Below are 56,427 nucleotides of genomic sequence, written 5' to 3'. Positions count from 1 at the left end.
GCGCTGGGGCTTCCCCCCTCGCGCATCGGCTGGGTGGCGCTGGCGGCGGGGCTGGGCGGGGCGCTCTTCGCCTACGTGGCGCAGGCCTTCACCAACGCGGTGGACTGGCCGCTCATCGTGGGCAGCCGGCCGATGCACGCGGCCCCCGCCTTCATCCCCATCACCTTCGAGCTGGCGGTGCTCAGCGCCTCCGGGGGCATCTTCTTCGGGCTGATGGCGCTGTTCGGCTTCCCGCGCGTGGCGCACCCGGTGTTCGAGCTGGAGGCCTTCAAGAGCGCCACCAGCGACGGCTTCTGGGTGAGCATCACCTTCGACACCGCCGACACGGCGCAGGCTCCCGAGGTGGAGCGCGCGCTCGAGGCGCTGCGCACGCAGGGCGCACGGCAGGTGAGCGTGCTGGAGGAGCCGGCATGAGCGCGCGCGCTCTTCTCCCCCTGCTGCTCCTGCTCGCCGCGTGCGAGGACCGCGAGCCGATGACGCGGCAGGCGCGCGACGACGCGTACCGCCCGAGCGACTTCTTCGAGGACGGGCGCGTGATGCGGCCGCTGGTGGCGGGCACGGTGTCGCAGGAGGGCTACCGCCACGAGCGGGGCCTGCCGCCCACCGGCACGCCGGACGCGGGCTACCCGGCCGCGCTGCCCCTGCCCCTCACCCGCGCGCTGATGGAGGAGGGCCGCTCGCGCTACGAGGTGTACTGCGCCGCGTGCCACGGGCTGCTCGCGGATGGGCAGAGCGTGGTCGCGCAGAACATGGCGCTGCGCCTCCCGCCGGCGCTGGTGGGGCCGCGGGCGCAGCGCGGCGCGCCGGACGGAGGCGCGGGGGGCCCGGGCGCGCTGCCGCACCCGCCCGGCTACTACTTCGCGGTGATGACGGAGGGCTACGGGCTGATGCCCTCGTACGCCGAGACGCTCGCGCCGCGCGAGCGCTGGGCGGTGGTGGCCTACCTGCAGGCGCTCGCGCTGAGCCAGGCGGCGCCGCTCGCGCTCGCCCCACCGGACGTGCAGGCGCGGCTGCGGGAGGAGGGACGATGACGCCGCTGCTGAGGTTCGAGGGAGGCCGGCGCCTGGCGCGGGTCTCGGGCGCGGTGGGCGCGGTGGGGTTGCTCGCGACGCTCGTGGGCGGGCTGCTCGGAGGCCCGGGGTCAGCGCGCGAGGTGCTCTTCAACTACCTCTTCGCCTACGCGTACTGGCTGGGGCTCGCGGCCGGAGCGCTGCTCCTGCTCGCGACCTTTCATGCCACCGGGGCGCGCTGGGCGGTGGTGCTGCGGCGCGCGCTGGAGCTGATGGCCGGGAGCCTGCCGCTCTTCGTGCTGCTCTTCGTGCCAGTCGCCCTCGGCATGCGCGAGCTGTACCTGTGGATGCGGCCCACGCCGGAGCTGGGCGAGCACGCGCTGCACCTGCTCGCGCACAAGCGGCCCTACCTCAATGCCCCCTTCTTCCTCGTGCGCGCAGGCCTCTGCCTCGCCGCGTGGTGGGCGGTGGGGGCGCTGCTGCTGCGCTGGAGCCGGCGCCAGGACCGCGAGGGGGACCTGCGGCTGCTCGTATGGCAGCGGCGGCTCGCCACCGGGGCGCTGCCGCTGCTGGGCATCAGCCTCAGCTTCGCGGTGCAGGACTGGCTCATGTCGCTCGAGCCCCTGTGGGAGAGCTCGGTGTACGCGCTCTACGTGCTCTCGGGGGCCTACGCCGGCGCGCTCGCGCTGCTCGCGCTCGCGGCGGTGGCGGCGGGCGGAGAGTCGGGCGCGCTCGGGGCGCTCGTGGGCGAGACGCACCTGCTGCGCCTCGGCACGCTGCTCTTCGCGATGCTGTGCTTCTGGGCCTACCTCGGCTTCTCGCAGTACCTGCTCATCTGGATCGCCTCCCTGCCGCGCGAGGTGCCCTGGTACGTGGCGCGGCAGGCGGGAGGCTGGGGCACGCTGGCGGTCGCCATCGGCCTGCTGCACTTCGTGCTGCCCTTCTTCCTGCTGCTCTCGCGGGGCCTGAAGCGGCGGCGCGGCGGGCTCGCGGCGGTGGCCTTGCTGGTGCTCTTCGCTCACGCGTTGGACACCTACTGGCTCGTGCTCCCGGCGCTGCACCCCGCGGGCGCGCACTTCCACTGGAGCAGCCTCAGCGCCTTCGTCGGCGTCGGGGGCCTCGCGCTCGCGTGGACGCTGTGGCGCGCGCGCGGCGACTACGCGGTGCCGGTGAAGGACCCCTACCTCTTCCACTCGCTGCACGCCTCCAAGCCATGAGCGCCCCGCCCCCTGTTCCCCAGCCCGAGAACGTGGCCGCCCCCAAGGTGGTGGGGGTGGCGCTCGCCGCCGTGGCGCTCTTCGCGCTCGCCTCCTGGGGCGCGTGGCTCATCTCGAAGGGCGCGCGGCCGGAAGCCGCGGCGGGGGCCCCCGCCGAGCTGGGACGCGCGGAGATCGGCATCGTGAACCAGCGCCCCTTCCCGCTCGAGGACGGAGCCGAGAGGCTTCACGCGGCGCAGCGCGCGCGGCTCTCCGGCTACGGCTGGGCGGACCGCGACGCGGGGCTCATCCACGTGCCGGTGGAGCGCGCGATGGAGCAGCTCGCGCCCGGGCCTGCTCCGGGGCCTGCTCCGGAAGGGGGCACGCCGTGAACGAGCTCATCCGCCGGCTGCTCTTCCTGCCCGAGCAGGGCTCCACGCTCGCGCTGCGCTCGGACCACCTGCACTTCTTCATCCTGGTGGTGAGCTTCACCGGGGCCTTCCTGGTGGGAGCGGTGGGCCTGGTGTTCCTGGTGCGCTACCGAAAGCGCGAGGAGCTGGCCATCACGCCGCACCTCGAGGCGCCGCCCTGGCTGGAGGGGATCTTCATCGGCGTGCCGCTGGCCTTCTTCCTCCTCTGGTTCGTGCTCGGCCTGCGCGACTACACGTGGGCGAACGAGCCGCCGGCGGACGCGATGGACGTGTACGTGACGGGCAAGCAGTGGATGTGGAAGTTCAGCTACCCGGACGGCCCCTCGGAGGCCGGGGTGCTCAAGGTGCCCGCGGGGCGGCCCGTGCGGCTGCTCATCACCTCGCGCGACGTGGTGCACTCCTTCTTCGTGCCAGACTTCCGGATGAAGAAGGACGCGGTGCCCGGGCGCTACACGCAGCTGTGGTTCGAGGCGCCCAGGCCCGGCCGCCACGAGGTGCTGTGCGCGGAGTACTGCGGGCTGGACCACTCGCTGATGCGCGCGCAGGTGGAGGTGCTCTCGCCCGAGGACTTCGAGCGCTGGCGCAGCGAGGAGGGCGAGCGCCAGCGCCAGCAGCACCCGCCCGAGGCCCAGGAAGCCGCGAGCCCGCCGATGGCGTCGCGCGGCGAGCGCGTGGCGGCGGAGGCCGGCTGCCTCAAGTGCCACAGCGTGGACGGCTCGGCGCACATCGGCCCCACCTTCCTCGCGCTCTACGGGCGCGAGGAGGTGCTGGAGGACGGCCGGGTGCGCGTGGACGAGGCCTATCTCACGGAGTCGATGATGCAGCCCGCGGCCCGCGTGGTGCGCGGCTACCTGCCCGTGATGCCCAGCTACTTCGGGCGGCTCTCGGTGGGCGAGGTGGCCTCGCTCGTGGAGTACATCAAGTCGCTGCGTCCCTCCGGGCCCCCGCCCGCGACGCCGCAGGAGCCTGCGTATGTTCCCGCCCGCAAATGACCCGCCGCGCGCGCACAGCCACCCCGCCGTGAGCTACCTCGACTCCGAGCGCACGGTGTGGAGCTGGCTCACCACGCACGACCACAAGCGCATCGGGGTGATGTTCCTCGGGCTGCTCGTGTTCATGCTCTTCCTGGGCGGCGTGTTCGCGCTCGCGCTGCGCGTGGAGCTGCTCACGCCCGGGCGCACCATCATGAGCCACGAGGCCTACAACCGCGCCTTCACCCTGCACGGGGTGATCATGGTGTGGCTGTTCCTCATCCCCTCCATCCCCTCCTCCTTCGGCAACTTCCTGCTGCCCTTGATGGTGGGGGCGAAGGACGTGGCCTTCCCGCGCCTCAACCTGCTCTCGCTCTACCTCTTCGTGCTCGGCGCGGTGATGGTGGTGTGGGCGCTGGTGCAGGGCGGCGCGGACACCGGCTGGACCTTCTACACCCCCTTCAGCACCAGCACGCCGAGCGAGGTGCTGCCGGTGCTGCTGGGCGTGTTCGTGGTGGGCTTCAGCACCATCCTCACGGGGCTCAACTTCATCGCCACCGTGCACACCATGCGCGCGCCGGACGTGACGTGGATGAAGATGCCGCTCTTCGTGTGGGGCATCTACGGCACCTCCATCATCCAGGTGCTGGCGACGCCGGTGCTGGGGATGGTGCTCTTGCTCGTCGCCTTCGAGCGGGTGGCGGGCGTGGGGCTCTTCGACCCGGCGCGCGGCGGCGACCCCCTGCTCTACCAGCACCTGTTCTGGTTCTACAGCCACCCGGCCGTCTACATCATGGTGCTGCCGGGCATGGGCGTGGTGAGCGAGCTGGTGTGCGCGTGCAGCCGCAAGAACGCGCTGAGCTACCGGATGATCGTCTGGAGCACGCTGGGCATCGCCTTCGTGGGCTTCTTCACCTGGGGCCACCACATGTTCGTGTCCGGGCAGAGCACCTTCGGCGTGGGGGTGTTCTCGGTCTTGAGCATGCTGGTGGCCATCTTCACCGCCATCAAGGTGTTCGCCTGGGTGGGCACGCTGTACCGCGGCAGCATCGCGATCACCGCACCGCTCGCCTACGTGCTGGGCTTCATCTTCTTCATCGTCTTCGGCGGGCTCACCGGCGTGGCGGTGGCCGTGGCCTCGCTGGACCAGCACTGGCACGACACCTACTTCGTCGTGGCGCACTTCCACTTCATCATGGTGGGCGCGAGCCTCATGGCCTTCCTCGCCGCGCTGCACTACTGGTTCCCCAAGATGTTCGGCCGCCGCTACCCGGAGGGGCTGGGCGTGGGCGTGGCGATGCTCATCGTCTTCGGCTTCATCGCCACCTTCGTGCCCCAGTTCCTGCTCGGCAACATGGGCATGCCGCGCCGCTACGCCGAGTACCCGGAGCGCTTCCAGTCCCTGCACGTGGCGAGCACCGCGGGCGCGAGCCTGCTGGGCTTCGGCTTCCTCGCCATCCTCATCTACCTGGTGTGGAGCCTGCGCCACGGCGCGGTGGCCAGCGCGAACCCGTGGGCGAGCCGCGGCTACGAGTGGATGACGCAGTCGCCGCCCCCGCCGCACAACTTCCACGAGGTGCCGCGCCACCCGGACGGGCCGCACCAGTACGACGTGCCGGGGGTGCCCCATGTCTCTTGAGCCCGCGTCTCCACCGGTGGTCCCGCAGGCGAGCCACTTCGGCTCGGACGCGGCGCGCGAGCAGGCGGCGCACGTGGGGATGTGGGTGTTCCTCGCGACCGAGGTGCTGCTCTTCGCGGCGCTCTTCACCGCGTACGCCGTGTACCGGGTGGACTACCCCGAGACCTTCCGCGCCGCGCGCGAGCACATGAAGGTGGGCATCGGCACCGCCAACACCTACCTGCTCGTCACCAGCAGCATCTGCGTGGCCTTCGCGGTGTGGAGCGTGCGCCAGGAGCGCACGGGGCTCGCGACCTTCCTGCTCTTGTGCGCGGTGGTGCTGGGGCTGGGCTTCCTCACGCTCAAGGGCGTGGAGTACGCGGCGCACGTGCGCGAGGGCGCGCTGCCCGGCCGCTGGTACGCGCTGGAGGAGTTCCCCCGGCCCGGCGCGAGCCTCTACTTCACCCTCTACTTCGTGATGACGGGCGTGCACGCGCTGCACGTGCTCGTCGGGGTGGGCGTGCTCAGCGTGCTCACCGTGCAGACCGCGTGGGGCAAGTACAGCGGGCGCTACCACACGCCGCTGGAGCTGGGCGGCATGTACTGGCACCTCGTGGACGTCATCTGGCTCTTCGTCTGGCCGCTGCTCTACCTCGTGTGAACCGGGAGGCCCTCGTCCATGTCCGCTGAGGCGCCAGAGAAGAAGGAGGCCGGGCCCGGGCTGCTCCTGCTCGTGGGCGTCGCGCTGCTCGCGCTCACCACGCTCACCTATGCGCTCTCGCACGTGGAGCTGGGCAGGTGGGCGGTGCCGGTGGCGCTCGCCATCGCCGCGACGAAGGCGGGGCTCATCGCCGCCATCTACATGCACCTGCACGAGCGGCGCGGCAGCGCGCCCCTCATCGCCGCCACCGCGGTGCTCTTCGTCGCGCTGCTCGCGGGGCTCGCCTCGCTGGAGAGCGCCACCCGCTTCGAGCCCACCCGGCCGCCCGGCCCTTTCCGCGTGCCGCCCATCTCGGCCCACGGCAACGAGCCGCTGCCGCCCGCAGCGCCCGTCCCCGGCATGCCGCCGGACCCGAAGCTCTCGCCGTGAGCCGTCAGTCCTTCTGGACGCGGGCCTCGTACGCCGCGCGCACCTTCGCCCAGGCGGGACGCGCGAGGCAGCGCTCGCGGTAGGCCGCCACGCGCGGGCAGGGCGCAAGCAGCGCCGGCTCCTGCGCGAGGCTGAGCACGTGCGACACCAGGAGGTCGGCGACCGTGAACTCCTCCGTCGCCACGAACTCGCGGCCCTCGAGCCAGCGCTCGAGCCCGCCGAGGTGGCGGCCCGCCCAGCCCTGGACGAAGTCGCGCTGCTGCGCGGGGCCCTTCATCATGTCCCAGGAGAGCACGTCGAAGAAGGCGAGCGGCGGCTCCAGCGTGCTGAGCGCCACGAAGCACCAGCGCAGCACGCTGGCCTGCCCGGCCTCGTCCGGCGCGTAGAGCTTGCCGGACTTGCGCGCGAGGTGGAGCAGGATGGCTCCGGACTCGCTCAGCACGACGCCGTCGTCGTCGAGCACCGGGAGCTGCTGGAAGGGGTTGAGCGCTCGGAACGCCTCCGAGGAGAAGTCCCCGGCCGGGTGGTCCATGCCCTCGATGCGGTAGGGCAGGCCCATCTCTTCCAACGCCCAGAGGATGCGCAGGTCGCGGGTCCTGCCGTGGGCGATGCGGTTGACGCGGGAGAATCCGTAGAGGGTGAGCATGTCGAGGGTCATACACCCTGGGCCCGAGGGCGCGGCAGGCTCGATGGGAAGCCAGGACGGGACGGGCTCCTGTCGCTCTGGCCCAGCGCGCCCGGGCGTTGCCCTGCGCATCGCTCCGGGGTTGGCCGAGTGGAGAGGAGGGGGTGTCGGGCGAGGTGCTGTGCGGCGCTAAATACAAACCTCGGGAGTTTTCAGAAGTCCCGAGGTTTGTCTTCAGGAGCGCACCGACCTGCGCCCGCCGAACCCGCACGCGCGTGCTCTTTCGGCGACCGGAGCGCGGAGGACCTCGAAACACTGCGCGGCTCCTGTCGGGAGTGGGTCCGCACCCGAGCCTCCCCGGAGCGCTACGCAGGCCGGCGCCCGCCCGCGCTCGGCGAGGGCGAGACGGACCCGTCCCGCCCGTTCCCCTTCCGAGCGCTGTGACGCGGGCCACGACGCACTCACGCCGCGCCCGAGCGCCCCGCCTGCAGCGCTACTCGAGCGCCGCGTGCGCGAGCTGCAGCACCCGGCGGCGGCCACGGTCGAGGCCCCCGGTGAGCCGGCGCGCCGCGGGCAGGAGCCCCAGCGCCGCGCCGAACGCGAGGTGCCCGGGAGCGAGCGCGAGCGACGGCACGCTGCGCGCGAGCGGGGGCGCTGCCCAGTAGAGAACCAGCGTGGGCATCAGCGCCTGCAGCGAGAGCGCGAGGAGCATCCCCAGCGCGAGCGCCGCCACCGCCGTGCCGCCGCGCGGGCACAGCAGCGCGAAGAGCGTGCCCACGCCGCCTGCCACCGCCCCGTGCACGAGGAGCCCCAGCACCACCGCGAGCGCCCCCGAGGGCACCGCGTCGCGGAAGAAGAGCCCCGCGGCGAGCTCGGCGGGGCGCGCCGGGCCTGCGCCCGCGATGAGCGAGAGCCCGATGCACACGAGCGCCATCAGCACGGCCCCCACCATCCCCACCAGCGCGCCGGGCAGCAGGACGTCGCGCAGCAGGTGCCGGTGCCGCTCGGGCTCCGGCGTGTCCTCCTCCACCCTCCACGCCTCGCGCAGGCTGCTCATGCCGTCCCTCGCCTTCCCGGGCGCCCGGCGCCCTCCCTCAAGGGTAGGGGCGTCCCGCGCAGGCGGCCCGCAGCCGCCTGCCCGCACGCCCAGCACCCAGGCTCAGCTCAGCATGCCGAGCAGCCCGTCGGAGCGCGGCAGCTTCGCGTCCTCGCCGAGCAGGTCGCGCAGGGAGAGCTTCTCCACGATCTTGCGCACGTAGACCAGGTGGTCCTCCTCCTCGTGCAGCCGCTTCTTGAAGGCGCGCTCGGCCTCGTGGTCCCCCGCCTCGTCCGCCAGCTGCGCGAGCAGGTCCCACCCCGCGTTGTCCACCAACTCCGCCGCGAGCAGCGCGTGGAAGAGGTGCGGCAGCTGCGCATCGCTCATCACCACCTCCTCGATGCCCTTGGACTCGCGCGTCACCAACTCCGAGCGCTCGGTGGTGGCGTGCGCGTCTCCGCCCAGCGAGCGGACCTGCGCCTCGAGCCACTCCTCGTGCTCCTTCTCCTCGTCGCGGTGCTGCTGCATCGTGCTGCGGATGCGCTCGGTGTCCTCGGAGGCGCGGCTCGCCATCACCTCGAGCACGCGGTCGTACAGCTTCACTCCCGCCCGCTCGAACGCGAGCCGCTCGTTCAGGAAGTCGAGCGTCTTCTCCCGGCTGTTTCTCGCCATCCTCTCCAGCATGGTCAGGCCTCCTCACAGGTGCCGGCAGGCGTGAGTGCGCCGGCCCTCCACAGTGGGGACCCGCGCGCCGGAGCGCAGCCTGCGCGACCTTGGCCTCGGACGAGCGCCCGGCCACACGCGCGCGTCTCAGGGCAGCTGGTAGCCGTTCGGCACGAGCTCGAGCGCGGAGGGGCGCGGCTCCTCGGTGAAGTACAGCCCGCCCTCGCGCGCCGAGTGGCCCGGCAGGTAGTCCAGCTGCGCCTCGCGCACCTGCACCTCGCCCGAGGCAAGCCGCAGCCGGCCCTGCACCCCCACGTTCGCGAGCGCCGCGGTGCCCAGGTTGTGCGCCTCGAACTGCACGAGCCAGCCGCCCTCCACCCGCTGCACCTGCCGCAGGGACACGCGCACCCCGCCCACCGCGTCCTGCTCGGTGAGCACCTCGCGCACGAGGAAGCCCAGCGTCCCGAGCACCAGCAGCCCTCCGAGCACGGCCCCGAGCGCTTCGAGGCGCGAGATGCGGCTGCGGGGTGGAGAGGAGGGGGCGAGCAGCTCGGTCATCGCGGGGCCTCAGAGGATGAGGCGGGCCGCCGCGGCGCCCACCGACGCGGGAAAGCCCAGCACCACGCTGGACTGCAGCATGTCCGCGAAGGACATCCCGTCGAAGCTGCCGAAGGTCCACAGCACGTAGGCGCTGATGAGCAGCGAGATCGCATAGCCCGGCACGGTGTAGCGCCACAGGGCGCCGCCGCGCGGCGTCCCCTCGGGCATCTGCTCCTGCCCGCGGAACTCGAGCGCGTACACCCACGCGTGCATCACCGCCACGCTCAGCAGCGCGAGCGCGAGCACCCGCCCCGGCCCCATCCGGTAGGTGATGAGCACCATCTCCTCGGTGGGCGCCATGTTGAGGCTGAGGAAGAGCGCGCCGGCCGCGAGGTAGAAGTACTCGCCCGCGGGGCCCGCCTGTCGCCGCTTGCGCCCCTCCTCGCCCCGGCCCTGCCCCAGCTGCGCCTGCGCGAGCAGCGCCCCGATGCTGCCGGGCACCGCCTGCAGCGCGATGCGCCCCACCCACTCGCTCGCGCACATCTGCGGCGTGAGCAGCCCGAAGAGGAAGAGGAAGAGGGCGCTGGAGAGCACGCCCACCGCAAAGGCCACCAGCGCGTCCACCGCCGCCTGCCGGAAGGCGTCCGCCTCCTCGAAGCCCATGAAGTGCGCGAGCCCGTAGAGCAGCGGCAGCAGCGCGAGCACCAGCAGCAGCAGCCGCCCGCGCGCCATGGTGGAGCCCAGCTCCCACATCTCCATCGTCATCAGCATGGGCAGCGCGAAGAGCAGCGCGCCCCCGAAGGCGCGCGCGAGCCCCACCCCGAAGCTCCGCTCGAGGCCCTGCCCGCCGTCTGTCGCCTGCGCACGCGCCACGATGCCCGCCGAGCTATGTGCGAAGGCCCCCGCGCGGAAGCCCTCCGCGCCCGCGCGGGCCCAGCGGAGGACACTCGCGCGGGCCTGCCGTGCACGGCTCGCGCGAGATTCCGCTCCGCTGCGCGCACGGCGCCGCCGCCTGCAGGGCAGGCGGACCCGCGGGCGCGACCGGATGCACCCTTGCACGCATTGTTTTGTGGTCACACTTTCAGGGGTGGACGGAGCGCCGCACCCCTCGTGGACGGCGCAGGGCCTCGCGCTCGGAGTGTGCGCGCGCACGTGGCCCTGCCCCGGCGACCCCCGCCCTCCACACCCTCCCCACCCTGGCTGCGCGCGCCGGGGCCCCCCGAGCGGAAGGCCCGCATGGCCCCGTCATTTCCGAAGCACCGCGGCGCCCTGCCCGTCACGCGCGTGACGCCGAGCGCGTACACGCTGCCCACGGATGCGCCCGAGGCGGACGGCACCCTCGCGTGGAGCGCCACCACGCTGGTGCTGGTGGAGCTCGAGGCGGGGGACGCGGCGGGGCTGGGCTACACCTACGCGGACGCGAGCGCGGCGGAGCTCATCGCCCGCACGCTCGCTCCCCACCTGGTGGGCGAGGACGCCTTCGACGTGCCCGCCTGCATGGCGGGGCTGCTCACCCAGGTGCGCAACCTCGGCAGCGGAGGCCTGGTGGCCATGGCGCTCTCCGCGCTGGACGCGGCCCTGTGGGACGCGAAGGCGCGCGCTTTGGGCGTGCCCCTGGTGCGGCTGCTGGGCGCCGCGCGCTCGCGCGTGCCCGCGTACGGCAGCGGCGGCTTCACCTCGTATTCCGTGGTGCAGCTGCAGCGCCAGCTCGCCGGCTGGGTGGAGGAGGGCTTGAGCCGCGTGAAGATGAAGGTGGGCAGCGCGCCGGCGGAGGACCCGGCGCGCGTGGCGGCGGCGCGCGAGGCGGTGGGCCCCGGCACCGAGCTCTTCGTGGACGCGAACGGCGCGTACTCGCGCGCCCAGGCGCTCGCGCTCGCCGAGCGCTTCGCCGCGCAGGGCGTGCGCTGGTTCGAGGAGCCCGTGAGCAGCGATGACCTGCCGGGGCTCGCGCTCCTGTGCGCGCGCGTGCCGCCGGGGATGCAGGTGGCCGCGGGCGAGTACGGGGACCGCCCCCCCTACTTCCGGCGCATGCTGGAGCAGGGCAGCGTGCACGTGCTGCAGGCGGACGCCACGCGCTGCCTCGGCGTCACCGGCTTCCTGCAGGCGGACGCGCTGTGCGAGGCGTGGGGGCTGCCGCTCTCCGCGCACTGCGCCCCCAGCCTGCACCTGCACCCGGCGGCGTGTGCGCGCAGGCTCGTGCACCTCGAGTACTTCCACGACCACGCGCGGCTCGAGCAGCGCTTCTTCGACGGCGTGGTGCAGCCGGTGGACGGCGCGCTCGCGCCGGACCTCTCCCGCCCCGGCCTGGGGCTCACCTTCAAGCGCGCGGACGCCGCGCCCTTCGCCGTGAGAGGAAGCGCATGAGGCCCGAGCCCCCGCAGCAGCCCACCCTTCCGCCGCCCTCTCCCTCCACACCCCCGGTGCGCCATGCGCAGGAGGAGAGGCGCGCGCTGGACCTGCGCGGGCTGGAGAGGGCGCTGCGCCGCAGGCTGCGCGGCGGGGAGGAGGGCGACGTGCAGTTCGACGCGGGCGCGCGCGCCCTCTACGCGACGGACGCCTCCAACTACCGCCAGGTGCCGCTCGGCGTGGTGCGCCCGCGCAGCGCGGAGGACATCGCGCAGGTGGTGCGCACCTGCCGCGAGTTCGGCGCGCCGGTGCTCAGCCGCGGCGGGGGCACCAGCCTCGCAGGGCAGTGCTGCAACGTGGCGGTGGTGATGGACCTGACGCGCCACTACGGGCGGCTGCTCTCCATCGACCCGGAGCGCCGCACCGCGCGCGTGCAGCCGGGGATCGTCCTGGACGACCTGCGCAGCGTGGCGGTGCAGCGCCACGGGCTCACCTTCGGCCCGGACCCGGCCACCCACAACCGCTGCACCCTGGGCGGGATGCTGGGCAACAACAGCTGCGGCATGCACGCGCAGATGGCCGGGCGCACCTCGGACAACGTGGAGGCGCTGGAGGTGCTCACCTACGACGGGCTGCGCCTCAAGGTGGGCGCCACCTCGGAGGAGGAGCTCGCGCGGCTCGAGCGGCAGGGGGGCCGGGTGGGCGAGCTGTACCGCGGCATGCGCCGGCTGCGCGACCGCTACGCGCCCCTCATCCGCGAGCGCTACCCGGACATTCCCCGCCGCATCTCCGGCTACAACCTGGACGAGCTGCTGCCGGAGAAGGGCTTCCAGGTGGCGCGCGCGCTGGTGGGCAGCGAGGGCACGCTCGTCACCATCCTGGAGGCGACGCTGCGGCTCGTGCCCAACCCGCGGGTGCGCAGCCTGCTGGTGCTGGGCTACCCGGACGTGTACCGCGCCGCGGACCACCTGCCGCGCGTGCTGCAGAGCGGCCCCATCGCGCTCGAGGGGCTGGACGACGTGCTGCTGGATGGCATGCGGCGCAAGGGGCTCGACGTGAGCGACCTCTCGCTGCTGCCGGAGGGGCGCGGCTGGCTGATGGTCGAGTTCGGCGGGGACTCGCGCGAGGAGGCGGACGCGCAGGCGCGCGCGCTGATGGAGGCGCTGAAGCGCGAGCCGCACGCGCCCCACATGTCCCTCTTCGACGACCCGGCGCAGGAGAAGCTCCTGTGGGAGGTGCGCGAGAGCGGCCTGGGCGCCACCGCCTTCATCCCCGGCGAGCCGGACGCCTGGCCTGGCTGGGAGGACGCTGCGGTGCCGCCGGACCGGGTGGGCGGCTACCTGCGCGACTTCCGCGCGCTGCTCGGGCGTCACGGCTACCACGCGGCGCTCTACGGGCACTTCGGTCAGGGCTGCATCCACTGCCGCATCAACTTCGGGCTGCGCTCGAAGGAGGGCTTGCGCAACTACCGCCGCTTCGCCGAGGAGGCGGCGGACCTGGTGGTGCGCTACGGCGGCAGCCTTTCGGGAGAGCACGGGGACGGGCAGTCGCGCGCGGAGCTGCTGCCGAAGATGTTCGGCGATGAGCTGGTGCGCGCCATGGGCGAGTTCAAGGCGCTGTGGGACCCGCTCAACCGGATGAACCCGCACAAGGTGGTGGACCCCTACCGCTTGGACGAGAACCTGCGCCTGGGCACGCACTACGAGCCGCCGCCGCTGCGCACTCACTTCCAGTTCCCGCACGACCAGGGCAGCTTCGCGCGCGCCACCACCCGCTGCGTGGGGGTGGGGCTGTGCCGGCGCACGGAAGGGGGCACCATGTGCCCCAGCTACATGGTCACGCGCGAGGAGCAGCACTCCACGCGCGGCCGCACCCACCTGCTCTTCGAGATGCTGCAGGGAGACCCGTTGAAGGAGGGCTGGAGGAGCGAGAGCGTGAAGGAGGCGCTGGACCTGTGCCTCGCGTGCAAGGGCTGCAAGAGCGACTGCCCCGTCAACGTGGACATGGCCACCTACAAGGCCGAGTTCCTCAGCCACTACTACGAGGGCCGCCTGCGCCCCCGCCACGCCTACGCCTTCGGGCTGATCATGTTCTGGGCGCGCGCCGCGGCGCTCGTGCCGCGGCTCGCCAACACCTTCACCCAGACGCGCGGCCTCTCGCGGCTCGCGCGGTGGGCCGCCGGCGTGCACCCGGAGCGGCGCATCCCGGCCTTCGCGCGCGCCACACTGCAGCAGCTCGCGCGCGGGCGTCCCGTGCAGAGCGCGAAGGGGCGCGAGGTCATCCTCTTCCCGGACACCTTCAACAACCACTTCCACCCGGACACCGGGCAGAGCGCGCTCGAGGTGCTGGAGGCCGCGGGCTTCTCGCCGCGCGTGCCGCAGGGCTTCCTGTGCTGCGGGCGTCCCCTCTACGACTACGGGATGCTGGACACGGCGAAGCGGCTGCTGCAGCAGGTGCTCACCCGCTTCGCGAAGGAGATCGAGGCGGGCGTGCCCTTCGTGGTGCTCGAGCCCAGCTGCGCCGCCGTCTTCCGCGACGAGCTCACCGGGCTCTTCCCCCACGACCAGAACGCGAAGCGGCTGAGCCAGCAGACCTACGCGCTGAGCGAGCTCTTGCAGAAGGAGGCGAAGGACTTCCAGATGCCGGCGCTCGAGCGCCGCGCGGTGGTGCAGGGCCACTGCCACCACCGCTCGGTGCTGGACTTCGACTCCGAGCTGAAGGTGCTGGAGCGCGCGGGCGTGAAGGCCGCGGTCCCCGAGTCCAGCTGCTGCGGCATGGCGGGGGCCTTCGGCTTCGAGGCAGGGCACTACGACGTCTCGCAGCGCTGCGGCGAGCGCCACCTGCTGCCGGCGGTGCGCCACGCGGGCGCGGACGCGCTGGTGGTGGCGGACGGCTTCAGCTGCCGCGAGCAAATAGCCCAGGGGACCGGCCGCAAGGCGCTGCACCTCGCCCAGGTGCTGCGGCTCGCGCTGAGCGGCGCCCGGCTGCGCCCGGGCGAGGCGCCCGAGACGAAGGCGCTGCCGAACGAGGAGGCGCCGCCCCTGCCCCTCTCCGCGCTGCTGGCGGGAGGGCTCGGGGCCGCGCTCGCGGGGGCGCTCGCCCTGCGCCCGCGCCGCCGTCCGGCCTCCGCGCGCGAGCGGCTGCGCGGGGCCCTGGGCGAGCTCGCGCACCGCCGCCGCCGCGCCTCAGCGTGGCACCGGCTCCTCGCCTGAGCTGCCCGCGTCCGGGTCGGACGGCTCGGGCTCCTCCTCCTCGGGGCCCATGAAGCGCCGGGCAATCACGGTGTCGGTGGAGGAGTGGGCAATCACCGAGGCGGCCACCACCAGCGCCGCGAGGTGGAAGAGCTTGCGGGCGCCCGGGATGCCGCTCTGCAGCACCTGCAGGCTGTACACCACGGTGGCGAAGCCGCGCGGGCCGAACCACGCCCCCGCGAGCCGCTCCTTGCCCGTGAGCGGGCTGCCCACGAGCGAGAGCAGGAGTCCCACCGGGCGCGCGAGCAGCAGCGCGAGCAGCGCGAAGGCCCAGTCACCGGCGGACAGGCCCTTGAGCAGGTGCGGGGACATGAGCGCGCCGAAGAGCAGCAGGGCCGCGAGCTTGAACAGCTCGGTGAGCAGCTCGCCGAAGCGCGCGAAGGCGGGGCGCGCGCGCGGTGCCACAGTGCTGATGGTGACGCCGGCGGCGAACACCGCGAGGAACTCGTTCGCGTGGGTGAGCTTCGCCACCGCGAACACCGTGAGCCCGAGGCCGAAGGAGCCGAGGGGCAGGTAGTCGTCGCTCGCGCCCAGCGCCCTCAGCCGCGCCAACTGCAGCACGAGCCAGGGGATGGCCAACCCCAGCGCCACCCCGCCCGCCACCTCCAGCAGCAGGGGCAGGGGGCGCAGCGGATCGCGGCTGCACAGCTCCAGCAGCACCACCACCGCGGGCAGGGCGATGCCGTCGTTCACCGCGCTCTCCACGTTGAGCAGCTGGCGCAGCCCGCGCGGCACCGCGCGCTCGCCCGCGAGCGCCGAGGCGAAGACGGGGTCCGTGGGGCTGAGCACCGCGGCGAGCAGCAGCGCCTCGGGCCAGCGCAGGTCCGCGAGCAGGTGGCCGAGCAGCGCGATCAGCCCGAAGGTGAGGGGCATTCCGACCAGCAGCGCGCGCGCCGGCAGCGAGGCCGCGCGCGTCAGCTCCTGCAGCGGGGTGCGCATCCCGTCGCTGAAGAGCACCGTGACGAGTGCGACCTCGGCGAGCCACATCACCAGCGGCGAGTCCGGCTGCACGTCCACCAGCCCGAGCACGCCCGGCCCCGTCACCACCCCGGCCCCGAGGAAGAGCACGGAGGTGGAGAGCACGCTGCGGCGCGCGAGCGAGGAGAAGAGCGCGGCCAGCACCAGCGCGACGGCGTAGACGAGGACCGCGACCATTCCCCCGAAGCTAGGCACGGCGCGCGCCCGGCCGGCAGCGCGCGGGGCACACTGCCCTTCAGCGGACGCCCGCACGCCCTGCCGGACGGGGGCCGGGCCCTCGCCCGCCCCCGGCGGCGTGCAGTAGGACGGGCGGCCCGGACCTGAAGGGGCGGCCCTGCATACCTAGTTTCTCCTCAAAGCACCCCCTTGCTCTGGAGCCCCTGATGAGCGCCACCGTCGCCGACTACCTCCTCTTCCGCCTCTCGCAGTGGGGCGTGCACCGGCTCTACGGCTACCCGGGCGACGGCATCAACGGCATCATGGGCGCGCTGGGGCGCCACCCCGACTTCCAGTTCATCCAGACGCGGCACGAGGAGATGGCGGCCTTCATGGCGTGCGCGCACGCCAAGTTCACCGGCGAGGTGGGCGTGTGCCTCGCCACCAGCGGCCCCGGCGCCATCCACCTGCTCAACGGCCTGTACGACGCGAAGCTGGACCACCGCCCGGTGGTGGCCATCGTGGGGCAGCAGGCGCGCGCGGCGCTGGGCGGGCACTACCAGCAGGAGGTGGACCTGCCCACGCTCTTCAAGGACGTGGCGCACGAGTACGTGCAGATGGTCACCGAGCCCTCGCAGGTGCGGCACGTGGTGGACCGCGCGGTGCGCATCGCGCGCGCCGAGCGCACCGTCACCTGCATCATCCTGCCCAACGACGTGCAGGACCTGCCCTACAGCCCGCCGGAGCGCGCGCACGGCACCGTGCACTCGGGCGTGGGCTACAGCGACCCGCGCGTGCTGCCCACGGAAGGAGACCTGCGGCGCGCGGCGGAGCTGCTGAATGCCGGCAAGAAGGTGGCCATCCTCGCGGGCGCGGGCGCCTTCGGCGCGGCGGACGAGCTGGTGGAGGTGGCCGACGTGCTCGGCGCGGGCGTGGCCAAGGCGCTCTTGGGCAAGGCGGTGCTGCCGGACGAGCTGCCCTTCGTGACGGGCGCCATCGGCCTGCTGGGCACCAAGCCCAGCTGGGACCTGATGATGGGCTGCGACACGCTCCTGATGGTGGGCTCGAGCTTCCCCTACTCCGAGTTCCTCCCCAAGGAGGGGCAGGCGAAGGCGGTGCAGATCGACCTGGACGGCCGCATGCTCTCCATCCGCTACCCGATGGACGTGAACCTCACGGGCGATGCGCGCGAGACCCTGCGCGCGTTGCTCCCGCTGCTGCAGCGCAAGCAGGACCGGGGCTGGCGCGAGGAGGTGGAGAAGGGCGTGCGGCAGTGGTGGAAGGTGCTGGAGGCGCGCGCGATGGAGTCCGCGAAGCCCATCAACCCGCAGCGCGTGTTCTGGGAGCTGTCCCCGCGGTTGCCGGACGGCTGCATCCTCGCGGCCGACTCCGGCAGCAGCGCCAACTGGTTCGCGCGCGACGTGAAGATCCGCAAGGGCATGCTGGCGAGCCTCTCCGGCAACCTCGCCACCATGGGCTGCGGCGTGCCCTACGCCATCGGGGCGAAGTTCGCGTTCCCCCACCGCGCGGTGGTGGCCCTGGTGGGCGACGGCGCGATGCAGATGAACGGCAACGCGGAGCTGGTCACCATCGCGAAGTACTGGAAGGAGTGGCAGGACCCGCGCCTCATCGTGCTCGTGCTCAACAACCGCGACCTCAACCAGGTGACGTGGGAGATGCGCGTGATGGAGGGCAACCCCAAGTACGAGGCGAGCCAGGACCTGCCGGACTTCCCCTACGCGAAGTACGCCGAGTCGCTCGGGCTCAAGGGCATCCGCGTGGACCGCCCCGAGCAGCTGGGGCCCGCCTGGGACGAGGCCTTCCGCGCCGACCGCCCCGTGGTGCTCGAGGCCTACACCGACCCGGACGTGCCCCCGCTCCCGCCGCACATCACCCTGGAGCAGGCCAAGTCCTTCGCCGCGAGCGTGCTCAGGGGCGACCCGGACCGCGGGGGCTTCATCAAGCAGAGCCTCAAGGGGATGGTGGACACGGTGCTGCCCCACCACGACAAGAAGTGAGAAGCGCGCTAGCACCGCGCTCATGGAACGCGAGCCACACGGGAGGCAGGGGCCGACGGGGCTGAAGCTCATCGTCGCCTACAAGTTCCTCAAGGCCCCCGCGGTGCTCTTCCTCGCCGCGTGGCTCACCTTCGCGCCCGACCGGGTGCTGGGCTTCGAGCAGCGGCTCGCGGCGGAGCTGCTCGAGTGGGGCGCGCTCTTCCACCGGCTCGCGGCGTGGCTGGACCTGCACGTCACCGCCTCCGCGCTGCAGCGGGGCGCGCCCTTCGCGTGGCTGGACGGCGCGACCACGCTGCTCGAGGGCGTGCTCTTGTGGCTGGGCTACGCGTGGGGCGAGTGGCTGGTGGTGGCCGGCGTGAGCGCGCTGGTGCCCTTCGAGCTGTGGGGGCTCGCGCACCACCCCACGCCCCTGCGCGTGCTGGTGCTGGTGGTGAACGTGGCGATCGCCGTCTACCTCGTGCGCCTGCGCCTCAGCGCGCGGCGCCGCTCGCACCCGAGCCCGAGCTGACGGCGGGGCCCGGACCGCCCACCACCTGCTTGAGCGTGGTGCCCGCCGGGATGCTGTCGGTCGCCTTCACGCCGTTGATGATGGCGAGCTGCTCGATGGGAATGGTGGAGGGGTGGCGCTGCTGGAACTGCTGCAGCGTCATGCTCTCGGTGAGCTTCACCAGCTTCACGCGCGCGGGCTGCACGTCGAGCACGCTCTTGTCCGTGACGGGCCCGAAGCTGGTGATGAAGTGGCGGAAGGTGGAGTCGTAGCCCTGCAGGGCCTGCGCGCTGGTGTAGCCGACGAGCTGCCAGGTGGCGCCGCCGTAGGAGACGAAGGAGACGATGCCCGCGATCGCGCCCTGCTGGGTCTGCGCCTCGAAGTAGCTGGTCACCGCAGGAAGGCCGTTCACGTCGCCCTGGCTCGCGCCGGCCGCCTGGCGCACGCCCTCCTGCTGGAAGAACTTCTGCGCGGCCTGCTCGGGGCTGAGCTTGCCCGCGGCGGACATGCCCACCAGCGCGTCCTGCTTCTCGCTCATCCCCGCCACCGACTGGGGCGTGTTCTGGGTCTTCCAGCCCGGGGGGAACTCCAGCTTCAGCTTGAGCGAGGGGTGGTAGAAGGTCTGGCCGCGGAAGAAGCCCTGGCGCGGGTCTTCGCCGAACACCATGCCGTCCACCATGGCGAGGTAGGTGTCGCGGTCCACCGCGAGGCCGGAGAGGTCGCGGTTGAGCGCCGCCACGCGCTGCTCGGTCTTCTGCAGGCGGTTGCCGGGGTCCGGGTGCGTGCTGAGCCACTCGGGCAGCCCGCCGCCGGCCGCCTCGCCCACGCGCTGCAGGGTGACGAACATGTCCCCCATCTGGCGCGGGTCGTAGCCGGCCTGCAGCATGTAGCCGAAGCCCAGCTCGTCGGCCTGCGTCTCCGCGTCGCGCCCGTACTTGAGGAAGAGCAGCTGCAGGCCCGCGCCGCCCAGCTGCGCCACCTGGGGCACGAAGATGCTGCCCACGCCGAGCCCCACCTGGGCGATCTCCGCCTTCGAGAGCTGGTTCGCCGAGTGGCGCGCGGTGATGTGGCCGATCTCGTGGCCCATCACGCCCGCGAGCTCCGCCTCCGAGTTCATGTACGTGAGGATGCCGCGGGTGACGAAGACGGGGCCGCCGGGCAGCGCGAAGGCGTTGACGGATGGATCGTCCACCACCTGGAAGCTCCAGGGCAGGTTCGGGCGCTGCGCGTGCACGAGCAGCTTCTTGCCCAGCTGCGCCACGTAGGCCTGCACCTTGGCGTCGTCGTACAGGCCGATGCTCTGGCGCGCCTCCTCCGCCCCCTGCTGCCCGAGCTGGATCTCCTGCGACTCGGACACGAGCGAGAACTGCTTCTTGCCCGTGGCCGGATTGCGCACGCAGGACAGCGCAACCTGGGTCAACAGGAGCACCGCGCAGATGCCGAGCCGCTTCATCGTGCCCTCCCGCAGGCCGCTCGCCGGCCCGCACAGGCGGTAAAGGTCAGCACGGCCGTGGGCGCAGGGCAGCCCGGCACGAGCGGGCGCGCGTCTGCCGGGTCGGCTACTGGGCAGAAGGCCCGGCTACGCGCGGCGCGGGCGCAGGGTGAAGAGCCCCACCGTGAGCAGCAGCCCGGTGGCCCCGGCGACGGCGGCGAGCGGGCGGCGCAGCGAGTCGAAGATGCCGCGGGTGAGGGCGGCCGTCGTCGTGCGCACCGAGGCCGCATCCGGCAGGCCGCTGCGCACGCCGCGCACGGCCGCCGCGGCGCTGCGCTCGGCCAGCTCCTCGAGCCGCGCGACGAGGTGCTCGGCGGCCTGCGGCGAGCTCTTCAGCTCCTCGCGCAGGCCCGCGGCGAGTCCGCGCGCGAGCTCGCGCCCCGCGCGCTCGATGGTGCCATCGAGCATTCGGTCGATGAGGCCGGCGAAGGCCTGCGGGTCCTCGCGCAGCTGCGCCTGCACGCCCGAGACGATGCCGCGGCCGATCTGCTCCGCCACCTCCGCGCTCACCGGAGTGATGGCGCGCAGCGAGTCCGCGAACGCGGGCAGCTCCTCGCGCAGCTGCTGCGCGGCGCCGGCCACCACGCCCCGCGAGAACTCGTCCGGGCTCTGGAAGGCGCGGTGGCGCGAGCCGAGGTACTGGTCCAGCCGGTCCAGCAGCCCATTGATGCGCCCGGCAAAGGCGTGCAGCGGCATGCCGCCGTCGTTCCACTCGCGCTCCAGCTCCTCGAGCGCGCCGCGCGCGGCCGCCGCGGCGAGCGCGTGCGCGGTCTCCTTCGGCGCCGCGGACTCGGCCTCGGCGGCCTCGTGCGCGATGCGGCCCAGCGCGACGATCGTGTCCTGCAGCAGCTGGCGCACCTGCCCGTCCAGCTCGGGCATCGCGCTGCGCAGGCCGTGCACCACCCCGCTCGTGGCCCCCTGCGTGGCGAGGTCCCCGATGGACAGGGCGAGGCTGCGGATCATCTCGGTGGGGCGCGAGCGCCGCGCATCTGCCATGGAGGTCTCCCCGGAGTAGGCGCACCCCTCACGGTGGGGACCGCCGCGGGCGCTCGCAACGTGTCGCGCAGCGCATGACGCGGTGCGCGCGCGCCGGCTCAGACGCTGGCGCGGCCGCGGGACATGGCGCCCCGCACGATGCCGGTGATGAGCAGCAGCGCCGCGGCGAGCAGCACCAGGTGGATGGCGAGCCCCGCCACCTTGAGGACGGCGACACACACGAACCAGACGACGGCGAGCGCGATGGCGAACGAGATGATGGGCTTCATTGGTGAACCCTCCCTCTTCCCTCAAGGTCGAGAGCGGGAGGGCGGCCCGCAACGCCTCCGCTGGGCTCGCACGGGGAGCGGGCGTACAGGCGCGGCGAGGCGAATGAAATTGCCGCTCCCCACCTTGAGAGGCTGTGAGCGAAGTCCCCCTGCCCGAGCCTCCGGTCTCGACGCCCGCGCGCGCGCCCGGCTTCACGCCGCCGCGCCGCTTCCACCACTCGGTGGGGGACTTCCTGCGCGACCTGCCCGGCGTGGCCAAGCGCTTCTGGGTGCTGGTGGTGCTGGTGGGGCTCATCTCGGGCGCGGGCGCGGCGCTGCTCATCGAGGTGCTGCGCTTTGCCCAGCACCTGCTCTGGCGCCACTCGGGCGAGGGCTTCCTGCCGGGCGTGTACGCGGCGCCCCACTGGCGGCGCGTGGCGGTGCCGCTGCTGGGCGGCGCGCTCGTCACCCTCACCAGCCTCCTGGTGGGCCAGCCGCTGCGTGGCCACGGCACGGCCGGCATCATCGAGAGCATCTGGGTGAAGAGCGGGCGCATGCCGCTGCCGCGCGCGCTCCTGCGCGGCACGGTGTCCATCCTCGCGGTGGCCTGCGGCGCGCCGCTCGGCCGCGAGGGCGCGCTCTTGTCCACGGGGGCCGCGAGCGGCTCGGCGCTCGCGCGCGGCTGGAAGACGCCCGCGGACCAGACGCGGCTGCTGGTGGCCTGCGGCGCCGCGGCCGGGATGGCGGCGGCCTACAACGCACCCATCGGCTCCGCCCTCTTCGGGCTGGAGGTGCTGCTGGGCTCCTTCGCGCTCGAGCTCTTCGGCCCCATCGTGGTGGCGTGCGTGGTGGCCACGCTGGTGAGCCGCACGCTCATCGCGGACCACCCCAGCTACGTCATCCCCCACTACCAGCTCACCCACCCGCGCGAGCTGGTGCTGGCGCTGCTGCTGGGCGCGCTGCTGGGCGTGGCGAGCGCCCTCTACGTGCGCGGCATCAACGCGCTCAGCGTGATGCTCGAGGACGCGCCGCGCATCGTCGCGCCCTACCTGCCGCTGGTGGCGATGGCGGGCGTGGGCGCGAGCGCACTGGTCGCGCCGCAGCTGCTGGGCAACGGCTACGACGTGGTGAACGCGGCGCTGCTGGGCCAGGTGTCGCTCGCGCTGCTGCTGCTGCTGCCGCTGGCGAAGCTGCTGGTGACCTCGGTGGCCGCGGGCGCAGGCGTGCCGGGCGGGCTCTTCACCCCGTCGCTCTTCTACGGGGCCTTGCTGGGCGGGGCCTTCGGGCACCTGGCGGGGCTGGTGGCGCCGGGCGGCGCGCCCACGGGCGCCTACGCGCTGCTGGGCATGGGCGCGGTGCTCGCGGGCACGACGCACGCGAGCGTGAGCGCGGTGCTCATCATCTTCGAGCTCACCGGCGACTACGGCCTCATCCTCCCGCTCATGCTCTCCGCGGTCCTCGCGGCGGCGGTGAGCCGGCGGCTCGAGCCGGAGAGCCTCTACACGGCGGTGCTGCGGCGGCGCAAGGTGCCCTTGCCGCCCGCCATCACCCCCACCTGGCTGCGCGCGGAGGGCGTGCGCGCCATCGTGGTGCCCGAGCCGCAGACGGTCTCCCCCTCCACCCCCTTCCAGGAGCTGGTCGTCCGGCTGCTCGAGCAGCAGGCGGGCGGAGACCTCTACGTCGTGGACCCGCACGGGCGGCTGCTCGGGGTGGTGGTGCTCGAGCGGCTCAAGGGACACCTCCCGGACCACTCGCTGCTGGAGATGACGGTGGCGGCGGACGTGATGGACACCGGCATCGTGCCCATCACCCCCGAGCTCTCGCTCGCCGAGGTGGCGGCCCGCTTCAGCGAGACGGCGCTCGAGTACCTGCCCGTGGTGGATGCGCAGCGGCGGCTGGTGGGCACCGTCTCCAAGAGCGACGTGTTGAAACGGGGCCGCTACTAGGGCATCTCATTATTTGACCCCCAACGACAGGAACGGCGAGGAGCGGCGATGCGGCGAAGGCGAGCACAGGACCCGGTGATGCAGCGGCGCTGGGGCGTGGGGCTGGTCTCCGCCTTCGCGCTGGGGCTCGGGGTGGCCGTGCTCTCGCCCGCGCAGGCCGGGGCCCATGCGAGGCCCGCGCCCGCGAGGGTCGCGCCGAAGCCCGCTCCGGCTCCTGCACCGACGCCGCCCGCCTCGCAGCAGGAGCAGGCCGCGCGCGCCCAGGCCGCCTTCTGGGTGTGGCCGGTGATGGGGGCGCACCTCGAGCAGAACGAGCTGATGCTCGAGGAGTAGCGGGCGCCGTGCCTTGCGGCGCGCGCGGCGGGTGCCCAGCGTAGGGCATGGCTCCTGCCCCGCCCCGCTCCCAGGTGACGCCGCGCACGGTGTGGACGGTGGGGCTGAACCTGCTCGCGCTCGCGGCGCTGGTGCTCACGCTGCACGCGGCGCGCACGGTGCTCGGGTGGGCGCTCGTCGCGCTCTTCCTCGCGCTCGCGGCGCACCCGGCGGTGGCGTGGCTCGAGCGGCACCGAGTGCCGCGCGGGCTCGCGGTGGCGCTCGTGCTGCTCGCGGCGCTGGGGCTGGTGGCCGCCACGCTCTTCACCCTGGTGCCGATGCTGGTGGACCAGGGGCAGCAGCTGGTCGCGGCGGGGCCCGAGCTGCTCGAGCGCCTGCGGCACACGCGCGCGGTGCAGTGGGGCGAGGAGCACTTCCACCTGCTGGAGCGGGCGCAGGCGGAGCTGCGCAGCCGGGCGCCGCGGGCGGCGGGGCGCGCGGTGGGGCTCGCCACCGGCGCGCTCGAGGGGCTCGCGGCGCTGGTGAGCGTGGTCGTGCTCACGCTCTTCATGCTGCTCTTCGGCCCGGCGCTCTACGGGCGCGCGCTCGCGTGGGTGCCCCCGCAGCGGCGCGCGCACACCCGCGCGCTGCTCGGGCGCATGCGCCACGCGGTGGGCGGCTACGTGGCGGGCACCTGCGTGGTGGCGATGGTGGCGGGCGCGGTGACCACCGTGGCGCTGCTGCTGCTGGGCGTGCCCTACTACCTGCCGCTGGGCCTCTCCATGGTGCTGCTGAGCATCGTGCCCTTCGTGGGCAGCCTGCTGGGCGGCATCCTCGTGGTGGGCACCACCTTCGCCACCGCCGGCACGCACGCGGGCCTCATCAGCGCAGGGGTCTTCCTGGGCTACCAGCAGGTGGAGAACCACCTGCTGCAGCCGCTGGTGCAGCGCCACACGCTGCACATGAACCCGCTCGTCACGGCGCTGGTGATGCTGGTGGGCACGGCGCTCGCGGGCGTGCTGGGCACGCTGCTCGCCCTGCCGGTGGCGGGCGCGGTGCAGGTGCTCCTGCAGGACGCGCTCGCCCGGCGCGAGGCGCGCTGGCGCCAGGCGGGCGTGCAGGGGCGGCTGGAGGCGGCGGCGCGCGAGCGCGAGGCGACCGGGCCGCCGGAGGTGGCCGGCGTGCGCGACGCCGGCGCCCGCCCGCCCGGCGCGGCATTGCCGGCCGCGGGCGCGGAGCACGGGCCCCACTGAGGCGCCGCCCTCCCCCGGGCGGCGGGCGTTGCACACCGGACGCCGGCGGCGCCGCGGCCGGGCGCCCGGGGCGCGGGGGCGTCGCTTCGCGACCCCGCGCCGCGCCGCGCGGGCGTAGGCTGCCGCGCGATGCGGGGCAGGGACGGAGCACGCAGGGCGAGGAGGCCTTTGGTGGCGGGTGGAGCAGAGGGCGGAGCGTTGAGCCTGCGCAGGCTGATGGTGCTGGCCACGGTGGGCCTGCTCGCGCTCGCGCTGGCCGTGTCCGTGGCCCCCCTGCTCATCACCCGCCAGCTCAGCCGCACGAGCGACGAGCTCACGCGCACGCTGCAGGAGCTGGGCGCCGCCGAGGAGGTGGAGGTGGCGCTGCTGCTGCACGACCGCGAGCGCGAGCTGCTGGAGGCCACCGCCGCGCCCGAGCGCGTGGCGGCCGTGCAGCGCGCGGCGGACGGCCTGCACGGCTGGCTCGACCGGCTCCCGCGCGAGCGCACCCCGCCCCAGAAGGCGGCGGCGGTGGAGGCGCTGCGCAGCAGCGTGCAGGAGTACCTGGCGCGCGCCTCCGGGCCCGCCTCGGCGGCGGACGCGCAGGCAGCCCTCAGCCGGGCGGTGGCGGCGGCCGAGGCGCTGAGCGAGCAGAACTTCCGCGATGCCCAGCGCGCCATCGCCGAGGCCCAGCGCTGGCGCTCGGTGGCCAACGCGGCGGGCGTGGGCAGCGGCCTGCTGCTGCTGGGCGGGCTCGCCACGCTGCTGTGGGCCGCGCGCCGCCAGCTGCTGCGGCCGCTGGAGGACTTCCGCCACGCGCTGCACGGCTTCAGCCCCACCGGCCCGGTGCGCAGCGTGCCCGAGGCGGGCCCGGCCGAGCTGCGGGAGATCTCCAGCGCCTTCAACGTGCTCGCGGCGCGGCTCGCCCGCGAGCGCGAGGCGCAGCTGAGCTTCCTCGCCGGCGTGGCGCACGACCTGCGCAACCCCTTGAGCGCGCTCAAGGCCACCGCCCACCTGATGAGCCCGCAGCGCGCGCTGCCGCCGGAGGACAAGGTGCGCGAGAAGTTCGCGCTCGTCGGAAGGCAGGCGGACCGCCTCGCCCGCATGGTGGAGGACCTGCTGGACACCACGCGGGTGGAGGCGGGGCAGCTCGCGCTGCAGGTGCGCGAGCACGACCTGGCGGAGCTGGTGCAGGAGGCGGTGGAGCTGCACCGCGACGTCTCGGAGCGCCACGCGCTGCTGCTCGTGCTGCCCGAGGGGCCCCTGCGCGTGCGCTGCGACGCGACGCGCGTCTCGCAGGTGCTCAACAACCTGCTCTCCAACGCCATCAAGTACAGCCCCGGGGGCGGCAGCGTGCAGGTGCGGCTGTCGATGGAGCCCCAGGGCGAGCCGGGCGCCGGCGCCGCGCAGTGGGCGCGCGTGGACGTGCAGGACGCGGGCGTGGGCATCCCCGAGGCGGAGCACGAGAGCATCTTCGAGCCCTTCCGCCGCGCGCGCGCGAGCCGCGAGAGCATCCCGGGCGTGGGGCTGGGCCTCTCCGTCGCGCGGCGCATCGCGCTCGCGCACGGCGGCAGCATCTCGCTGCGCAGCGCGCCCGGCGAGGGGTCCACCTTCACCCTGCGCCTGCCGCTGGGTCCCGCCGCACCCGCCGCGTCCTGACGCACCTGCCCTGCGGGACAACGCGCGCGGGCGCGGCGTCCGCGAGGCGACACGGGGACTGCGCCCGGGTGCGGGCATGTGGCCCTTTGCCCTCTCGTCCCGCGGTGCACCCCCGCATCCCGCGCGCCGCGGAGCGCGTATAGAAAAAGGGACAGGGAACTCCGCCATGCCTCCTCCTCCTGCCATCGCCCGCCTGCTGCCCCTTCCTCCCCACGTCCCGCTGGGACGGGGACCGGGAGCCGCCGCGCTCGAGCCGCTGCTCGAGTCGCTGCTGGAGCAGGCGCTGCAGCAGACGGGCTTTCCCGTGGCCACGCTCAACCTCGTGCTCGAGGGGGCCCAGGCCTCGGTGGCGCGCGGCGTGCTGCCGGACGACGCCACGGGCGAGCGCACGGCGCGCGCCCATGCCTTCTGCCGCTGCGTGGGCGTGAGCGGCGCGCCGCTGCACGTCCGCGACGCGCGCGAGGACGCCGGGCTGCCCACCGCGCTCGCGGAGCGCCACGGGGTGCGCGCCTACGCGGGCGTCCCGGTGCGCCTGCACGACGGCCCCACCGGCACGCTCGCGGTGGTGGACTCCCTGCCGCGGCAGCTGGGCGCGGCGGAGCGGCGCGCGCTCGAGGCGCTCGCGCTCACGGCGGCGCGGCGGCTGGAGCTGTTCGCGGCGCGGCGGTAGGCGGCTCGCGCGGCAGGCGCACGGTGAAGGTGGTGCCTGCCCCGGCGCGCGAGTCCACCTCGATGCGCCCGCCGTGCGCGCGCACGATGTGCTCCACGATATAGAGCCCCAGCCCGATGCTGCGGCGCGCGCCGCCCGAGGCCCGCCCCGCGCCCGGCCCGCGCTCGAGCGGCTGGAAGAGCCGCGGCAGCAACGAGGGGTCGATGGGCTCGCCCGCGTTGTGCACCGTGAGGGTGAGCTCGCCGGGGCCGCCCTCGCCGCCGGCGCTGCCGCGCGTGCGCACCTGCACGGGCGCATCCGCCGGGCTGTACTGCAGGGCGTTGGTCACCAGGTTGGTGAGCACCTGCGCGAGCCGGTCCGCGTCCCCCACGCCGTGGCCCTCGCCCTCCTGTGCGAGCTGCAGCACGCGCTCCGGGTGGGCGAGCCGCACCTCGTCCACCACCTGCTGCGCGAGCGCGTGCAGGTCCAGCGGCCCGCGGCGCAGCGGCAGCCCGCCGCCGAGCCGCGCCTGGGTGAAGTCCAGCAGGTCGCGGATGAGGCGCACCATGCGCTCCGCGGAGCCGAGCGTGCGCAGCAGCCCCTCGCGCGCCTGCGCGTCCAGGTCCGCGCGGCGCAGCAGCGCGCCGGTGGACAGGAGGATGGCGTTGAGGGGGTTGCGCAGGTCGTGGCTCACGATGCCGATGAGCTGCTCCTCGAACTGCAGGCGGCGCGCGGCCTCCTCGTCCCACCGCTTGTGCTCGGTCACGTCCCGCACGGTGCCGAGGAAGCGGCGCGGGCGGCCCTCGGCGTCGAAGAAGGCGCGGCCGTGCGCGGACACCCAGCGCTCGCGCCCCTCCGGCGGCTCGGCGACGCGGTACTCCGCGTCGTAGAGGCCGCCCCCCTCGCCCGCGAGCGCGCGGCGCACCTGCTCCCGCGTGCGCTCGCGGTCCTCCGGGTGCACCACCGAGAAGAAGGTGTCGCGGGTGACGGTCGCGTCGGGCGGGAGGCCGAAGAGGGCGCGGGTGCGCTCGTCCCAGCTCAGCGCACCGCCCAGCGGGTCGTAGTCCCAGGTGCCCAGCTCCGCGGCGGCGAGGCTCAGGCGCAGCCGGTCCTCGCTCTCGCGCAGCCGCCGCAGCAGCTGCGCGTTCTCCACTGCCACGCTGGCGAGCTGCGCGAGCTGCACGAGCATCGCCTCGTCGTCCGGCGTGAAGTCGCCCTCCTCGCGGTCGGAGAGCTGGATGAGGCCGAAGGGCTGCCCCGCGTGGTCCAGCAGCGGCACCGCGAGCCAGCCGCGCAGCGGCGGGTGCGCTTCCTCCCGGCCTCCGAAGTGGCGAAAGCGCGGGTGGGCCTCGAGCTCGGCCTGGGTGAGGCGCAGGGGGCGGCCCTGCTCGAGCACCAGCGCGTAGATGCCGCTGCCGTCCGGCGGCTCGCTGTAGTCCTTCCAGGCCCGGTACTGCTCGGAGAGCGAGATGGCGCGGATCTCGTGGCCGGTGCGCGCGCTGAGCGAGGTCACGCTCTGGTGGGCGCCGATCACGCTGCGCGCGCGGTCGGTGATGAGCTGCAGCACGGCGGGCACGCCCTCGGCGGCGTGCAGCGCCACCGCCACCTCCGCCAGCTCGCGCAGCTGCGCGCCGCGGCGCCGCTCGCGCTCGAGCAGGCGCGCGCGCTCGGCCTCGGCGCTCTGGCGCTCGGTGAGGTCGCGGGTGATCTTGGTGAAGCCCAGCAGCGCGCCGCCCGCGTCGCGCCGCGCGAGCAGCGTCATCTCCGCCCAGAAGGGGCTGGGCTCCTTCGCGCGCACCCGCCAGCCCTCGCCGCTGAAGCGCCCGCTGCGGGCGGCCTCGCGCAGGTGCGCGTCCGCGTCGTGGCGCGCGCCCTCCGGGTAGAAGAGGCGCAGGTGCTGGCCGAGCACCTGGTCCGCGCCGTAGCCCGTGAGGCGCTCGGCGCCCGCGTCCCAGGTGGCCACGCGGCCCTCCGGGTCCAGCAGGCACAGCGTGGCGTAGCTCTGCATGCTCTCCACCAGCTGGCGCCAGTGCGTCTCGCCCTGGGCGTGCAGGCGCGTGGCCTCGTGCAGCTTCTGGAAGAGCAGCGCGCGGTCGAGGATGCCGGAGAGGTACTCCACCAGCGTCTCCAGGTAGCGGCGCGCCTGCGGCTCGTAGGGGCGCAGGTGCCGGCTGCCCACGTACACCACGCCCAGCAGCCTGCCGTGCGGCCACAGGCGCAGGCCCAGCAGCGAGCGCAGCCCCGAGCACTGCTGCCCGGCCGTCTCCTCCGGCGGCGCGAGCGCCGCGTCCGCGAGCGCGACCGGGTCCTCGGAGCCGGCCACCCGCGCGAGGAAGCGCCCCATCGGCAGGGGCTGCCGGGCCGGAGGCGGCGCGGCGCCGCGGCACAGCCCCACCCCCACCGAGGCGATGAGCTGCGCGCCCGCCTCGTCCGCGAGGAAGAGCTCGGCGCCGTCCTGGGCGAGCGCGTCGCACACCACCTGCAGCAGCGGCGCGATGCGCGAGACGAGCTGCGCGGGGCTGTCCGTGCGCGCGAGCAGCTCGGGGGCGAGCGCGTCCAGCTGGCGCAGGGCGCGCTTCTCGCGCTGCCGGTCCGCGACGCTGTAGCCGGTGAACAGCCCCACCGCGGCGTCCATCGCCTCCTGCAGCGCCTCGAAGAAGCGCGCGGTGTCCTCGGTGGGGGGCTGCTGCGCGGGCGGCAGGCCCTCCCACAGCCCCGCCACCAGCCGCCCCAGCGTCACGTACTCACCCGTAACCTCCTCCTGCCGGAAGCCCTGGCGCAGCCGCAGCGCGAGGTGCGTCTCCTGCAGCCGGCGCCGCTCCTCGGCCAGCTCCGGCGTGTTCCCCTCGCGCGAGCGGCGCGCGAGCACCCGCAGGAACTCGGGCAGCGAGTCCAGCAGCTCCGCGGGGCGCAGGCCGCGCGCGCTCTCCGCCTGCCCCACCTGCTCCCGGTAGCGCTCGCACAGCGCGTCCAGGTGGCGCTCGAGGAAGTCGGCCACCGGGGGCCGCGCGCTCGGCTCGCCGCTCACGGGGTCCCACCTGCGGCGAGGGGCAGCAGCACCTCGAAGAGGGCGCCCTCGTGGGGCCGGCTCTGCACGCTCACGCTGCCGCCGTGCGCCTCCACGATCTGCCGGGTGATGAAGAGCCCGAGCCCGAGGCCCCCGTAGTGCCGCTCGCTCACGGCGCGCACGAACTTGCCGAAGAGCCGCGGCAGCGCCTCCTCCTCGATGCCGATGCCGTGGTCGCGCACGCTCAGCAGCGCGCGCCCCTCTCGCCGCCCCACGCGCACCTGCACCGGCCGGCCCGCCCCGTACTTGAGCGCGTTGGTGAGCAGGTTGCTCGCCACCTGCTCCAGGCGCACCGGGTCCCACGCGCCCTCCACCGGCTCCTCCACCTCCAGCGCCACGCTGCAGCCGCTCCACGCGGCCTCCGCCTCGAGGCCTCCCACCACGTCGCGCACCAGCGCGCCCAGCTCCACCGGCTCCGGGCTGAGGGTGAGCCGGCCCTGGGTGAGGCGGCTCACGTCCAGCAGGTCGTCCACGAGGCTCGCGAGCCGGCGCACCTGGCGCTGCGCCACGGCGAGGTCCGCCTGCACGCGCCCGGCCTCGAGCAGCCCGCCCGCCTGCGCCTGGCGCTGCAGCCCCGCGAGCTTGAGGTGCAGCGGGGTGAGGGGCGTCTTCAGCTCGTGGCTCGCCACGCTGAGGAACTCGTCGCGCAGGCGCACCGCCGCCTGCGCCTCGCGCAGCAGCTGCGCGCGCTCCTCCGCGAGCGCGCGCGTCTCGGTGACGTCCACGAAGGAGGAGACCACCCCCGTGGGGGTGCGCCCGTCCTCGGCGAAGAGGGGCTGGGCGTTGACCGAGAGCCACACGGTGCGGCCCTCCGCGCCCCGCACGCCCATCACCCGCCCCAGCACCGGCTGCCCCGTGCGCAGCGCCACCATGGGCGGGTGCAGCGCGCCGGGCAGCGGGCGGCCCTCCTCGTCCACCGCGCCCCACTCCGCGTCGTAGGAGGTGCGCCCGGCGAGCCTCGCCGCGGGCTCGCCGAAGAGGCGCTGGGCGCTCGCGTTGGCCATGCGCAGCACGCCCGCGGCGTCCTGCACCACCACGCCCTCGGTGAGCGCGGCGAGCACCACGCGCAGCCGCTCCTCGCTCGCGCGCTGGGCCTCCTCGGCCTCCTTCAGCGCCGTCACGTCCATGGCCACCACGCCCACCGCCACGGCCGCGCCCGGCGCGCGCGTCGCGTCCGGCAAGGTCAGGGGGTAGTAGCTCGCGAGCAGGTGGCGGCGCTCGCCGGGCACGCGCTCGCGCACGAAGGGCAGCCCCAGCGCGGGCTGCCCGGTGCGCAGCACCTCGCGCACGCGCTCGGCCACCCGCTCCGCCACGTCCGGGGCCACCTCCTGCACCGTGTGGCCGGGCAGCGCCTGCATGGGCACGCCGTGGAGGCGCGCGAGCGCCTCGTTCGCGCGCAGGTAGCGCAGCGCGGGGTCTATCACCGCGAGCCCCACGGGCGCCGCGGCCACCATCGCGTCCACCAGGGTGAGCGGCGCGAGGTCGCGGCGCAGGCCGTCCAGCGCCGAGTCCAGCGCCGGGGCGAAGCGCGCCTCGCGCTCGCGCTCCATCACCTCGCGCTCGAGGTCCGCGCGCACCCGCGCCTCCTCGCGCAGCGCGCGCTGCTGCTGGAAGAGGTCCACGAACACCGCCACCTTCGTGCGCAGGATGTCCGGGTTGAAGGGCTTGAGGATGTAGTCCACCGCCCCGTGCGCGTAGCCGCGCAGCACCGCCGCCTCCTCGCGGTGCACGCCGGTGAGGAAGAGCAGCGGCAGGCTGCGCGTGCGCGGGCGCTCGCGGATGAGGCGCGCCGTCTCGAAGCCGTCCAGCTCCGGCATCTGCACGTCCAGCAGCACGCAGGCGAAGTCCTCGTGCAAGAGCGCCGCGAGCGCCTCGCGGCCGCTCTGCGCGCGCACCAGGCGCTGGCCCAGCGGCTCGAGCACCGCCTCGAGCGCGAGGAGGCTCGCGGGGTGGTCGTCCACCAGGAGGATGCTCGCGGGCGGCGCCGCGCGGTGGGAGGGCGGGAGGTGCACGCAGAGAAGCTCATACCCCCCGGCCCGGCTGCGGGAAGCCCCGGCGTGGCGCGAGGTTGCACGCCCGGACACTGGGCGGCCCGCGTGCGGCGGGCATGCGGCAAAAGAGAAGGGGCCGCTTCCCGGAGGAAGACAGCCCCTGTGCCTCTGGCCTGAGCCCTCTGAGGGGCCCGTGTGTGTCGCCTCTCGGCGACACCCCAACGGTGGGCGCGCCCCCCGCCGGAGGCCACCTGCCCTGCGGGGTAAGACGCAGGGCGCCACGTCCTACTCCGCGCGCAGCGCCTCTTGCGGGTCCACGCGCATCGCGCGGCGCGCGGGGAGCCAGGTGGCGGCGAGCGCCACGGCGCACACCGCGAGCGCGAGCGCGGCGAGGGTGAGCGGGTCCGCGGCGCGCACCCCCGGCAGCTGGCTCGCGAGCAGCCTCCCCGCGCCCCACGCGCCCACCAGCCCCAGCGCCACGCCCCCGAGCGCGAGGCGCAGCCCCGAGCCCAGCACGAGCCGCAGCACGTCCGCGGGGCGCGCGCCCAGGGCCATGCGCACGCCGATCTCCTGCGTGCGCCCGCGCGCCGCGTAGCTGATGACGCCGTAGAGCCCCACCGCCGCGAGCAGCAGGGCGACCGCGGCGAACACCCCCACCAGCAGGGAGAGGAAGCGCTCGCGCGCGATGGAGGCGTCCACCAGCGCGCGCACCGGCTGCACGCGGGCGATCGCCAGCTGCCCGTCCACCGCGCGCACCGCGTCGCGCGCCGCCTGGGCGAGCGCCGTCGGCTCGCCGCGCGTGCGCAGCACGAAGGTGAGGAAGGCCCAGCCGTCCTGCTCGAACGGGCGGTAGACCTCGGCGCGCGGCGGCTCGCCGAGCCCGCCGTGGCGCACGTCCCCCACCACGCCCACCACGGTGAGCCAGCGGTTGCCCTCGCCGCCCATGCGGATGCGCCGGCCCACCGGGTCCTCGCCGGGGAAGTTCGCCTTCGCCGCGGCCTCGCTCAGCAGCACCACGGGCAGCGAGCCGTCCACGTCCGTGGGCAGGAAGCCGCGCCCGCGCAGCAGCGGGATGCCGAGCGTGGCGAAGTAGTCCTGCGAGGCGACCTGGTAGCCGGCCGTGGGCTGCTCCCGCCCCGGCGGAGGCGGCGGGCGGCCCTCCACGTTGAGGGTGAGCCCGATGTTGTCGCGCCCGAAGGGCAGCGTGAGCACCGCGCCCGCGCGCTCCACGCCGGGCAGCGCCGAGAGCCGCTCGAGCACCTGGCGGTAGAAGGCCGTCTGGCGCGCCTCGTCCGAGTAGGGCTGCTTCGGCAGGTTGACGGCGAAGCTGAGGAGGCGGTCGGGCTCGAAGCCCGGGTCCACGTGCTGCAGGCGCCAGAAGCCCTGCAAGAGCAGCCCCGCGCTCACCAGCAGCACCAGGGCGAGCGCCGTCTCGGCCACCACCAGCGCCGCGCGCGAGCGCTTCCCGCGCCCGCCGCCCTTCACCCCCGCGCCCTGCTTCAGCGTGGCGTGCAGGTCCAGGTCCGAGGCGTGCAGCGCGGGCAGCAGGCCGAAGAGCAGCCCCGTGCCCAGCGACACGCCCAGCGTGAAGAGCAGCACCGCGCCGTCCAGCCCCACGTCGGTGAGGCGCGGCACGTCCGCCGGCTCCAGCGCGAGCAGCGCGTCCACGCCCCACGCCGCGAGCAAGAGCCCGAGCGCGCCGGCCGCGAGCGCCACCAGCAGGCTCTCGGTGAGCAGCTGGCGCACGAGCCGCCCGCGCCGCGCCCCCAGCGCCGTGCGCACCGCGAGCTCGCGCCCCCGTCCGGCCGCGCGCGCGAGGAAGAGGTTGGCCACGTTGGCGCAGGCGATGGCCAGGACCAGCCCCACCGCCGCGAGCAGCACCAGCAGCATGGGGCGCGTGCTGCCGTAGAGCTGCTCGCGCAGCGGCAGCACCCGGATGCTCGAGCCCGCGTTGTCCTCGGGGAAATCGCGCGCGAGCTGCGCGCCCAGCGCCTGCATGCGGCTGCCTGCCTGCGCCAGGCTCACCCCCGGCGCGAGCCGCCCCACCACCCGCAGGTAGCCGGTGCCGCGCGAGCTGGAGAGCTCCACGCCGGTGTCCACCCCCAGCTGGGGCACGTCGTGGTGGGGCGCGGGCGTCCACAGCTCGGCGGCGTCGCGCGCGCTCGCGCCCTTCGGGGCGATCTGCGCCCACTCGAAGCCCGCGGGCATCACGCCGAGCACGGTGTAGGGCGCATCGTCCAGGCGCACGGTGCGCCCCACGATGCCCGGGTCCCCGCCGAAGCGCCGCTGCCACAGCCGGTGGCTGAGCACCACGGTGCGCGCGTCCGCCACGCCGTCCGGCGCGGGCTCGAAGGTGGCGCCCAGCATCGGGCGCACGCCGAGCACCTCGAAGAAGTTGCTCGAGACGCTGCTCGCCTGCACGCGCTCGGGGGGCGCCTCGCCGCTGCCGGCGAGGTTGAAGGCGAGGTTGGAGAAGGCCGCGAGCCCGCTGAAGGCGTCCGCCTTGCGCCAGTCGCGGAAGTTCATCGGGCTGGTGGTGCCCGCCTTGCCCTCGCGGTTCGTCTCCCACACCATCACCAGCGCCTCTTCGCCGGCGTAGGGCAGCGGCTTGAGCAGCAGCGCGTCCACCACGCTGAAGATGGCGGTGTTCGCCCCGATGCCCAGCGCGAGCGTGAGCACCGCCACCAGGGCGAAGCCCGGCTGGCGGCGCAGCATGCGCAGGGCGTAGCGCAGGTCCTGTCCGAGTTCGTCGATCACGCGCGCACTCCTCCGTGGCCCCACCCTCTCGCAAGCGCCGTGCCCGGGGCCCAAGTGCGCGGGATGACTCGGCCGGGTGGGACCGGGTCCCGCGGGGGTGACCGGCGCTGGGAAGGGCGCGTCCCAGGGGCGGACGCGGGCCTCAGGGCCGGGGGAAGAGGCTGTTGCGCGCGGCCTCGGACACGGCGACGACCGCGGGGTGGCGCAGCTTTCGCTCCACGGTGATGGCGTAGAAGCGCTCGCGCACGCTCTCCAGGCGCCCCACCACCGCCACGCCGTACTGGGCGCAGATCTGCTCCTCGAGCACCGCGGTGCCCGGGAACACGCCCATCCCCAGCTGCCCGAAGGTCTTGAGCAGGGCGGCGTCCTGGAACTCGCCCACGATGCGCGGGCGCACCCGCTCGCCCTCCATCCATGCGGCGAGCTGGCGGCGCAGGCTGGTGCCCTCGGTGGGCAGCAGCATGGGCACGCCCTCGAGCGACCTGGGGAAGTGGCGGCGCAGGCGCTCGGCGCGCGTCTTCTGCGCGAAGAGCGTGACGGCGCTCTCGCCCAGCAGGTGGCTGTAGGCGCGCACGGCGCTGCCCGCGGGCACCGCCGCGTCCGTGATGACCACGTCCAGCGCGTGCACCGCGAGCTCGGCGAGCAGCCGGTCCTGGCGGTCCTCGCGGCAGACGAGGTGCACCTCCGGCTGCAGCTGCAGCGCAGGCTCCAGCAGCCGGCTCGCCACCAGCTTGGGCACCACGTCCGCGATGCCCACCACCAGCCGCTCTCCGCGGCGCGTGGGCAGCCCCTGCAGCGAGTCCTGCAGCTCCCGCCCCAGGGTGAAGATCTCGTCCGCGTAGCGGTAGGCGTGGCGCCCCAGCTCGGTGAGCACCAGCTTGCCGCCCACGCGGCTGAACAGCTCCACCCCGAGGCTCTCCTCCAGGCTCTTGAGCTGCTCGCTCACCGTGGGCTGCGCGAGCCGCAGCTTGCGGCTCGCCGCAGAGACGCTGCCCTCGCGCACCGTGGTCCAGAAGTAGAAGAGGTGGTGGTAGTTGAGCCAGGCGGACATGCGGCTCCTATAGGCGCTCCCGATGGGCTTCGCCCGATTTATCTCCTGGCCGATGGGCCGGGTGGGCCGCAAATAGAAGGTCCATGAACCAGCTGAAGACGGTCCTGTTGCTCGGCCTGCTGTCGGGGGCCTTCATCGCCGCCGGGAGCCTGCTCGGCCCCGGCTACGCGGGCTTCGCCGCGGTGCTGGCGGTGGCGCTCAACGTGGGCGCCTACTTCTTCTCGGACAAGCTCGTGCTGCGCATGCACGGCGCGCGCGAGCTCTCTCCCGGCGAGGCCCCGGGGCTGCGCCGGCTCGTGGAGGAGCTGAGCGCGCGCGCGGGCCTGCCGATGCCGCGCCTCTTCGTCATGCAGGACCCGCAGCCCAACGCGTTTGCCACGGGGCGCGACCCCGCGCACGGCGTGGTGGCGGTGACCACCGGCCTGCTGGGGCTGCTCGACGAGCGCGAGCTGCGCGGGGTGATTGCCCACGAGCTCGCGCACATCAAGAACCGCGACATCCTGCTTTCCTCTATCGCGGCCACCGTGGCCGCGGCCGTGACCTACCTCGCGCACGCGGCCGGCTTCGCAGGCCACCTCTTCACCGGCCGCGGCAGTGACGAGGAGGGCCCCGGCCCCCTGCAGCTGCTCTTGCTCGCGCTGGTGGCGCCGCTCGCCGCGACGCTCATCCAGCTGGGCATCTCGCGCTCGCGCGAGTACGAGGCGGACCGCACCGGCGCGCGCATCGCGGGGGACAGCGAGGGGCTCGCCCGCGCGCTGCTCAAGCTGCAGCACGGGGCGCAGGTGTTCGCGCAGCCGGGCGCCGCCCAGCCCGCCACCGCGAGCCTCTTCATCGTCAACCCGCTCACCGGCGCGCAGGGGCTGATGGCGCTGTTCAGCACCCACCCGCAGACGGAGGAGCGCGTGCGCCGCCTGCGCGCGCTCGGAGGCCAGGTCCATGCCCTGTCCTGAGCCGCGCAGGCCTGGAGGCGTGCGCCGGCCGCGTCCCTGCCCCCGCGTCGCGTCGCTGCGTCACCACCTGTAGAAGCACTGCACGGACACGCGAGAGTGGCGCGGGGCGCACGGCCTCGAGCAGGAGAGGCCGGGAGGGGACGGGGCTTCTCAAAGAGGGTGAAACCGTCCACGACGCGTGGACTGCTGTCTCGAAAGGGGACGCCCCTCCCGGGCGCGGACCGGCGCGCGATGCAAAAAGGTAAAATCCTATTTTACGTTTTTGCGCGACGCGGGCCGCCGCTCCCGAGGGGGGACACACTCAGAGTGAAGCGGAGCTCGGGGGCCAGAGACCTCCCACGTGGAATGGACGTTTCGCTCCACGCGAGGGCCCTCGGCAGGCAGCGCGGACGGTGCGCAGAAGGAAGCTTCATTCCAGGCGACGGCCGCGAGGAAGACGCGAGGACTGCCAGCGTGTCACCCCTGAGCGCTGCGGAGCCGGCGACGCCCCACCGCGAGCGGCCGCAGCGCACCGCCACCCTTCCGGTCCTGACGCCCCTCGAGGCTGCTGCGGCGCAGGAGCGATGCCCCATGCGAGAGTTCTCAGCGCTCCCCGCGGCTGCAGCCCAGGTGATCCCGAGCAGCGCACAGTCTCAGGGCGAGCCGGCGTGCAGGTCCTCGCCTGCCGGCACGCGCGCGGCCGCGGCCACGCGGGTAACGAGCTGGGCGAGGTCCTCGGGAGCGAGCAGCAGCTCGAGCACCGGCTCGCGCGGATCCAGTCCGGCGAGCCGTGCGGCGGCGCGCGCGTTGGCCGAGACGAGCACCACGCCGCGCCCGTGGGCCTCGGGCCGCGCGCGCAGCTCGCGCAGGAAGGCGCCGCTGCGCGCGTAGGGCAGCGCGAGCTCCAGCACCACCACCTGCGGGTCGAAGCCGTGCAGCAGGGTGCCCAGGTCCACCTCGTCGCGCTCGAGCTCCGCCACGCGCGCGCACCCGGTCTCGAAGCCGACGCGGTCCAGGACCTTCGTCAGCTCCGGCAGGAGTTCCTCACTGTCGCTCAGCACCAGCACCCGGGGTCGCATGGCCGTGAAGGTAAGTGCCGCGCCGGGGACTTTCCGCTCCGTACGCCGGTACGATCCCCGGACGCAGCGGCCCTCCGCCTGCTCGCCCACCTGGCCTCGGGCATCCCGAAATCTTCCAGCGGGGCTCCCCGTTCGGCCCCACATGCTCCAGAGCCAGCCCCCCTCCCTCGCGAAGCCCGCGCCCCTCGACTCGCAGGTGGAGGCGATGAAGCACGGCGAGCACTACTGCCTCGTGTACGAGACGCCCGAGGAGCAGTGGGCGGCGGTGGTGCCCTTCCTCACGGCGGGGCTCGCGCGCAACGAGGCCTGCGCGTACATCACGGACGAGCACAGCATCGACGAGGTGCGCCACGCGCTGCAGGCGCACGGCGTGGAGGTGGAGCGGCACGTGGCGCGCGGCGCGCTCGTGTTCCTCTCGAAGCGCGAGGCCTACCTGCGCGAGGGCAGCTTCAACCCGCCGGGGATGATCTCCTTCCTCGGGGACACGGTGCGCGAGGCGGCCGAGCGCGGCTTCTCGGGCTTCCGCGTCACCGGCGAGATGACCTGGGCGCTGGGGCGCGAGTGCGGGTGCGAGGACCTGGTGGAGTACGAGGCGCTGCTCAACGACTTCTTCCCGGGCCAGCCCGCGCTCGCCATCTGCCAGTACAACCGGCGCCGCTTCGGCGCGGACCTGATCCGCGACGTGCTGCGCACCCACCCCATCGCCATCCTCGGGGACCAGGTGTGCGCGAACCTCTTCTACGAGACGCCGGCGATGGTGCTGGGGCGCGAGAGCGCCGAGCGGCGGGTGGACTGGATGGTGCACCAGCTGAAGCACTTCCGCGCCTCCGAGGAGCGGCTCGAGCGCGCGGTGCAGGCGCGCGACGAGTTCCTCGGCGTGGCGAGCCACGAGCTGAACACGCCGCTCACCAGCCTCAAGCTCCAGGTGCAGGGGCTGCAGCGGCTGCTCGCGCAGCGCATGGACCAGGCGCGCAGCCCCGAGGAGGAGAAGCTCGCGCGCACGCTGGGGCGCACGGACCGCCAGGTGCGCCGGCTCTCGCAGCTGGTGAGCGACCTGCTGGACGTCTCGCGCATCAACGCACACCAGCTCGCGCTGCGGCGCGCGCCGGTGGACCTGGGCGAGCTGCTCGAGGAGACGGTGGACCACGCCTCCGACGAGCCCTCGCTCGACGCGGGCCGCATCCAGCTGCAGCGGGGGCGCGGCGCGCCGATTATCGGGGTGTGGGACCGCAGCCGGCTCGAGCAGGCGGTGACCAACCTCTTGAGCAACGCGCTCAAGTACGGGCGGGGCCGGCCGGTGCAGGTGCGCGCGCGCGTGCACGCAGGCCACGCGCTGCTCGAGGTACAGGACCACGGCCTGGGCGTGCGCGCCGAGGACCTCACGCGCATCTTCGAGCGCTTCGAGCGCGCCATCAGCCCCAGCGAGGTGAGCGGCCTGGGGCTGGGGCTCTACATCACCCGTGAGATTGCCCGCGCCCACGGCGGCAGCGTGGAGGTGCAGAGCCGCCCCGGCGAGGGCTCCACCTTCACCCTGCGCCTGCCGCTCGCCTGCGCCTAGTGCGCGCCCGCGCGGGCCTGCTCCACTGCAGGGCAGCCAGGCAGGAGGCACCCGGGGAGCCCCCGTGCGGCGCCGTCCACCGACACTTGGGGGCACGCGGAGCGAGCGGGGCCCGCGCCGGAGGCTTACCCTGGGTGTGTGGCAGGGACTCAGGCAGAGGGGACAGACGCGATGACCAGCGGCGGCGAGGCGGCGAAGGCGGTGCGGCTCGAGGATCTCGTCGAGCGCGACCGCACCCACGACTGCGCGGGCTTCGGCGCGCAGCACGTGTGCGTGCGGGTGGACGCGGTGGCGGATCTGCCCACACGCTTCGGCACCTTCCGCATCGTGGCCTTCTGGAACAACCGCGACGGCAAGGAGCACCTGGCGCTGGTGCACGGAGACGTGGTCGGCGCGGAGGCGGTGCCCACGCGGCTGCACTCCGAGTGCCTCACCGGCGATGCGCTGGGAAGCCTGCGCTGCGACTGCCGCGACCAGCTGGAGGCGGCGCTGCGGCAACTGGGCGCGCAGGAGCGGGGGCTCTTGCTCTACCTGCGCCAGGAGGGCCGGGGCATCGGCCTGCTCAACAAGGTGCGCGCCTACGCGCTGCAGGACCGCGGGCTGGACACCGTGGAGGCCAACCGCGCGCTGGGCTTTCGCGACGACGAGCGCGACTACGCGGTGGCGGCGCACATGCTGCAGAGCCTCGGGGTGCGCTCGGTGGCGCTGCTCACGAACAACCCCGACAAGGTGCGCCAGCTCGAGCAGCACGGCGTGAAGGTGACGGGGCGCATCCCGCACGTGATGCCGCCCAACGCGCACAACCGCTTCTACCTGGAGACGAAGGCGGCCAAGAGCGGCCACTTCATCGACTTCACCGGCAAGCCGCACCTGCCCGAGCAGGGCGAGCCGGTGCTCGTCGCGGACGCACCCGCCGCTGCGCCAGAGCCCACGAACGACTGACCGTGTCCTCCCTCTCCCTCTGGGAGAGGGAGCCTGCCCCTAGCGCTCCGCCGCCCCCTGCGCCGCGGCCCGCTTGCGCGCGCACCCGCAGTCCAGGCACCCGTGCGTCGCGCAGCTCCCGCAACTGCGTTGCAACTCCCGGCGCAGCGCCGCGCGCGCACGGTGCAGGCGCACGCCAGCGTTGTTCGCGGTGATGCCCAGCTCGCGGGCGACCTCGGGCAGGGGGCGCTCCTCGAGGTCCACGCGCTGCAGCAGCTCCGCGTACTCGGGCTTCATCTCGGGCAGCAGGTCCTTCATGCAGCCGCACACGGTGGCGTGCAGCTCGGCGTCGGGCGCGGCCTCGTCCGCCCCCCGGGCCTCGCGCTCGAGCGCGCGCGCCTCGGTGCCCTCGCGGCGGTACTGGTCCACGAGCGCGTTGCGCAGGGTGCGGTACATCCACGCCACGGCGCTCTCCTCGTCGTCGGGCACGCGGCCGCTCTCCAGCGAGCGCACGAAGGCGGCCTGCAGGATGTCCTCGGCGCGCGCGCGGCTGCCCACGCGCCGCTCGAGGAAGGCGAGGAAGCGCTGGTGGTTGGCCAGCAGCGCGGGGGAGACACGCTCGGTGGTGGCGTCCATGCCCCCTCCTCTACGCCGCTGCGGCCCCCGGCGCCACGCGCGAGAGGTACAGGCCGGTGTAGCCGCTGACCGAGACCTCGGGGTGGAAGGGGATGGTGCAGCCCTTGTCCGGGTTGTCCCAGCTGTCCACGAGCCGGTAGCCCAGCGGGGCGAGCGACTGCACGAAGGCGTCGCGCTGGAAGATGGCGTAGGGGCAGAACACGGTGCCGATGCTCTGCAGCGTCACGGCGGAGCGCGTGGGGTGCAGGGAGAGCATGTTGAGCAGCAGGTGGGGCGGGGGCTGCCGCAGCGCGCCGAGCATCTCGGCGAGCGGAGTGGGCACGTACTGCAGCGAGCCGGAGGCGAAGAACACGTCCGCTCCGTCCGCTTGGGCGCGGTCGGTGGTGAAGCTGAGCCCCGGCATGCCCTGCTCGCGGGCGATGGCCTCGCCCTCGGCGACCACCGCCGGCACGTCGCACACCTGCCAGCGCAGCCCCGCGGGGAAGCGCAGGTAGCGCGCGAAGGTGTAGCGCGCGAAGCCCACGTGCCCGCCGAAGTCGAAGACGCGCGGCGCCTCGCCCGAGGCCTGCAGTGCGCGCTCGAGCCAGAGCATCATCGGGTAGTCGTTGGTGAAGACGCGCTCGAAGCGGTCGCGGTACATCTTCGCCGGCTCGGGGTGGTCGTAGCCCACGGGGCGCGAGCGGGGCGCGCTCGCCTGCGCGGCCTCGAAGGAGTCGTACGCGCCGCGGAAGAGGTTCTGCTCCCGGTTGCCCGCGAAGAGCGCCTCGTAGTGGCGCTCGAGCAGCGGGCCCACCACGGCCCGGTTGCCCAGCTTGCGGTACACCATCTGCACGGCGCTGGTCATGTAGCGCTGCTGCTGCGGCTTCGAGCCCATGTCGTCCCCCCGGGGTTGCGGCCGCGCACACTTGCCCACAAGGCGGGCGGGCTTCAAGAGGGGGTGCACCCGGGGGTGTAAGAGCGGAATCGAAGCGGCGTTGGCCCTGTGTGAAAGGACCCAGCAGCCCATGACCCACCGCCACTCCTCAACGCTTCCTCAGCCTGCGCAGGCCACGGCGATCGACCCCGTGTGCGGGATGACCGTGGACCCCGCGCACGCGAAGGGCGGGAGCCACACCCACGCAGGGCACGCGCACTTCTTCTGCAACCCGCGCTGCCGCGAGCGGTTCGCGGCCGAGCCCGCGCGCTACCTCTCGCCCGCCCCACGCCCCGAGCCCGAGCCCGCTCCGGAGGGCGCCGCGTACGTGTGCCCGATGGACCCCGAGGTGCGCGAGGACGAGCCTGGCCCGTGCCCGAAGTGCGGCATGGCGCTGGAGCCCGAGACGCCGCAGCTCCTCGCCACGCGCACCGAGTACGTGTGCCCCATGCACCCGGAGATCGTGCGCGATGCGCCGGGCAGCTGCCCCCTCTGCGGGATGGCGCTCGAGCCGCGCACCGTGACGCTGGAGGAGGCGCCGGACCCGGAGCTGGTGGACATGCGCCGGCGCTTCTGGGTGAGCCTCGCGCTCACCTTCCCCGTCTTCCTGCTGGGCATGAGCGACATGCTGGTGGGCCCGCGCGTGCAGCGCCTGCTGCCCGGCCTGGAGTTCAGCTGGGTGCAGCTGCTCCTCGCCACGCCCGTGGTGCTCTGGGGCGGCGCGCCCTTCTTCGCGCGCGGCTGGCGCTCGGTGCGCACCGGGCACCTCAACATGTTCACCCTCATCGCGCTGGGCACGGGCGCGGCCTACGCCTTCAGCCTCTGGGCGACGCTGTTGCCCGGCACGCTGCCGCTTGCATTCCGAGGCCACACCGGCGCGGGCGGCGTGCACGTGTACTTCGAGGCGGCCGCCGTCATCACCACCCTGGTGCTGCTGGGGCAGGTGCTGGAGCTGCGCGCGCGCCACGCCACCTCCGGCGCGCTCCGGGCGCTGCTGGGGCTCGCGCCGAAGACGGCGCGGCGGCTCGGGCAGGACGGGCACGAGGAGGACGTGGCGCTCGAGCGCGTGCAGGTGGGAGACCGCCTGCGCGTGCGCCCCGGCGAGAAGGTGCCCGTGGACGGCACCGTGCTGGAGGGCACGAGCAGCGTGGACGAGTCCATGGTGACGGGCGAGAGCGTGCCGGTGGAGAAGGCCGCGGGCGCGCGGGTGACGGGCGGCACGGTGAACGGCACGGGCGGCCTGGTGATGCGCGCCGAGCGCGTGGGCAAGGACACGCTGCTCGCGCAGATCGTGGCGCGCGTGGCCGAGGCCCAGCGCAGCCGCGCGCCCATCCAGCGGCTCGCGGACACGGTCTCCGGCATCTTCGTGCCCACGGTGATCGCGGTGGCGCTCGTCACGGCGCTGCTGTGGGGCGTGTGGGGGCCGGAGCCGCGGCTCGCCCACGCGCTGGTCAACGCGGTCGCGGTGCTGATCATCGCGTGCCCCTGCGCGCTCGGGCTCGCGACGCCCATCTCCATCGTGGTGGGCATGGGGCGCGGCGCGCAGGCCGGCGTGCTCGTGCGCGATGCCGAAGCGCTGGAGACGCTCGCTGGCGTGGACACGCTCGTCCTGGACAAGACGGGCACCCTCACCGAGGGCAAGCCGCGCCTCGTCTCGGTGCAGCCGCTCGCGGGCCACGATGAGTCAGAGCTGCTGCGGCGCGCGGGGAGCCTCGAGCGCGGCAGCGAGCACCCGCTCGCGGACGCCATCGTGCGGGGTGCGCAGGAGCGCGGCGTGGCGCTCTCACAGGTGCAGGACTTCCAGTCCCTCACCGGGCGCGGGGTGACGGGGCGCGTGGACGGCGTGCAGGTCTCGCTGGGCAACGCGCGGCTGCTCGCGGAGCTGGGCGTGGAGCCGGGCGCGGCGGTCGCCGAGGCGGAGGCGCTGCGGCGCGAGGGACAGACGGTGATGTTCGTCGCGGCGGACGGGCGGCTCGCGGGGCTGCTCGGCGTCGCGGACCCGGTGAAGGCCACCACGCCCGAGGCGCTGCGCACGCTGCGGCGCGAGGGGCTGCGCCTGGTGATGCTCACCGGCGACAGCCAGGCCACGGCGGACGCGGTGGCGCGGCAGCTGGGCGGCCTCTTCGAGGCGGTGCACGCGGAGGTGCTGCCCGAGCAGAAGAGCGCGTGGGTGAAGCGCCTGCAGGCCGAGGGGCGCCGCGTCGCGATGGCGGGCGACGGGGTGAACGACGCGCCGGCGCTCGCGCAGGCCGAGGTGGGCGTGGCCATGGGCACCGGCACCGACGTGGCGATGCAGAGCGCGGGCGTCACGCTGGTGAAGGGAGACCTGCGGGCGCTGGTGCGCGCGCGCCGCCTCAGCCGCGCCACCGTGCGCAACATCCGGCAGAACCTCTTCTTCGCCTTCGTCTACAACTCGCTGGGCGTGCCCCTCGCCGCCGGGGCGCTCTACCCCTTCACGGGGCTGCTCTTCAGCCCCATGGTGGCGAGCGCCGCGATGAGCCTCTCCAGCGTCTCGGTCATCGGCAACGCGCTGCGGCTGCGGCGCGCGCAGCTCTAGCGCGCAGCCGTGGGCTGCGAAGCCGGAGCCGGGGCGGGCACATCGAGCGCGGCCGCCTGCAGGTAGTGCGCGACGAGCTGCTGCTGCTCGGCGGAGAGGCGGGCGCGCGCGCCCATCTCCGACACCTGCGCCGGCCACTCGTCGGCGCGGTAGGCCTTGGGGTCGGGCAGGTTGTGGCAGCCGGAGCAGCGGCCGACGAAGAGGCGGCGGCCCTCGCCCAGCTCGGCGACGCTGGTGCCCGGCACGTGCGCGGCGAGCGCCTCGGTGGGCTCGGGCAGGTGCACCCGGGCGCCCGCGCAGGCCGCGGCCGCGAGCGCTGCGGCGCCGAGGACGGTGCGCAGCGCGCGCCTAGATGGCGAAGCTGAAGAGGAGGCGTGCATTGAGCTTCTCCTGCTCGTCGAGGATGCGGCTGCTGGTGGTGCCCTCGGGCTTCTTGAGCGCGGGCAGCTGGGGCATCACGCTGAGGGCCACCCACCAGCCGGGCTGCGCGTAGGCGACCACGGGGCCTGCGTAGAGGGCCGAGTGCCGCCAGCCCTCGCCCTCCGGGAAGGCGTTCACGCTGCGCAGCTCCACGCCCGCGCTGAAGCCGGGGGTGAAGAACCAGGTGGCGCCCAGGGTGAGCTCGGCGGCGAACTCGGGCTCGGTCTCCTCGAGCTCGAACTCCAGCTCGTTCTCCAGCACCAGGTTGCCCACCAGCAGCAGCTGTCCCACGCGCTTGTCCAGCAGCAGCTTCAGCTCGAGCTCGGCCTCCTCGGGCCCGAAGGCCACCTCGCCGTAGAGGCCGAGGCCCACCGCGTCCGCCACGGGGTCCAGCAGCTTGAGCTTCCACTCGTTGCTCACGCTGTCGAAGCGGGTGGTGGTCGCGAGCTGGCCGGGGACCACCTCCTGGCTCACGGTGCTGAAGTTCAGGTACAGCGAGGTCTGCAGCCGGTCCGTCAGGCCCAGCTCGAACTCGCCTCGGTGCTCGAAGGCCACGTAGCGCCCCGCGTCGCGGCCCGCGCGCAGCGTGGTCCACATCTCGATCTCGCGCGCGCCCGGCGGCAGCACCGCCGTCTCGTAGCTGTAGGTGAAGTGGCGCTCGTTCGCGTGGGCCGCGGCGGGGACCAGCGCGGCGAGCGCGAGCAGCAGGGGGAGCAGGTGCAGGGGGCGCAGCATCGGGGTGGGTCTCGTCTCGGGGTGAGGGCGTTCGCTCGCCCTACCGGCGAGCAGCCCGCACATAGTTGAGAGTGACTTGCAAAGTCAATATCGCACATGGGAGCATGGCAGGGCGAGCGGAGTGGGCCGCCACGTCGGTGGTCGCCGCGCGCTTCAGGGGAAGCAATGATCGTCTGCGTCTGCCGTGCCGTGTCCGACCGCGTCGTCCGTCGAGCCATCGATGCGGGGGCCTGCACGGTGAGGCAGGTGGGGTCGGCGTGCGGCGCGGGGACGGACTGCGGGACGTGCAAGGCGCAGATCAGCCAGCTGCTGCAGGGCGTGACGCCCATTGCCGGGCCCGCGACGGCGCGGCCGGAGGGCAATGGCGCGGTGAGCGTGCCGGCCCTAGCGTCCACGGCAGCATGAACGGCCATCCGCAGATCATCGCCCTCCTCAACGACGTGCTCACGGCCGAGCTGACGGCCGTCAACCAGTACTGGCTCCACGCGCGCATCGTGGAGAACTGGGGCTACGCGCGGCTCTGGAAGAAGATCCGCGACGAGTCCATCGGGGAGATGAAGCACGCGGACCGGCTGGTCGCGCGCGTGCTCTTCCTGGGCGGGCTGCCCAACCTGCAGCGCCTCGGCAAGGTGAACGTGGGCGAGAGCGTCGCGGAGATGTTCCGGCTCGACCTGCAGGTGGAGCTCGACAGCGTGAAGTCGCTCAACGACGGCATCGCGCTGTGCCGCAGCGTGAACGACAACGGCAGCCGCGAGCTGCTCGAGCGCATCCTCGTGGACAGCGAGGAGCACGTGGACTGGATCGAGGGCCAGCTCGAGCTGATGAAGCAGCTGGGCGAGGCGAACTACCTCGCCCAGCAGGTCAAGGACGAGGGATAGCGGGCACCGCCTCCTCGGCCGCTGCGCTCTCGCGCGCCAGCCCCCTCCGCTTCCAGAGCGCGAAGACGGCCGGGTACACGGTGAGCTCGAGCAGGAAGCTGGTGACGAGCCCGCCCACCAGCGGCGCCGTGATGCGCTTCATCACGTCCGAGCCGGTGCCGGTGGCCCAGAGCACGGGCAGCAGGCCGATCATGTCCACCGCCACCGTCATCAGCTTCGGGCGGATGCGCTGGGCCGCGCCCACCAGGATGGCCGCCTCGAGGTCCGCGGCGCTGCGCATGCGCCCCTCCGCGCTCGCCTTGCCGTGCGCGAGCGTGAGGTAGAGCAGCATGATGACCCCCGTCTCCGCGTCCAGCCCCGCGAGCGCGATGAGCCCCACCCACACCGCCACGCTCATGTTGTAGCCGAGCAGGTAGAGCAGCCACACCGCGCCGATGAGGCTGAAGGGCACCGCGAGCATCACGATGGCCGTCTCCGCCCACGAGCGCGTGCTGAGGTAGAGCAGCAGCACCACCAGCAAGAGCGTCGCGGGCACCACCAGCCGCAGCCGCTCCTTCGCCCGCTCGAAGTAGGTGAACTGCCCGCTCCACTCGAGCCGCACGCCGGAGGGCAGCTTCACCTCGCGCTCTACCGCGGCGCGCGCCTCCTGCACGTAGTCCGCGATGGGGCGCTCGGTGTCCACGAACACGGAGGTGAGCAGCTTGCCGCCCTCGCTGCGCAGCATCGGCGGGCCCTGCACGCTCTTCACCTCCGCCACCTGCGAGAGCGGCACCTGGGCGCCGGAAGGCGTGGCCACCAGCGCCTCGCCGAGCGCCGCCGGCGTGTCGCGGTACTCGCGCGCGTAGCGCACGTTGATGGGATAGCGCTCGCGCCCCTCCACCGTCTGGCTCACCGTCTCGCCGCCGATGGCGCCCGACACCACCTCGTTCACGTCCTCCACGCTCAGGCCGAGGCGCGCCGCCTCCTCGCGCTTCACCGTCACGTCCAGGTAGAGGCCGCCAGTGGCCCGGTCGGCGAACGCGCTGCGCGTGCCCGGCACCTGCGCCACCGCGCGCTCCACCGCCACCGCCGCGCGCTCGATGTCCTGCAGGCTGTCGCCGTACACCTGGATGCCCAGCGGGCTGCGGATGCCCGTGGCGAGCATCTCGGTGCGCGTCTGGATGGGCATCCAGAAGATGTTGGGCATGCCCGGGTACTGCAGCCGCTCGTCCATCTCGCGCAGCAGGCCCTCCCACGTGAGGCCCGGGCGCCACTCGCCGCGCGGCTTGAGCACCACGGTGGTCTCGAACATGGAGGGAGGCGCGGGGTCGGTGGGGCTCTCCGCGCGCCCCGCCTTGCCGAACACGCTCACCACCTCGGGGATGCGCTTGAGCTCCGCGTCCATGCTGCGCAGCACGCGCGCGGCTTCCGTCACGCTCATGCCCGGGGGCGCGGTGGGCATGTAGAGGATGGCCCCCTCGTTGAGCGGCGGCATGAACTCGTTGCCCAGCCGCAGGAAGGCCGGGACGGTGAAGACCATCGCGAGCAGCGAGAAGGCGACGACGCGCCGCGGGTGGCGCACCACCCAGCGCACCACCGGCGTGTACAGCCGGATGAGCAGCCGGTTCACCGGGTTCTCGTCCTCACGCCGGATGCGCCCGCGGATGAAGAGCGCCGCGAGCGCCGGGGTGAGCGTCACCGCGAGCACCGCGGCGAAGCCCATGGACCAGGTCTTCGTGTACGCGAGCGGCTTGAAGAGCCGGCCCTCGGTGCTCTCCAGCGTGAACACCGGGATGAAGGCCACGGTGAGCACCAGCAGCGAGCCGAAGATGCTGGGCCCCACCTCCTGCATCGCGGAGATGATCACCTCGCGCCGCGCGCCGGGCCTTCCTGACTCCTCCCACTCCTCGAGCCGCTTGTGCACGTTCTCGATGAGGATGATGGACGCATCCACCATCGCGCCCACGGCGACCACGATGCCGCCCAGGCTCATGATGTTCGCGGTGAGCCCCTGGTAGTACATGGGCAGGAACGCGAGCAGCACGGCCACGGGCAGCGTGAGGATGGGGACGAGCGCGCTGCGCACGTGCAGCAGGAAGAGGAAGATGATGAGGCTCACCACCAGCAGCTCCTCCACCATCGCGCGGGTGAGCGTGTGGACGGACTCCTGGATGAGCCCGGAGCGGTCGTAGGTGACCACCAGCTCCACGCCCTCGGGCAGGCTCCTCTTCACCTCCTCGAGCCGCGCCTTCACCCGCTCGATGACCTGCAGCGCGTTCTCGCCGTAGCGCATCACGACGACGCCGCCCGCCACCTCGCCCTCGCCGTCCAGCTCCGCCACGCCGCGGCGCAGGTCCGGCCCCAGGGACACCGTGCCCACGTGCTTCACCAGCACCGGGGCGCCCCCGCTGCCCACCTTGAGCGGCACGTTCTCCAGGTCCGCCACGCTCTTCACGTAGCCGCGCCCGCGCACCACGTGCTCGTGCCCCGCGAGCTCCAGCACCCGGCCGCCCACGTCCCCGTTCGAGGCGCGCACCGCCCGCGCCACGTCCGAGAGCATCAGGCCCTGTGCGCGCAGCCGCTGCGGGTCCACCTGCACCTGGTACTGGCGCACCATGCCGCCCAGGCTCGCCACCTCCGCGACCCCAGGCACGCTGGAGAGCGCGTAGCGCACGTTCCAGTCCTGCAGGCTGCGCAGCTCCGCGAGCCCGTGCCGTCCGCTGCGGTCGCGCAGCGCGTACTCGAACACCCAGCCCACGCCGGTGGCGTCGGGACCCAGCGTGGGCGTGACGCCCTGCGGGAGCTTGCCCTGGGCGGTGTTGAGGTACTCGAGCACCCGGCTGCGCGCCCAGTACAGGTCCGTGCCGTCCTCGAAGATGACGTACACGAAGGACATGCCGAACATGGACTGGCCGCGCACCGCCTTCACCCGCGGCGCGGCGAGCAGCGCAGAGGAGACCGGGTAGGTGATCTGATCCTCGACGAGGTCCGGCGAGCGCCCCATCCACTCGGTGAAGATGATGACCTGGGTGTCGGAGAGGTCCGGCACCGCGTCCAGCTTCGTGCCGTGCAGCGCGAAGGCGGCCCACGCTGCGAGCGCGAGCGTGAGCAGCAGCGTGAGCAGGGGGTTGCGCGCGCTCGCCGCGATGAGCCGCGCGATGGGCCCGTGCTTCGGCGCTTCCGTGTCAGCGGGCGTCATCCGCGCCCTCCCCCCAGTACTCCGCGCCCGAGCGGATGCGGCTCTCGGCGGCGAGCAGGAAGTTGCCCTGCGTCACCACGCGCTCTCCCGCCTTCACCCCGGAGAGCACCTCCCACGTCCCCTCTCCCTGCAGGCCCAGCCGCACCTCGCGGGGCGCGAGCCTTCCGTCCCCCAGGTCCACGAAGACCAGCGTGCGCGGACCCGTGTAGAGCACCGCCTCCTCGGGCACCTGCAGGCGCTCGCCGCTCGCCACCTCGAAGCGCACGTCCGCGAACATGCTCGGCTTGAGCGCGAGCCCTTCGTTGGCGAGGACGACGCGCACCCGGCCCGTGCGCGTCGAGGGGTCCAGCGTGGGGAGCACCGCGCCCACCGTGCCGCGCAGCTGCTTGCCCGGCAGCGCCGGCAGCGTGACCTCCACCGCCTGGCCCGCCCTCACCTGCGAGAGGTCCTGCTCGTAGACCTCGGCCTCCACCCACACGCGCTCGAGGGGCACGATGCGGAAGAGCCGCTCCCCCGCCTTCACCGCGGCCCCTTCCGCCACGTTCTTCTCCAGCACGTAGCCGCTCGCCGGGGCGAAGAAGGGCACGCGCTCCGCGGGGCGGCCACGCTCGGCGAGCTGCGCCACCTGCGCGTCCGTGAGGCCCCACAGCTTCAGGCGCTGCCGGCTCGCCGCCACGAGCGAGGCGTTCGCCGCGCTCTGCCCCTGGCGCGCGAGGAGGTACTCGGCCTGGGCGGCGTAGAGCTCCGGGCTGTAGAGGCGAAAGAGCACGTCGCCGCGCTTCACCTGCTGGCCGGTGGCCGAGGCGTGCAGGCCCTCGATGTAGCCGTCCAGCCGGAGGGTGACGTCCTGCACCGCCGTTTCGTCGTAGGTGACGCGGCCGAAGGCGCGCACCGCGCGGTGCAAGGGCGCGAGCGCGACCACGGCGGTGCGCACGCCGATGCGCTCGCGGCGCGCCTCGTCCACGCGGATGACGCCCTCGTCCACGTCCGCGCGCGTGACGGCGGTGAGGTCCATGCCGCAGATGGGGCACTGCCCGCCTTGCGCCTGGCGCACCGCGGGGTGCATCGGGCAGGTGTAGTAGGCGACCTCGCCCGCGTGGGCGTGCGGGGCGGCAGGCTCGCTCCACGCCACCGCCGTGCCGCAGGCGAGCATCTTCTCGCCCATGTACGGGTTGGCGAGCGCACCGGGCCGCTGCACCCAGCGCGCGGGGCCCTTCGTCATCGGGCAGGAGTAGATGACCCAGCCCTGCTGCAGCCGCGGGTCCATCCGCGCGAGTGCCTCGAGCCGCTGCGAGAGGGCGGCGAAGTGGGTACGCGCCTCGGGGAGCGCCGTCGCGTGGGCGAGCCGCGAGGCGGCCTCGGTCCCTGCATTCAGCTCGGCCGCGAGCGAGGGCGCGCTGCCGGCGGGCAGGGCACCGGTCGCCGTGCGCAGCGCCTGCACGGTGGCCTCGGCGCGCGGCGCGAGGCCCTCCACGCTGTCGCGCGCGAGCAGCGTGCGGACGCCCTCGGCCGCGGCGAAGGCGGTGCGCACCGCGTCGAGCGCCGCGGGCGGAAGCGCGGCCTGCGCCTGGGCAGTGGGCGCGGGCGCGTGCACCGCCATCCGCGGCGCCGGAGAGCCCCTGAACCAGGCGACGAGGGGGCGCCAGAAGAGCGCGATGAGGAGCAGCAGCGAGAGCAGGCCGAGCCCGCGCAGGAGCAGGCGTCGGGAGTGCGGCGTCATCGGGAGCCTCCTTCGGAAGGCAGCGCGGGGATGCGACCGAGCCCCCGCAGCAGCAGGCGTCGAGTGCGCGGCGTCATCGGGAGGCTCATTACGGAGGGCAGTGCAGACATGTGGCCGGTGGCGCGCGTGCGCTTCGCCTGCCGGCGGGTGTGGAACGTCATCGGGCGCCCCCTTCGGAGGGCAGCGCGGGGATGTGTCCGGTGGCGCGTGCGAGCTCCGCCTGGCGGCGGGACACGTCGCTGCGCGCCTCCTCGAGGCGCAGTTGCGCGCTGCGCAGGGCGCGCTCGGCCTCGAGGACGGTGCTGAAGGGGATGCGTCCTGCGGCGAAGCCCGCGCGGGCGGCCGCGACCTGGTCGCGCACGGCGGGCAGCAGGCGCTCGCGGAAGATGGCGAGCCCGTGGTGGGCCTCGAGCAGCCCCGCGCGCGCCTCCTCCACCTCCACGCGCACCTCGTCCGCGAGCCGGGCCTCGTCCTGCTGCAGCCCCTGCAGCGCAGCTCGCGCCTCCTCGCGCGCGGCCCGCTTCGCCCCCAGCTGCAGGGGAAGCGACACGGAGACGCCCGCCATGAACTGGTGCTGCGTCTCCATCCACATGGAGTTGTAGGAGCCCATCACGCGCAGGTCCGGCAGCGCGTTCTTCTGGGCGAGCCGCACCGCGGCCTCCCCTCCACCGAGGCGCGCGCGCACCGCCGCGAGCTCGGGGCGCAGGCGCAGGGCCTCCGCCTGCAGCACCTCACTCTCCGGCAGCGCCGCCACCTGCGGCTCGGGCGGCTGCGCCGGAGGCGGCGGGAGAGGCAGCTGCGGGGCGCGGTGCAGCAGGCCGTTGAGCCGCGCGCGCACGCTCGTGCGGCGCGACTCGAGCATCGCGCGCTCGTGCAGCAGCTCGCTCAACTCCACTTCGGCCTGCAGCGGGTCCGTCTGGGTGGCGCGGCCTGCGACGTACTGGGCCTCGGCGCTCTTCTTCAGGGCGACGAGCAGCGCCTCGTGCTCGTCGGTGAGCGCGAGCGCGCGGTGCACCACCGTCCAGTCGTCGTAGAGCTGCGAGGCCGCGAGGGCGAGCCGTGCGCGCGCCACCTCCCACTCCCCGCGCGCGGCGGATGCCTCCGCGCCGGCCACCTCGCCCGCGAGCCGGCGCTTGCCCGGGAAGGGCAGGGACTGCGAGAGCTCCACCACCTGGCCGAAGCGCACGCTGTCGCTGAAGAGGCTGAGCGGTGCGACGCTGTAGCTGAGCATCGGATCCTCGAGCGCGCTCGCCTGCGCGCCTCGGGCCGCCGCGGCCTGCCAACCGGCGCGCGCCTGCGCGAGCGAGGGGTTGTGCGCGAGCACCGCCTGCACGAGCGAGGTCCGCTCGAGCGCGGGGCCCGCGAGCGCGCCGTCGCTCATCGCGGCGTCACGGGCTCCCCCCGCGCTCTCTCCAGGCACCTGCGCCGCGAGCACGAGCGCGGCGCTGCCCACCACTGCGAGAAACATGTCCACTCCAGGAGTCCACGGGCGCTCCTCTCGCGAGGGCGCCGCCGTTGCCGTCATGCGCGCGAGGGACTCGGAGCCACGGGCTCACGCAGCAGCGCTGCGCGTCCGGAGCTCAGATCCTGGCGCGGCTGTGGAGCGGGATGCGGACGGGCGCCCGGGCCGCACGTAGGGCCGGGACTCGCAGCGCACCGCTCACGGGCCTTCGTCCACGGCACGCGGGCGCCGCGGACGAAGTGGGCTCATCTCAGGAGGGGACGGCAGCGCTGCAGCGGTGGAGCGAGGGCCCGCTGCGCCACGGGCTGTGGAGCGGGGAGCGGGCGGGGAGCCGCCAGGACGGCGACGGCGGCGGAGGGCAGGAGGGCGAGCTGCGGCCCCTGCACCTCGGACGTGGCGCCCTGCCGATTGTCACCGGCGGACTGCGGAGGAGGTGCCTGCAGGGTGCAGCAGCTCGCCTCGGAGGCGGCGGCCAGCGTGGGGCCCGGGGACTGCTTGCAGTGGCCACAGGGGCGCCTGCACGCGGACTTGCTCGCCGCCGCCACCTGCGCGCTCGCGCTGCAGCGCACGAACGCCTGCGCGGGCGTGGCCGTCCAGGCGGTCACGACCAGGAGCAGCAGGGAGGCAAGCGAGCGCAACCGCATGAGCAAGAGTGTACGGGCCGGATGAGAGGGGTTCAACGAGACAGCGCGCAGAAGGGTGAGCGCAGGCCTACAGAAGTTTCAGCGCCGCAGGTGCCCGAGGTGGAATCCCTCCCACGCCTTCTTCGCACCAGAAGATCTCCTGCGGCAGGAGCCTGTCCCGGACGCACCGCTTGCCACATACCCCCCGGGGGTATAGGGGCGTGGACATGGCACACACCACGCAGGACAAGGACCGGCTGCTCAAGCGGGTGCGGCGGCTGCGCGGCCAGGTCGAGGCGATCGAGCGCGCACTCACCGAGGAGCGCGAGTGCGGTGAGCTCCTGCAATTGATCGCCGCGGTGCGCGGAGCCACGGGAGGCCTGATGACCGAGGTGGTCGAGGGCCACGTGCGCCACCACATCGTGGATCCGAGCCGCCGCCCCGCCTCCGCGCAGGCCGAGGCCACCCGCGAGCTGCTCGAGGCGCTGCGCACCTACCTGCGCTGAACCCCTTTCTCTGGAGAACCGATGTCCTCGAAGCCCCATCGCCCCGCCTCCCTCGATGCCCAGGCCGAAGCGCGCACCACCGCGCCGGCGGCGCACCACGCACACGACGACCACCACGCGCATGAGCACGGTGAGCACGGGCATGTCGCACACGCGCACCATGCGCACGGCGATCACGCACACGATCATCACGACGAGCACGGTCACGACGACCACGCGCATGGCCACCACGACCACGCGCACGACGAGCACGGACACGACGACCACGCGCACGGAGCAGACACCGCGGAGCTCGTGCGCATCGGGCTGGTAGCGCTCGCGGCACTCGTCAGCTTCACGGGGCTGTGGCGGCCGGTGGCCTCGGTGGACGTGGTGGCGCTGGTGGCGGCAGTGCTGGGCGGCTACCCCATCTACCGCGAGGCCCTCTCCTCGCTCTTCGCGCGCCGGATGACGATGGAGCTGTCGATGACCATCGCCATCGCGGCGGCGCTGGCGATCGGCGAGAGCTTCACGGCGTGCGTCATCGTGCTCTTCGTGCTGGTGGCGGAGGTGCTCGAGCACCTCACGGTGTCGCGCGGCCGGCACGCCATCGAGCACCTGCTCGGGCTCATGCCGCAGGAGGCGGCGGTGCAGCGCGGCGCGGAGACGCACCCGGTGCCCATCGCCGAGGTGCGTGCGGGAGACGTGGTGCTGGTACGCCCGGGGGCGCGCCTGCCGGTGGACGGCACGGTGGTCTCGGGGCACTCCTCGGTGGACCAGTCCAGCGTGACGGGCGAGAGCCTGCCGGTGGAGAAGGTCGCGGGCAGCCGCGTCTACGCGGGGACGGTGAACCAGGCGGGCACGCTGCAGGTGCGCACCGCGGGCGTGGGCCGGGACACCGCCTTCGGCCGCATCATCGAGGCGGTGGAGCGTGCGGAGAAGAGCCGCGCCCCCATCCAGCGCACGGCGGACCGGCTCGCAGGCTACCTCGTGTACTTCGCGCTGGGCGCGGCGCTGCTCACCTTCCTCCTCACGCGCGATGCGCGCGCCACCATCTCGGTGGTGATCGTGGCGGGCGCCTGCGGCATCGCGGCGGGCACGCCGCTCGCCATCCTCGGGGCGATCGGCCAGGCGGCGGCGCGCGGCGCCATCGTGAAGGGCGGCGTGCACCTGGAGGCGCTGGGCCAGGTGGACACGGTGGTGCTGGACAAGACGGGCACGCTCACGCTGGGCAAGCCCGAGGTGGTGGAGGTGCTCCCGGCGCCGGGCGTGAGCGCGGAGGCGGTGGTGGAGGCGGCAGCGCTCGCGGAGCGGCCCAGTGAGCACCCGCTGGCGCGCGCCATCCTGGACAAGGCGGGGACGCTGGGGCTGCCCACCGTGCAGCCCGAGGACTTCGAGTACACGCCGGGCGCGGGCATCCGCTGCCGCGCTCCCGGTGGCGAGGAGGTGCGCGTGGGAAGCCGCGCCTTCGTCGCGGCGGCAGGAGTGGAGGGGCTACCCCCGGCTCCCTCGCACCTCTCGGAGGTGGTGGTCTCGCGCGGCGGTCGACTGCTGGGCGCGCTGCGGGTGGCGGACGTGCTGCGCCCGGAGGCGCGCGAGGCGGTGACGGCGCTGCGCGGGATGGGCCTGCGCACGGTGCTGCTCACGGGCGACGCGCGGGCCATCGCGGACACGGTGGGGCGCCAGCTGGGGGTGGACGAGGTGGCCGGGGAGCTGCTGCCCGAGGACAAGCTCGCGCGCGTGCGGCAGCTGCGCGGCGGCGGCGCGCGCGTGGCCATGGTGGGCGACGGCATCAACGACGCGCCCGCGCTGATGGAGGCGCACGTGGGCGTGGCCATGGGCGGCGGCACGGAGGTGGCGCGCGAGAGCGCCGGCGTGCTGCTGCTGGGTGACGACCTGCTCGTGCTCGTGGAGGCACTGCGGGTGGCGCGCCGCTGCCGGCGCATCATCCTGCAGAACTTCTCGGGCACGCTGCTCGTGGACAGCGCGGGCATCGTGCTCGCGAGCGTGGGGCTGCTCAATCCGCTGCTGGCGGCCTTCATCCACGTGGCCTCGGAGCTGGCCTTCATCCTCAACAGCACGCGCCTGCTGCCTCGCGGTCGGCTCGCGGCGGCTCGCAGGTCCGCTGCGGCGGAGGGCTCGCTCCAGGCAGCCTGAGCCCAGATCCACAGGGGCGATCCGGGCACGACTCCGATGCCAGGTCCGCGGCGGAAGGCCGTGCGCCGCGGGCAGTCCGGCACGGCGTCGCGCGCGGCTCCGGGTGGACCCAGGAGGGACAGATGCGGCGCGCCTGCGCCCAGCCCGAAAGGGCGTCGCCACCGCGCCACGCTCCGGGGGCGCACGGGGATGCCGGCCCACGGACACCTTCCGGAGCCGACCGCGCGTGGACGAAGTGTTCCTCAAGATTGATCACATGTTGCGGCGCGGAAGCCGACGAGAGCGGCGGTGAGGGCTTCGTGGCCGCGGGCCAGCGTCTGCCAGCCGGGGGGGCCGTTGCGCTTGAGGTGTCCGCCGAGG

General features: G+C 74.1%; 46 protein-coding genes (1 of these 46 only partly in view). 25 read left to right on the top strand and 21 right to left on the bottom strand.

What is annotated here, in order from left to right; all coding sequences use genetic code 11:
- The 8 genes in view from FGE12_RS29150 to FGE12_RS29115 are tightly spaced (at most 18 nt apart) and all read left to right on the top strand, a layout consistent with a single transcriptional unit that may run on beyond the window.
- Nucleotides 1-414, top strand: partial view of a DUF3341 domain-containing protein gene (locus tag FGE12_RS29150; protein WP_153869925.1) — the 3' portion only. Its footprint begins 129 nt before the window's first position; the window shows 414 of its 543 coding nt (coding positions 130-543); its start codon lies beyond the left edge, outside the window; it ends in the stop codon at nt 412-414.
- Nucleotides 411-1,031 carry a cytochrome c gene (locus FGE12_RS29145; protein WP_153869924.1) on the top strand — a complete coding sequence of 207 codons (621 nt, stop codon included), beginning with the start codon at nt 411-413 and terminating at the stop codon, nt 1,029-1,031. The genes FGE12_RS29150 and FGE12_RS29145 overlap by 4 nt, the downstream gene beginning before the upstream one ends.
- Entirely contained in the window at nt 1,028-2,227 is a 1,200-nt protein-coding gene (locus tag FGE12_RS29140; protein WP_153869923.1) for a hypothetical protein, read from the top strand. The genes FGE12_RS29145 and FGE12_RS29140 overlap by 4 nt, the downstream gene beginning before the upstream one ends.
- On the top strand, nt 2,224-2,598 hold the full coding sequence (locus FGE12_RS30155) for a hypothetical protein (protein ID WP_194798388.1): 375 nt from the start codon (nt 2,224-2,226) through the stop codon (nt 2,596-2,598). The genes FGE12_RS29140 and FGE12_RS30155 overlap by 4 nt, the downstream gene beginning before the upstream one ends.
- Nucleotides 2,595-3,629, top strand: a complete 1,035-nt coding sequence (coxB, locus tag FGE12_RS29130) for a cytochrome c oxidase subunit II (RefSeq protein ID WP_194798387.1) — start codon at nt 2,595-2,597, stop codon at nt 3,627-3,629. Before FGE12_RS30155 ends, coxB begins: the two co-directional genes overlap by 4 nt.
- Complete coding sequence (locus FGE12_RS29125) at nt 3,610-5,247, top strand: cbb3-type cytochrome c oxidase subunit I (RefSeq protein WP_153869922.1); 1,638 nt, start codon at nt 3,610-3,612, stop codon at nt 5,245-5,247. Before coxB ends, FGE12_RS29125 begins: the two co-directional genes overlap by 20 nt.
- Nucleotides 5,237-5,887, top strand: coding sequence for a cytochrome c oxidase subunit 3 (locus tag FGE12_RS29120; RefSeq protein WP_153869921.1), 651 nt, complete (start codon nt 5,237-5,239; stop codon nt 5,885-5,887). Before FGE12_RS29125 ends, FGE12_RS29120 begins: the two co-directional genes overlap by 11 nt.
- An 18-nt stretch (nt 5,888-5,905) precedes the next feature.
- Entirely contained in the window at nt 5,906-6,316 is a 411-nt protein-coding gene (locus FGE12_RS29115; protein WP_153869920.1) for a cytochrome C oxidase subunit IV family protein, read from the top strand.
- Between the two features lie 4 nt (nt 6,317-6,320).
- On the opposite strand, the gene FGE12_RS29110 is transcribed toward FGE12_RS29115, so the two are convergent.
- From FGE12_RS29110 to FGE12_RS29090, 5 genes are all read right to left on the bottom strand, one after another.
- Nucleotides 6,321-6,962, bottom strand: a complete 642-nt coding sequence (locus FGE12_RS29110) for a glutathione S-transferase family protein (protein ID WP_153869919.1) — start codon at nt 6,960-6,962, stop codon at nt 6,321-6,323.
- Between the two features lie 472 nt (nt 6,963-7,434).
- The gene (locus FGE12_RS29105; protein ID WP_228531206.1) at nt 7,435-7,998 is read right to left on the bottom strand and encodes a hypothetical protein; all 564 of its coding nucleotides are present in this window, start codon (nt 7,996-7,998) and stop codon (nt 7,435-7,437) included.
- 102 nt (nt 7,999-8,100) lie between these two features.
- The gene (locus tag FGE12_RS29100) at nt 8,101-8,661 is read right to left on the bottom strand and encodes a DUF892 family protein (RefSeq protein WP_228531205.1); all 561 of its coding nucleotides are present in this window, start codon (nt 8,659-8,661) and stop codon (nt 8,101-8,103) included.
- A 126-nt stretch (nt 8,662-8,787) separates the two neighbouring features.
- Nucleotides 8,788-9,198 (bottom strand): hypothetical protein, encoded by a 411-nt coding sequence (locus tag FGE12_RS29095; protein WP_153869918.1) that lies wholly within the window; start codon nt 9,196-9,198, stop codon nt 8,788-8,790.
- Between the two features lie 9 nt (nt 9,199-9,207).
- Nucleotides 9,208-10,053 (bottom strand): TIGR02587 family membrane protein, encoded by an 846-nt coding sequence (locus FGE12_RS29090; RefSeq protein WP_370459197.1) that lies wholly within the window; start codon nt 10,051-10,053, stop codon nt 9,208-9,210.
- A 363-nt stretch (nt 10,054-10,416) separates the two neighbouring features.
- On the opposite strand from FGE12_RS29090, the gene FGE12_RS29085 reads away from it, so the two are divergent.
- Nucleotides 10,417-11,544, top strand: coding sequence for an enolase C-terminal domain-like protein (locus tag FGE12_RS29085; protein WP_153869917.1), 1,128 nt, complete (start codon nt 10,417-10,419; stop codon nt 11,542-11,544).
- Entirely contained in the window at nt 11,541-14,738 is a 3,198-nt protein-coding gene (locus tag FGE12_RS29080) for an FAD-binding and (Fe-S)-binding domain-containing protein (protein WP_153869916.1), read from the top strand. Before FGE12_RS29085 ends, FGE12_RS29080 begins: the two co-directional genes overlap by 4 nt.
- Here the strand turns inward: FGE12_RS29080 and FGE12_RS29075 are convergent.
- Nucleotides 14,712-15,932, bottom strand: coding sequence for a sodium:proton antiporter (locus FGE12_RS29075; RefSeq protein ID WP_153869915.1), 1,221 nt, complete (start codon nt 15,930-15,932; stop codon nt 14,712-14,714). The two genes, FGE12_RS29080 and FGE12_RS29075, sit on opposite strands and share 27 nt — an antisense overlap.
- Nucleotides 15,933-16,138: 206 nt before the next feature.
- Between FGE12_RS29075 and FGE12_RS29070 the strand changes: the two genes are divergently transcribed.
- Both FGE12_RS29070 and FGE12_RS29065 read left to right on the top strand, forming a co-directional pair.
- The gene (locus FGE12_RS29070) at nt 16,139-17,929 is read left to right on the top strand and encodes a thiamine pyrophosphate-requiring protein (protein ID WP_153869914.1); all 1,791 of its coding nucleotides are present in this window, start codon (nt 16,139-16,141) and stop codon (nt 17,927-17,929) included.
- Nucleotides 17,930-17,951: 22 nt separating this feature from the next.
- Nucleotides 17,952-18,437: a DUF2127 domain-containing protein gene (locus tag FGE12_RS29065; RefSeq protein WP_153869913.1), complete on the top strand. Its 486-nt coding sequence runs from the start codon at nt 17,952-17,954 to the stop codon at nt 18,435-18,437.
- On the opposite strand, the gene FGE12_RS29060 is transcribed toward FGE12_RS29065, so the two are convergent.
- The 3 genes from FGE12_RS29060 to FGE12_RS29050 form a co-directional block, all read right to left on the bottom strand.
- A complete protein-coding gene (locus FGE12_RS29060) occupies nt 18,400-19,869 on the bottom strand; it encodes a M48 family metalloprotease (RefSeq protein ID WP_153869912.1) in 1,470 nt (489 codons plus the stop codon). The two genes, FGE12_RS29065 and FGE12_RS29060, sit on opposite strands and share 38 nt — an antisense overlap.
- A gap of 126 nt (nt 19,870-19,995) precedes the next feature.
- On the bottom strand, nt 19,996-20,904 hold the full coding sequence (locus FGE12_RS29055) for a hypothetical protein (protein ID WP_153869911.1): 909 nt from the start codon (nt 20,902-20,904) through the stop codon (nt 19,996-19,998).
- A 98-nt stretch (nt 20,905-21,002) separates the two neighbouring features.
- On the bottom strand, nt 21,003-21,173 hold the full coding sequence (locus FGE12_RS29050) for a hypothetical protein (protein WP_153869910.1): 171 nt from the start codon (nt 21,171-21,173) through the stop codon (nt 21,003-21,005).
- A gap of 134 nt (nt 21,174-21,307) precedes the next feature.
- Here FGE12_RS29050 and FGE12_RS29045 point away from each other — a divergent pair, with 134 nt between their 5' ends.
- From FGE12_RS29045 to FGE12_RS29025, 5 genes are all read left to right on the top strand, one after another.
- Nucleotides 21,308-23,098 (top strand): chloride channel protein, encoded by a 1,791-nt coding sequence (locus tag FGE12_RS29045; protein ID WP_370459196.1) that lies wholly within the window; start codon nt 21,308-21,310, stop codon nt 23,096-23,098.
- Between the two features lie 48 nt (nt 23,099-23,146).
- The gene (locus tag FGE12_RS29040) at nt 23,147-23,431 is read left to right on the top strand and encodes a hypothetical protein (RefSeq protein WP_153869909.1); all 285 of its coding nucleotides are present in this window, start codon (nt 23,147-23,149) and stop codon (nt 23,429-23,431) included.
- Nucleotides 23,432-23,478: 47 nt separating this feature from the next.
- A complete protein-coding gene (locus FGE12_RS29035) occupies nt 23,479-24,663 on the top strand; it encodes an AI-2E family transporter (RefSeq protein ID WP_153869908.1) in 1,185 nt (394 codons plus the stop codon).
- Nucleotides 24,664-24,861: 198 nt separating this feature from the next.
- Complete coding sequence (locus FGE12_RS29030; protein WP_228531204.1) at nt 24,862-26,301, top strand: sensor histidine kinase KdpD; 1,440 nt, start codon at nt 24,862-24,864, stop codon at nt 26,299-26,301.
- A gap of 166 nt (nt 26,302-26,467) precedes the next feature.
- Complete coding sequence (locus tag FGE12_RS29025) at nt 26,468-26,971, top strand: GAF domain-containing protein (RefSeq protein ID WP_194798386.1); 504 nt, start codon at nt 26,468-26,470, stop codon at nt 26,969-26,971.
- On the opposite strand, the gene FGE12_RS29020 is transcribed toward FGE12_RS29025, so the two are convergent.
- From FGE12_RS29020 to nhaR, 4 genes are all read right to left on the bottom strand, one after another.
- Nucleotides 26,928-29,978 carry a PAS domain S-box protein gene (locus FGE12_RS29020; protein ID WP_153869906.1) on the bottom strand — a complete coding sequence of 1,017 codons (3,051 nt, stop codon included), beginning with the start codon at nt 29,976-29,978 and terminating at the stop codon, nt 26,928-26,930. The two genes, FGE12_RS29025 and FGE12_RS29020, sit on opposite strands and share 44 nt — an antisense overlap.
- Nucleotides 29,975-32,029, bottom strand: a complete 2,055-nt coding sequence (locus FGE12_RS29015; protein WP_194798385.1) for an ATP-binding protein — start codon at nt 32,027-32,029, stop codon at nt 29,975-29,977. Before FGE12_RS29015 ends, FGE12_RS29020 begins: the two co-directional genes overlap by 4 nt.
- Nucleotides 32,030-32,293: 264 nt before the next feature.
- Nucleotides 32,294-34,765 carry an ABC transporter permease gene (locus tag FGE12_RS29010; RefSeq protein WP_153869904.1) on the bottom strand — a complete coding sequence of 824 codons (2,472 nt, stop codon included), beginning with the start codon at nt 34,763-34,765 and terminating at the stop codon, nt 32,294-32,296.
- A gap of 142 nt (nt 34,766-34,907) precedes the next feature.
- Nucleotides 34,908-35,816 (bottom strand): transcriptional activator NhaR, encoded by a 909-nt coding sequence (gene nhaR, locus FGE12_RS29005; protein ID WP_153869903.1) that lies wholly within the window; start codon nt 35,814-35,816, stop codon nt 34,908-34,910.
- A gap of 83 nt (nt 35,817-35,899) precedes the next feature.
- On the opposite strand from nhaR, the gene FGE12_RS29000 reads away from it, so the two are divergent.
- Entirely contained in the window at nt 35,900-36,766 is an 867-nt protein-coding gene (locus tag FGE12_RS29000) for a M48 family metalloprotease (protein WP_153869902.1), read from the top strand.
- Nucleotides 36,767-37,398: 632 nt separating this feature from the next.
- Here the strand turns inward: FGE12_RS29000 and FGE12_RS28995 are convergent.
- Nucleotides 37,399-37,824 (bottom strand): hypothetical protein, encoded by a 426-nt coding sequence (locus tag FGE12_RS28995; protein WP_153869901.1) that lies wholly within the window; start codon nt 37,822-37,824, stop codon nt 37,399-37,401.
- 142 nt (nt 37,825-37,966) lie between these two features.
- Between FGE12_RS28995 and FGE12_RS28990 the strand changes: the two genes are divergently transcribed.
- The gene (locus FGE12_RS28990; protein ID WP_153869900.1) at nt 37,967-39,382 is read left to right on the top strand and encodes an MEDS domain-containing protein; all 1,416 of its coding nucleotides are present in this window, start codon (nt 37,967-37,969) and stop codon (nt 39,380-39,382) included.
- A gap of 171 nt (nt 39,383-39,553) precedes the next feature.
- The gene (ribA, locus tag FGE12_RS28985) at nt 39,554-40,324 is read left to right on the top strand and encodes a GTP cyclohydrolase II (RefSeq protein ID WP_153869899.1); all 771 of its coding nucleotides are present in this window, start codon (nt 39,554-39,556) and stop codon (nt 40,322-40,324) included.
- 39 nt (nt 40,325-40,363) lie between these two features.
- On the opposite strand, the gene FGE12_RS28980 is transcribed toward ribA, so the two are convergent.
- Both FGE12_RS28980 and FGE12_RS28975 read right to left on the bottom strand, forming a co-directional pair.
- Nucleotides 40,364-40,939, bottom strand: a complete 576-nt coding sequence (locus FGE12_RS28980; protein WP_153869898.1) for an RNA polymerase sigma factor — start codon at nt 40,937-40,939, stop codon at nt 40,364-40,366.
- A gap of 10 nt (nt 40,940-40,949) precedes the next feature.
- The gene (locus FGE12_RS28975; RefSeq protein ID WP_194798384.1) at nt 40,950-41,813 is read right to left on the bottom strand and encodes a TIGR04325 family methyltransferase; all 864 of its coding nucleotides are present in this window, start codon (nt 41,811-41,813) and stop codon (nt 40,950-40,952) included.
- Between the two features lie 130 nt (nt 41,814-41,943).
- Between FGE12_RS28975 and FGE12_RS28970 the strand changes: the two genes are divergently transcribed.
- A complete protein-coding gene (locus FGE12_RS28970; RefSeq protein WP_153869896.1) occupies nt 41,944-44,409 on the top strand; it encodes a heavy metal translocating P-type ATPase in 2,466 nt (821 codons plus the stop codon).
- Here FGE12_RS28970 and FGE12_RS28965 read toward each other — a convergent pair.
- A complete protein-coding gene (locus tag FGE12_RS28965) occupies nt 44,406-44,789 on the bottom strand; it encodes a hypothetical protein (RefSeq protein ID WP_153869895.1) in 384 nt (127 codons plus the stop codon). The genes FGE12_RS28970 and FGE12_RS28965 overlap by 4 nt on opposite strands.
- Nucleotides 44,758-45,564 carry a DUF6662 family protein gene (locus FGE12_RS28960; protein ID WP_153869894.1) on the bottom strand — a complete coding sequence of 269 codons (807 nt, stop codon included), beginning with the start codon at nt 45,562-45,564 and terminating at the stop codon, nt 44,758-44,760. Before FGE12_RS28960 ends, FGE12_RS28965 begins: the two co-directional genes overlap by 32 nt.
- A gap of 96 nt (nt 45,565-45,660) precedes the next feature.
- Here FGE12_RS28960 and FGE12_RS31105 point away from each other — a divergent pair, with 96 nt between their 5' ends.
- A complete protein-coding gene (locus FGE12_RS31105; RefSeq protein WP_153869893.1) occupies nt 45,661-45,969 on the top strand; it encodes a (2Fe-2S)-binding protein in 309 nt (102 codons plus the stop codon).
- Entirely contained in the window at nt 45,966-46,442 is a 477-nt protein-coding gene (bfr, locus tag FGE12_RS28950) for a bacterioferritin (protein WP_153869892.1), read from the top strand. Before FGE12_RS31105 ends, bfr begins: the two co-directional genes overlap by 4 nt.
- On the opposite strand, the gene FGE12_RS28945 is transcribed toward bfr, so the two are convergent.
- The 3 genes from FGE12_RS28945 to FGE12_RS28935 all read right to left on the bottom strand — a co-directional run bounded on the left by FGE12_RS28945 (nt 46,426) and on the right by FGE12_RS28935 (nt 52,808).
- Complete coding sequence (locus tag FGE12_RS28945; protein ID WP_153869891.1) at nt 46,426-49,620, bottom strand: efflux RND transporter permease subunit; 3,195 nt, start codon at nt 49,618-49,620, stop codon at nt 46,426-46,428. The genes bfr and FGE12_RS28945 overlap by 17 nt on opposite strands.
- Nucleotides 49,607-51,340 carry an efflux RND transporter periplasmic adaptor subunit gene (locus FGE12_RS28940; protein WP_153869890.1) on the bottom strand — a complete coding sequence of 578 codons (1,734 nt, stop codon included), beginning with the start codon at nt 51,338-51,340 and terminating at the stop codon, nt 49,607-49,609. The genes FGE12_RS28945 and FGE12_RS28940 overlap by 14 nt, the downstream gene beginning before the upstream one ends.
- Nucleotides 51,341-51,497: 157 nt before the next feature.
- Nucleotides 51,498-52,808 carry a TolC family protein gene (locus tag FGE12_RS28935; protein ID WP_228531202.1) on the bottom strand — a complete coding sequence of 437 codons (1,311 nt, stop codon included), beginning with the start codon at nt 52,806-52,808 and terminating at the stop codon, nt 51,498-51,500.
- An 844-nt stretch (nt 52,809-53,652) separates the two neighbouring features.
- Between FGE12_RS28935 and FGE12_RS28930 the strand changes: the two genes are divergently transcribed.
- Both FGE12_RS28930 and FGE12_RS28925 read left to right on the top strand, forming a co-directional pair.
- Nucleotides 53,653-53,931, top strand: a complete 279-nt coding sequence (locus tag FGE12_RS28930; protein ID WP_153869888.1) for a metal/formaldehyde-sensitive transcriptional repressor — start codon at nt 53,653-53,655, stop codon at nt 53,929-53,931.
- A 21-nt stretch (nt 53,932-53,952) separates the two neighbouring features.
- Nucleotides 53,953-56,067 (top strand): cation-translocating P-type ATPase, encoded by a 2,115-nt coding sequence (locus FGE12_RS28925; protein WP_153869887.1) that lies wholly within the window; start codon nt 53,953-53,955, stop codon nt 56,065-56,067.
- Nucleotides 56,068-56,427: the final 360 nt, after the last annotated feature.

Source organism: Aggregicoccus sp. 17bor-14, assembly GCF_009659535.1.
Taxonomy (GTDB): domain Bacteria; phylum Myxococcota; class Myxococcia; order Myxococcales; family Myxococcaceae; genus Aggregicoccus.
The sequence above is the reverse complement of the archived record's forward strand: the minus strand, read 5'-3'. Positions and strand labels throughout refer to the sequence as shown.

Coding starts and splice junctions, on each gene's coding strand:
- nhaR (WP_153869903.1), bottom strand. CDS start 35,816: ATGTCCGCCTGGCTCAACTACCACCACCTCTTCTACTTCTGGACCACG.
- FGE12_RS28975 (WP_194798384.1), bottom strand. CDS start 41,813: ATGGGCTCGAAGCCGCAGCAGCAGCGCTACATGACCAGCGCCGTGCAG.
- FGE12_RS29140 (WP_153869923.1), top strand. CDS start 1,028: ATGACGCCGCTGCTGAGGTTCGAGGGAGGCCGGCGCCTGGCGCGGGTC.
- FGE12_RS29050 (WP_153869910.1), bottom strand. CDS start 21,173: ATGAAGCCCATCATCTCGTTCGCCATCGCGCTCGCCGTCGTCTGGTTC.
- FGE12_RS28925 (WP_153869887.1), top strand. CDS start 53,953: ATGTCCTCGAAGCCCCATCGCCCCGCCTCCCTCGATGCCCAGGCCGAA.
- FGE12_RS29085 (WP_153869917.1), top strand. CDS start 10,417: ATGGCCCCGTCATTTCCGAAGCACCGCGGCGCCCTGCCCGTCACGCGC.
- FGE12_RS29025 (WP_194798386.1), top strand. CDS start 26,468: ATGCCTCCTCCTCCTGCCATCGCCCGCCTGCTGCCCCTTCCTCCCCAC.
- FGE12_RS29040 (WP_153869909.1), top strand. CDS start 23,147: ATGCGGCGAAGGCGAGCACAGGACCCGGTGATGCAGCGGCGCTGGGGC.
- bfr (WP_153869892.1), top strand. CDS start 45,966: ATGAACGGCCATCCGCAGATCATCGCCCTCCTCAACGACGTGCTCACG.
- FGE12_RS29125 (WP_153869922.1), top strand. CDS start 3,610: ATGTTCCCGCCCGCAAATGACCCGCCGCGCGCGCACAGCCACCCCGCC.
- FGE12_RS28930 (WP_153869888.1), top strand. CDS start 53,653: ATGGCACACACCACGCAGGACAAGGACCGGCTGCTCAAGCGGGTGCGG.
- FGE12_RS28965 (WP_153869895.1), bottom strand. CDS start 44,789: ATGCACGCCTCCTCTTCAGCTTCGCCATCTAGGCGCGCGCTGCGCACC.
- FGE12_RS28970 (WP_153869896.1), top strand. CDS start 41,944: ATGACCCACCGCCACTCCTCAACGCTTCCTCAGCCTGCGCAGGCCACG.
- FGE12_RS29110 (WP_153869919.1), bottom strand. CDS start 6,962: ATGCTCACCCTCTACGGATTCTCCCGCGTCAACCGCATCGCCCACGGC.
- FGE12_RS30155 (WP_194798388.1), top strand. CDS start 2,224: ATGAGCGCCCCGCCCCCTGTTCCCCAGCCCGAGAACGTGGCCGCCCCC.
- FGE12_RS29145 (WP_153869924.1), top strand. CDS start 411: ATGAGCGCGCGCGCTCTTCTCCCCCTGCTGCTCCTGCTCGCCGCGTGC.
- FGE12_RS28980 (WP_153869898.1), bottom strand. CDS start 40,939: ATGGACGCCACCACCGAGCGTGTCTCCCCCGCGCTGCTGGCCAACCAC.
- FGE12_RS29065 (WP_153869913.1), top strand. CDS start 17,952: ATGGAACGCGAGCCACACGGGAGGCAGGGGCCGACGGGGCTGAAGCTC.
- FGE12_RS28995 (WP_153869901.1), bottom strand. CDS start 37,824: ATGCGACCCCGGGTGCTGGTGCTGAGCGACAGTGAGGAACTCCTGCCG.
- FGE12_RS29100 (WP_228531205.1), bottom strand. CDS start 8,661: ATGCTGGAGAGGATGGCGAGAAACAGCCGGGAGAAGACGCTCGACTTC.
- FGE12_RS28990 (WP_153869900.1), top strand. CDS start 37,967: ATGCTCCAGAGCCAGCCCCCCTCCCTCGCGAAGCCCGCGCCCCTCGAC.
- FGE12_RS29070 (WP_153869914.1), top strand. CDS start 16,139: ATGAGCGCCACCGTCGCCGACTACCTCCTCTTCCGCCTCTCGCAGTGG.
- FGE12_RS29105 (WP_228531206.1), bottom strand. CDS start 7,998: ATGAGCAGCCTGCGCGAGGCGTGGAGGGTGGAGGAGGACACGCCGGAG.
- FGE12_RS28945 (WP_153869891.1), bottom strand. CDS start 49,620: ATGACGCCCGCTGACACGGAAGCGCCGAAGCACGGGCCCATCGCGCGG.
- FGE12_RS29075 (WP_153869915.1), bottom strand. CDS start 15,932: ATGGTCGCGGTCCTCGTCTACGCCGTCGCGCTGGTGCTGGCCGCGCTC.
- FGE12_RS29095 (WP_153869918.1), bottom strand. CDS start 9,198: ATGACCGAGCTGCTCGCCCCCTCCTCTCCACCCCGCAGCCGCATCTCG.
- FGE12_RS28940 (WP_153869890.1), bottom strand. CDS start 51,340: ATGACGCCGCACTCCCGACGCCTGCTCCTGCGCGGGCTCGGCCTGCTC.
- FGE12_RS28960 (WP_153869894.1), bottom strand. CDS start 45,564: ATGCTGCGCCCCCTGCACCTGCTCCCCCTGCTGCTCGCGCTCGCCGCG.
- FGE12_RS29060 (WP_153869912.1), bottom strand. CDS start 19,869: ATGAAGCGGCTCGGCATCTGCGCGGTGCTCCTGTTGACCCAGGTTGCG.
- FGE12_RS29055 (WP_153869911.1), bottom strand. CDS start 20,904: ATGGCAGATGCGCGGCGCTCGCGCCCCACCGAGATGATCCGCAGCCTC.
- FGE12_RS29080 (WP_153869916.1), top strand. CDS start 11,541: ATGAGGCCCGAGCCCCCGCAGCAGCCCACCCTTCCGCCGCCCTCTCCC.
- FGE12_RS29000 (WP_153869902.1), top strand. CDS start 35,900: ATGAACCAGCTGAAGACGGTCCTGTTGCTCGGCCTGCTGTCGGGGGCC.
- FGE12_RS28935 (WP_228531202.1), bottom strand. CDS start 52,808: ATGTTTCTCGCAGTGGTGGGCAGCGCCGCGCTCGTGCTCGCGGCGCAG.
- ribA (WP_153869899.1), top strand. CDS start 39,554: ATGACCAGCGGCGGCGAGGCGGCGAAGGCGGTGCGGCTCGAGGATCTC.
- FGE12_RS29115 (WP_153869920.1), top strand. CDS start 5,906: ATGTCCGCTGAGGCGCCAGAGAAGAAGGAGGCCGGGCCCGGGCTGCTC.
- FGE12_RS29120 (WP_153869921.1), top strand. CDS start 5,237: ATGTCTCTTGAGCCCGCGTCTCCACCGGTGGTCCCGCAGGCGAGCCAC.
- FGE12_RS31105 (WP_153869893.1), top strand. CDS start 45,661: ATGGGAGCATGGCAGGGCGAGCGGAGTGGGCCGCCACGTCGGTGGTCG.
- FGE12_RS29035 (WP_153869908.1), top strand. CDS start 23,479: ATGGCTCCTGCCCCGCCCCGCTCCCAGGTGACGCCGCGCACGGTGTGG.